Below are 56,832 nucleotides of genomic sequence, written 5' to 3'. Positions count from 1 at the left end.
AGATCGAGCGCCGTGAAGGCACAGGGGGTAATTCCCATCTGCTTGCCTTCCTCCAGGATTGTATCCCAGATGGTTTCCGCATCCTCTGACTTGCAAAAGATTTCATAACCGCGTTCGCCAGTATAGCCGGTGCGTGAAATCGTCACAGGCTTGCCGAACAAGGTCGTGCCCATATGATGGAAATATTTCAGATCGCGAATGCCAGGCACATGCTTGGCAAGATAGTCGACCGCCAGCGGCCCTTGCAGCGACAAATCGAGCAAATCGTCATCAAACAGCATCGTCACATTGCGGCCATAGCAGGCCTGGGTCAGCGCCTGATGCGCGCCACCAGAGCCGTGCACCACAAACCAGCTATTTGGCCCGGTGCGGTAGAGAATGCCGTCATCGATGAATTTGCCGGCCTCGTTCAGGAAACAGGCATAGGCGGATTTGCCCGGCGTAATCTTTCCGACATCGCGGGTGGTGAGATAATCTAGAACCCCAGCGGCATGAGGGCCGTGCAAATGCAACTTTTTCAGACCGGAAACATCCATGAGGCCAGCCTTGGTCCGGATGGTGACATGGTCTTCCTGCACATCATGCGCATAGCTCCAAGCCGTGGGCATGCCGTTCCAATCTTCAAGTTTCGAGCCAAGAGCGCGATGTCGGGAGGCGAGAACGGCGTGGCGCCAGGAGCGTGTCATGCGTAAACCTTCTTGATCTAATAGGAGAATTTAAGCCCGCGGGCATTCGGCCAAAAAGCCGCGCAAAATTCCCTGACGGATTTTCCACGCCAAAGTTCAGGAATATCAGCGCCAGTCATATTGCCCAAGAATACATCCTTCACAGAATTTCTTCTTGAGAAGAGAAGATAATTCAAAAGAAAACTTTCTGTCAATGCAAAGTTTTCCATCGCCTCAGCTTGCGAACACGACCGTCTTCGCGCCGTTCGGAATGACCCTGTCCTCCAGATGGTAGCGCACGGCGCGGGCCAGCACCCGGCGTTCGATGTCGCGCCCCTTGCGGACCAGATCCTCGGGCGTGTCGCCATGGGTGATGCGCTCCACATCCTGCTCGATGATCGGGCCTTCATCCAGATCCGCCGTCACGTAATGCGCCGTGGCGCCGATCAGCTTCACACCCCGCTTATGCGCCTGGTGATAGGGCTTGGCCCCCTTGAAGCCCGGCAGGAAGGAATGATGGATGTTGATGCAGCGGCCAGACAGTTTCTGCGCCAGCGCATCCGAGAGAATCTGCATATAGCGCGCCAGCACCACCAGATCCGCGCCGCTCTCCTTCACGATCGACCAGATCTGCCCTTCCTGCTCCATCTTGCTCTCCTTGGTGATGGGCAGATGATGAAAGGGGATCGAGCCAAAATCGAGCCCGTTATAAACCTCGCGGGCGTGGTTCGAGACGATCCCCACCGGCTGCATCTCCATCTCCCCGATCCGCCAGCGATACAGAAGATCCTCCAGGCAATGATCGAATTTCGAAACCAGCAAAAGCACCTTGCGCGGCGAAGAATGATCCGAAAGCTTCCAGATGATTTTAAACGGCTCCGCGATGGTGGAAAAACCCTCCCGCAGGGTCTCAACACAAGCCCCCTCGACAAGGGTAAAGGCAATCCGAGCAAAAAACTTGCCGGTCTCAACATCGTCAAATTGCTGCGCTTCGCGGATGTCCGCGCCGGCCTCAAACAAATAGGTCGCGACCGCCGCGACAATCCCCGGACGGTTCACGCAAGAAAGGGTCAGCACAAATTTGGCCTTGGACATGGAATCAACTCTACATAATCAAACCGCTTCGCGGTTCTTGGGTTCTGGGTAAAATTTTTGGATTTTTGTCAGGAAATTACGCCCGGACGCGGGTTTTCTCAGGATCGTAATGCGGGAATCGAACAACAGTGGCGTCCAAGCGCTTTTGATGTCCATCCAGCTTGCCAATCTCAAGCATCGTGCCAATTTCCGCGTAGTAACCATCGACACGCGCAAGGGCAATGGACTGACCCAAAATGGGAGAACGCATGGCGCTCGTCACCACCCCAATCTGCGCACGTCCACTATGCACGCAATCTCCATGGTGAACGAGTTCATTGCCTTCGATCACAAGCCCCACCAATTTACGCAATGGATTGGCTGCACGGCGGCGCAAGGCATCCCGTCCGATGAACATCTCCTCACGATCCGCCACGGCAAACCCGATACCAGCCTCATAGGGATCCGTTTCGTCGGAAAACTCGTGCCCGGCAAGGATCAAACCAGCTTCTATCCGCAGCATATCCAATGCTTCAAGTCCCATCGGTTGGATGCCGACACTAGCCAACCTATCCCACAAGGCGACAGCATTGCTGGGATGCACCCAAATTTCATAGCCGAGTTCACCTGTATAGCCGGTGCGGGACACAACCAGGGGAATGCCATCCGGACCATCCAACCGGCCGATCGTGAAGCGGAACCATTTCAGCTCATTCAAGGAAGGCTGCAATAGCGGGGTAAAGATCAACGGTGCCAGCAACTCCCTCGAAAGCGGCCCCTGTACCGAAAGATTATGGAGCTGATCCGTGGAGGAGCGAACAAACACCCGCAATTGCCGTTCCTTCGCGAGCTCCCTTAGCCATATAGCCGAGTAATCTGAGCCACAGACAAACCGAAAATTATTAACGCCAAGCCGCATGATCGTGCCATCGTCGATCATACCACCATTTTCATAACACATGGCCGTATAGACGACTTGCCCAACCGATAATTTACGTACATTGCGCGTCATGGCCACAGCCAACAACGCTTCCGCGTCTGGCCCCGTAACTTCGAACTTGCGCAGCATCGAAAGGTCGATCATTCCCGCGGCATTTCGGCAAGCCAAATACTCGGACACCACGCCAAAATCCGTAAAATGGGAAGGGAGCCAGTACCCGTTGCTCTCAACAAAATCACGGGTTAATTTCGAAGTTGCCTGATGGAACCCGCTTTCACGGGTCAGTCGAGGCTCAGCGTCAGGCGTCATGCGATTCGCGATCCCTTTTGAAAAAACCTCAGATTTATCATAGACTCGGATCAGAATATCCGTCGGGTCATAAGCATTGGTGGTAAAGACATCATCGGCGCAGGAGGAGCTGGCGCAGATCAAATCACGCAGGGCCCGCAGCAAAACATAATCGCCCGGACGGGACCATGCTTCATCCGCGACAATCGCGCCATCCGCTCCAACTTCCGTGTTGAAGAAAAAATTGATGGCCGGCCAGCCGGCGCGTGGCAAAATTCCAAATGGATTTAGAACTTCGTTGAAATTATCTGAGCAATTGCCATGCCCTGGGTAGCCCGCATCGGCATATCCCTTTGCGTTGCAGGCCAGACCAAAAGTGTCGTGTCGTCCGCAGGTATCACGAATAACCTCCACCATGGGTAGCATGCGATCATCGAAAAATTTCGAATACAAACCGGGCCCGGGGTAAATCCGTCCTCCCAGCGTGCGGGTTGCCGTCGCATCCAGCTCATGCTCTGGACACAACGCATCGAAAGCCAGAAAATCAGAACATTGCTGACCATCGAGATCAATGATCTGGATATAATCGCCCGCTTCAATCCGATATGATTCCGCAGTCGCGGCACGGACCAAAATCTCCGCCTTCACCTTTGCCAACGGCACGGGGAAATTTCCAATTGGCCGTTGCACATTCACCCGCAGATCCGTGGGAGGCATTTGTTCATGTGGAAGCATCGGCTGTCCTGGCGCGGCGACGGAAACATTACAGTTTTCTTCAGCCTCCATGCGAAAAGCCGTGCCGGGCAAGGAATTTCCATCCAGGACCTCACATGGCAGCCCATCGGCGATTTGAATTTCACAAGGCTGACCACCTTGCTCATCCACCACCTCCAGACTCTCGCCTTGCCGCAACACGAGAGACAACGCCTCCCCGCCACGAACATAGAAAGTTTCCATCAGCACGTTGGATTTCACAAAATTACGCACCAGCATCTCCGCCTGGATTCAAGTGAAATTATTTAAAACAAAAACAACAACTTACAAGAATATTGTCCGGGCTAAACCAGTGAAACGCCCCAATGGAAACCTCCCAAGCCAAACAAGCGATGAATTTACCATATCGTTTTCAAGCCGTTGCATTAGCCGTATCCCTTCCCTCCCCAACCGATCATTCCGCGAAGCGAGACCGTCGCCTGATAGCCCCCCATGGAGAAGGCCAACATCGCCCCCTCCCAACCGGTTGCTCGGTCACGAGACGAAGATTTAAACATTTTTATTATAAGGCAACTTTTGTGCCAAATACTAAACTTGATTTTAATTCGCCGCCGAACAGGCTTTTCCCTGGGATGTGAACCTTGCCTTCTAGGCCAGGAAAAAACTTTTGCTTTTTTTTGTTTCAGTCAAGTTTTGTTTTTAGGCGATAAGGCTATAAAATCATCAAGCACAACCAAGCTTGGCCGCGCGGCGCATGACCATCGCTCGCGGCTTCCCTTCTTTATAAGTATTTGAATATAAAGTGATTTATTTACCTTACGGTGCAAAAGGCAATTTCCCTTGTATTTGACCCGCACTCGGCAGGTCGCTTTCCTTGAAGCCGCCTCCCAGATCCTGGTACAGCGCGATGCTTGCGAGCAACCGGTTTTGCTGAATGGAAAGCAGGGTCTGCCGATCGGAAAGCAACGTCACCTGAGCGGTCACCACCGTGGTGTAATCCGCCGTTCCGGCGCGATACTCATTCAAGGCGATTTGCGCGGCGCGAGTGGCATCGGCCACCGCACGCTGCTGCACCTCAGCCTGCTTGGCGTAAATCCGCAGGTTGGAAAGATCATTTTCCACATCCTGGAAAGCAGTCAGCACAGTCTGCCTATAGGTTTCCACGCTTTGCAGATAACTCGCCTTGGCGGCCTCCACGGCCTGACCGCGCGCGCCACCTTCAAACAAATCCCCCGTCGCGGTGGTGCCCAAGGACCAAAGCGCGCTGGAGGCGTTGAATAAACCCGTAATGGGGTTGGCCGAGAAGCCCCCCAGCGCGGAAAGCGACAGGTCTGGATAATATGCCCCCACAGCCACTCCAATGAGTGCGTTCTGCTCGGCCATGCTCCGCTCCGCGGCGGCTATGTCAGGCCGGCGTTCAAGCAATGTGCTGGGCACTTGTGGTGGTGGCACGGGTATGTCGGCAATCTGCGGCCCCTCGGGGATCGAGAGTTCAGCCGGTGCATGACCCGTAAGCACCGCAATGGCGTGCTCATATTGCGCGCGCGTGGCCCCCTCCGCCACCAAGCTGGATTGTGCCCCATCCAACTCAGTCTGGGCCGTGATCACGTCAGACTGCGATACGGTTCCCGCGGCATATTGGTTTCGCGCGATCCTCAGACTCTCCTGGTAGGAGGCCACTGTCTGCCGTAATAATACAATATTCGCATCCGCCGTACGCATGGAGACATAGTCGGATGCCAACTCCGCCTGGGCGCTCAATGTTGCGTTGGCAAGATCGGCGGCACTGACCTGCGCGCTGGCCACATCGCTTTGAACCTGGCGGCGGATCTTACCCCAAATATCCAGCGTCCAACTGGCCTGCCCTTCAAGTGAGCCTGAACTGGTGGGACCTCCATAATTAGTCACGCTGGACGAATTTTCAGCCGACCGCGTGGCGCTGCCCGTCAGATCGAGCGTGGGAAACAGGCTGCCCCGTTCTTCCTGGGCCAGCGCCACGGCTTGCCGATAGGCATAATAGTCAGCGGCCAGAGTGGCATTGTTCACGGCCACCTGGGCTTCCAGCTTATCAAGCACAGGATCGCCAAATGCCTTCCACCATTCACCCTTCGGCGCGGCATCGGCCGGGGCCGCCGCCACCCAGCCGGGTGCAGCCTTATAAGCCGCGGGCAAGGCAAGTTTCGGTTTATGATAATCTGGCCCCACCATGCAGCCGGATAAACCAAACAGGCCAAAAAGGCTGATATACGCGATACGCCTCATGGCATCTCCACAATGCTTCCATCGCGCGGTGCGGTTTTATCGCGGCCACCGCGCAGTTTCGTGCCCAATCGTTCCAGCCACAAATATAGGACTGGCGTGGTGTAAAGGGTGAGTGCCTGACTCACCAACAATCCGCCAATGATCGTCAGCCCCAGCGGTTGGCGCAGACTGGCTCCCTGACCAATGCCGATGGCAAGCGGCAACGCCCCCAGCACGGCGGCGAAAGTGGTCATCAGGATTGGTCGCAAACGCAGGATCGCGGCACGGAAAATAGCTTCCTCCGGCGCCAGCCCCTCACCGCGCTGCAAGGCCAGCGCGAAATCGATCATCAGGATTGCATTCTTCTTCACGATACCTATCAACAAAATCACGCCGATCAGCGCGATAATGGTCAAGGGCGTGTTAAGCATCAACAGAAACAAGGTTGCGCCCACCCCCGCCGAAGGAATGGTCGAAAGAATGGTCAGCGGATGAATCGTGCTTTCATAAAGAATACCCAGCACGATATAGACCGCCGCCAACGCCGCTAGTATCAGCAGCGGCTCCGAGGCCGTGGTGGACTGAAAGGCCGCCGCGTTGCCCGCGAACCCCCCTTTGATGGAAAGCGGCACGTCAAGCCTGTTCATGGTACGTTCGATCGTCGCGGCGGCGACGCTTAATGCCACGCCCCTAGGCAAGGAGAAGGAAATCGTCACGGCGGTCTGCCCTGCCTGATGATTCACCGTAATCGGCGTTGTGCCGGGAACGATACTGGCAAAAGCGGAAAGCGGCACCATCGTTTCCTTGTTGGTGCTCACCGCCGCGCCCGAAGACGTACTCTTGCTGCCCGAAATCGAATTGATCGCTTCATTGGTGGCACTGTCCAGTGCGATGGTGCTGGTCTGCGTCGTGGAACTCACACTGCCGCTACTGACTGACCCAGCAGATAATTGCGTCGATCCCGTGCCACTAGCCGTGCCACCGGACGTGCTAACATAAATACGGGAAAGATCCGCCGGTGTTTGCTGATAACGCGGCGCGAACTCCATCACCACTTCATACTGATTTAGTTCATTATAAATGGTAGAGACCGTGCGCTGCCCAAAGGCGTCGTATAATGTTGCATCAATCTGCTGCGGTGTCAGCCCAAAACGCGAGGCCTGGGCACGATCGATCTTAATATCCGTCTCCAACCCGCCGGTTTGCATATCGGAATTTACATCCACCAACGTACCGTCCTTTTTCAAGGCATCGACAATCTTCGGCACCCATTTGGTCAGTTCATCGGCATCGTCGCTCGTCAACGTATATTGATATTCAGCATTGCTCTGCCGTCCGCCAACATGCAGATCTTGCGCCGACACCAAAAATGTCTGTGCCCCGGCGATATGTGAAAGCGGACCGCGCAGGCGTGCAACCACCTTCGCCGCCGAGGCATGGCGTTCACTAAGCGGTTTCAGGGAAACGAACAACATGGCCGTGTTGGTCGACCTGCCACCGGTAAAGCCGGATGCGGTCGCCACGGCGGGATCTTTCTGGATAATTGCTTCCGCCTCCGTCATCTTCGCTTTCATCGAGGCAAAAGAGGTCGATTGATCCGCTTGCATATTGCCGATCAGCAATCCCGTATCCTGTTGCGGGAAAAAACCTTTCGGCACCACCATGAACAACACGACATTCAGCCCGATGGTCAGGACAAATCCCGCACCGACGAGACGTGCATGGGCCAAGGCCCAACGCAAGGAATGTTCGTACGCATCCCGTGTCCGGTTGAAGCCCGCCTCCATTTTATCCAGCAGCCAATGGGGCTGGCGCCGCGTCTCACCGCCAGAGCGCAACAGCAAGGCGCATAGCATTGGCGTGGTGGTTAAGGAAACCAACAGCGAAATCAGGATCGTGATACTAAGCGTCTCGGCAAATTCCTGAAACAACCGCCCCAGCAAACCGGGCATCAGCAGGATCGGCACGAATACGGCGATAAGCGACAAACTCATCGCCAATACCGTGAAACCAACTTCCGCGCCACCACGCAATGCCGCCTGCAACGGCTCCATGCCAGCTTCCAAATGGCGCATCGTATTTTCTGTCACCACCACCGCATCGTCCACCACGAAACCGGTGGCGATGGTCAATGCCATCAAGGAGAGGTTATCAATTGAAAACCCAAGCAGATACATCGGGCCGAAACTGCCAATAATCGAAACCGGCACGGCCAGTCCGGGAATCAACGTGGCGCGTGGCGAACGCAGGAAGATAAAAACCACAGCCACGACCAGCAGTACGGCAATAAATAAGGTACGCTCCGTATCGTCCACCGCAGCACGGATGGACTGGCTACGGTCCATCGCCACACCGATATTCACCGCGGGCGGCAATGCCGCCCGCAACGTGGGCAGCAATTTCTTGATGGCGTCCACAGTCTGAATAATATTGGCCTCTGGCGTGGCATGAATGATGACCAAAACCGCCGTCTTGCCATTATACAACCCGGCATTTTGCGTGTTCTCAACTGAATTCTCAACATCGGCGACATTCGAGAGCTTCACGGCCTGCCCATCGCGGTAAGCGATTACAAGATCGCGATATTGAGCCGCGACCTTGGCTTGGTCATTTGTATAAATCTGATAGCGCCGCGGGCCAATATCAAAATAACCCTTCGGGGCATTGGCATTCGCCGCCGCCAAGGCGGCACGGACATCTTCCAAACCAATGCCATATTCGGCGAGCGGCCCTGGCTGCAATTCCACGCGTACGGCGGGTAATGCCGCACCGCCAAGCTCCACCTCTCCTACTCCGCTGATTTGAGAAAATTGCTGTTCCAACACGGAATCAGCCGAATCATAAAGCTGGGCGGGCGTCATCGTGTCGGATGTCAACGCCAGCACCATGATCGGCGCGTCAGCTGGATTGAATTTATTGTAGGTCGGATTGGCGCGTAACGTGGTCGGCAAATCCGCGCGCGCGGCCTGGATCGCTGCCTCCACATCGCGCGCCGCGCCATTAATGTCGCGATTCAGCCCAAATTGCAAAACAATGCGCGTTGAACCCTGACCAGATTGCGACGTCATCTCCGTTACATCGGAAATCGCACCAAGATGCCGCTCCAACGGGGCCGCGACCGTGGCGGCCATGGTTTCCGGGCTGGCCCCGGCCATCTGCGCCTGCACCTGAATTGTCGGAAAGGCTATGGCTGGTAGTGGCGCAACCGGCATGCGGGTAAAGGCCAGCATGCCGGACAAAGCAATACCAATGGTGAGCAAAATGGTCGCCACCGGCCTGCGAATAAAAATCGCAGGAATATTCATGCTTGTCGACCACGGATACGATTCGACAAAGCATCGAAAGCCAGATAGATCACCGGCGTGGTGAATAATGTGAGCACCTGGCTCACCAGCAAACCACCGACAATGGCAATGCCCAAAGGCGCGCGCAATTCAGACCCCATGCCGCCGCCAAAGATCAACGGCAACCCGGCCAGCATCGCCGCCAACGTGGTCATCAGAATCGGCCGAAACCGCAATAGCGCCGCTTCACGGATTGAATCACGTGGGCTTTTCCCCTCACGCCGCTCCGCCTGCAACGCGAAATCGATCATCATGATCGCGTTTTTCTTCACAATGCCGATCAGCAGCACAATCCCGATAATGCCAATCACCCCCAGCCCATCGCCCGCAAGCCACAAAAACACCAGCGCGCCAATGCCCGCCGAAGGCAATGTGGACAAAATCGTGACCGGATGCACGAAACTCTCATAGAGTACACCTAAAACGATATAGACCGCGATCAACGCGGCGATCAGCAGATAAACCTCATTGCTCAGTGAATCCTGAAATTGTGCCGCCGCGCCCTGGAAGGATGTCCGCATCGCGGCTGGCAATTTAACTTCCTTTTCCGCCCGTTTGATCGCATTGACCGCCTGCCCCAATGTCGCGCCATCCGCTAAATTGAAGGAAATGGTGGCGGCGGGAAACTGCCCGAGATGCTGGATAACCAGGGGTGCTGTTTGCGTCTTGAAGGTAGCAATCGCCGAAAGCGGTACTTGCCCACCCGAAGACGAGGAAGACGGCAGATAAATATTGTCCAACGAGGCGATGGACTTCATCCTGTCTGGCGAAACCCCCATGATCACCCTGAACTGGTTGCTCTGGGTGAAAATCGTGGAGATGATGCGCTGGCCAAACGCATCGTAGAGCGCATTGTCGACCGTGGCCGGCGTAATACCAAACCTCGCCGCGTTGGTGCGGTCAATATCGATATAAACCGAGTTGCCGCGTGCCTGCAGGCTGCTTGCCACACCTGAAAGCTGCGGCAAGGCTTGCAGCTTTTTCATCAGTTCCGGCACATAAGTGGTGAAATCCTGGGTATTCGGATCCTCCAGAACGAACTGGTATTGGGTAGGAGACAAAGTCGTATCCAGTGTTAAATTCTGCACTGGCTGGAGATAGAGCGAGATACCGGGGATATTTTCCACCTCCTTGTTCAACCGGGGAATGATCTGCGCAGCGCTCAGGCTCCGTTCACTCTTGGGCTTCAGATTGATCAGGAACCGCCCCTGGTTCAGGGTCGTGTTGGTGCCATCCACGCCGATATAGGAGGTCAAGCTGACCACGTCAGGGTCTTTCAAGAGCGCATCGGCCAATTGCTGCTGGTGCTGCGCCATCGCCGCGTATGAGGTGCTTTGCGCCCCCTGGCTGATACCTTCAATCTGCCCGGTATCCTGCACCGGAAAGAAGCCTTTGGGGATAAAAAGATAAAGCAGCACGGTCAGCACCAAGGTTGCCCCCGCCACGGCCAATGTCAGACGTGCATGTTCCAGCACCCAGTCCAAACCGCGCTCATACCCCGCCAGAACTCTGGCAAATTTTACATCCGCCCAACGCGCGAGGCGCCCAGGATGCTCCTGCGCCGTGGGACGCAGAATGCGCGAACTGAGCATCGGCACCAATGTCAACGACACCACGGCGGAGATCACGATCGTCACCGCCAGCGTCACCGCGAACTCGGAAAAAAGCCTTCCCACAACATCGCCCATGAAAAGCAACGGAATCAGCACCGCGATCAGTGAAACCGTAAGCGAAATGATGGTAAACCCCATCTGTCCCGCCCCCTTCATGGCCGCCTGCATGGGGCTTTCCCCCATCTCCAAATAGCGGGAAATATTCTCGATCATCACAATGGAATCGTCCACCACGAACCCCGTCGCCACGATCAGCGCCATCAGCGACAGATTATCGATGGAAAACCCAGCTAGATACATGAAGCCAAGCGTGCCTATAAGAGAAACCGGCACCGAAATGCTGGGAATGATCGTGGCTCGTATACTGCCCAGAAACAGGTAAATCACCGCCACAACAAGAAAAATGCTGAGCAAAAGCTCAAACTCCGCATCCCTCACGGAAGCTCGGATCGAGGTCGTGCCATCGCTCATCACGGCGATCTGCATCGCCGCGGGCAAGCCGGTGGTCAGTTCCGGCAATTCATGCTTGATGGCGTTTACGGTCTGAATGACATTCGCGTTCGGCTGGCGCTGGATATTCAGAACAATCGCAGGGGTCCGGTTGGCCCAGGCGCCAAGTTCCGCATTCTCGGGAGCCGCGATAACCTTGGCGACATCCTTCAGGAAAACCGGTGTGCCATCCTTGTAGGCGATGACAAGATTTTCATATTGCGAGGGATCCGTGATCTGGTCATTATCATTGATCGTGTAATTTTGCTCAGGGCCGGAAAAACTGCCCTTGGGGGAATTAACATTGAGGTTGGCAATATCCGTGCGGATATTGTCAATGGAAATATCATAGGCGGCTAGCGCCTGCGGGTTAACCTCCACCTTAATGGCCGGCCTATGCCCACCTGAGACAGACACCAGCCCAACCCCGGAAATTTCTGAAATCTTCGAAGCCAGACGGGAATCAACGATCTGCTCTATATCGGTGAGCTTCATCGTCTTGGAGGTGATGGCCAAGGTCATGATCGGCGCATCCGCCGGATTGACCTTGTTATAGATCGGCGGCGCCGGAAGATCCGATGGCAGCAGATTATCCGCCGCATTGATCGCCGCCTGCACTTCCTGCTCCGCCACGTCCAGGCTGAGGGACAGATTGAATTGCAATGTGATCACAGAGGCCCCGGCGGAACTCTGGCTGGACATCTGATTGAGCCCGGCCATCTCGCCAAGCTGCTTTTCCAGCGGCGCGGTCACGGAGGTGCTCATCACATCCGGTGAAGCGCCGGGGTAAAATGTCTGCACCTGGATGGTGGGATAATTCACATCCGGCAACGCCGAAACAGGCAAATACTGGAACGAGACCAGACCGACCAGCACGAACGCGATCATCAACAGAGATGTCGCGACCGGCCTCAGGATGAATAAGCGGGAGGGATTCACTGGTCGTTCCGCGCGGTCTTGCCTTCAGCGCCACCGGATTGCACCGGCATAATCTTTTCCTGCTTGCCATCAGTGGTGACGTCTTCTTGGCCGGAGATTTCGACCTTCGCGCCATCGGCCAGACGGTCCACGCCGTCCACCACCACAACATCACCCGGCCGCAACCCCTTGGTGATGACGGTGTTGATCCCATCCGTAGGGCCCGTGGTCACGGTCTGTACTTTCACTGTATCGTCGGGCTGCACCACATAGACATAAGAACCTGGCGCCCCCTCCTGCACGGCGGGACTCGGCACCAGGGTGGCGTTCTCCAGCGTTTTCACCAGTAGATGCACATTCACGAACTGGTTGGGAAAAAGCTTGTTGTCCGTATTCGGAAAATCAGCGCGCAACTTCACCATTCCGGTGGACGTGTTCACCTGATTATCCACGGCGGAAAGCGTGCCCTCCTCCAGCTTGGTCACATCATCGCTGGCATAGGCGCTGGCCCGCAAGGTCTTGCCTTTTTCAAGCTGCTCCAGAACCGGCGTCAGGTTCTGCTGCGCAACGGAAAAAATCACCGATGTCGGCGCCACCGATGTAATCACCACAAGGCCGGTGGAACTGCTGGACGTGACATAATTGCCAGGATCCACCAACCGCAGCCCCACACGGCCGGCAATCGGCGAGGTAATATGGCAATAAACGAGATCCAGCTTGGCACTGTCGATATTCGCCTGGTCCGACTTCACCGACGCCTCATCCTGGGCAACCGTGAATTGCTGGTCGGAAACCGTCTGGGCTGAGATACTATCCTGCGCCGCGAGCTTCAGATAGCGCGCCAGATCCGAGCGCGCCTGCGCCAAACTCGCCTGGTCCTTGGCCAAGGCGGCCTGATATTGCTCAAGCTCGATTTGATAGGTGCGAGGGTCTATTTGCGCCAGGAATTGTCCCTTTTGCACAATCTGCCCCTCGGTATACCCTACCTTGGTCAGATAACCGCTAATCTGTGGCAACACCGTCACGGTGGACAGGGGGGTCACCGTACCTAGTTCATCCAACACAACCTTCATGGGGCCACTGATGGCCTTGGCCACCCCCACCGCCTGAACCGGCGCACCGCCACCATGTTTCTTGGTGCCGGCATGACGCCACCACACAAAGGCCACCAGCAGGATCAGAATGCCAGCGCCAATCCAGCGCCCTGTTCCTTTCTTCCGCCGCTTCTCAGCTTCCGCCACCCAAGCATGCTCCCGTACTATCCATACGAAATGCTATACTGGTCCAGAGCCTTTTTGTCCCCGCGTCAACATGGACAACGGCATGACAAATCGTAACCTGGAGTAATCTGCAATTATGGCAGCGAGGTCATATCCACCCCCGGCAGGGGCAGTCCGGCGAGCCATGGCAACATGGCGAAGAACCCGGTCACCGCGAGGCTGGCCGCCAGCATCAACAAAGCGCGCCAGATATTCAGTTCCAATCCAGCCTTGAATACAAACCAGCGATTCCAGAGCAGATAGAGCCCTATCAATCCCAGAACCAACATTTCCGCTCGGCCGAGCAGAAACCCAGCCTGCACCAGAACGGACCCCAAAAACGCCGCCACGAGAATCGCAGGCAGCACCAGCCAGAAACACCAATTGAGCGCCGTGGCGGTACGCAACCAGAGGTGCGGCTTCCCGTAAAGCCGGGCAAATTCGTAAGTGACCACCGGCAGCGCCAGCACGGCGCAAACGCGGGATAATAAAGCGATGAGCGCGGCCTTCCAGTCGCCGCCGACCGCGGTAATCAACGCCCCGACGAGCGGAAAGGCGATCAGTGGCGCCAAGGAGGCGGAAAACGCCTCCGGCGTACCTGAAAACTCACCGATCCCCTTGGCGTCGCCCCGTCCCAGCCTGAACAGTCCCTGCAAGATCATCCGCAAAATTCCCGGATCAATGCTTCGTAAATATCAGTCAATTTCTCCAATTGCGCCACCGGCACGGCTTCGTCCACCTTATGCATGCTCGCCCCCACCAACCCGAACTCAGCCACTGGACAATAACGGGCGATAAAGCGCGCATCGGAGGTTCCACCGCCCGTGTCGCGCTTGGGCGCTTGGCCGGTGACGGTCTCAATGGCGTGGATCAGCGCATCAGTCCCCTCACCTGGCTGGGTCAGGAAAGATTCGCCGGAGATCTTCACCTGCAAGGTCGCATCCGCCGCATGCCTCGCCAAAACATCCTTCAACCAAGCGGTCAATGAGGCGCCACTATGCAGGTCATTGAAGCGTATATTCAGCTTCGCCACCGCCTGGCCAGGAATCACATTGCTCGTTGGATTTCCAACATCAACGGACGTGATCTGCAATGAAGACGGTTCAAAAAACGCCGATCCCTCATCCAGCTTTCGCCTAATCAACTCCGCCAGAACGGGGACAAGTTTATGCACGGCATTTTCCGCCAAATGCGGATAGGCCACATGGCCTTGCCGGCCGGGCATGGTCATGGTGGCATTCAGGCTGCCCCGGCGCCCCACTTTCACCACATCGCCCAACCTCGCCTTGCTGGTCGGCTCGCCAACGACGCAAAAATCCGGGATTTTATGCCATGCTTGCATCCAGTCCAGCACACGCACGGTCCCATCCACCGCCTCGCCTTCCTCATCGCCGGTGATCAGCAGCGAAATATGCCCTTCAGCCCTCGCGGCCGCGGCCACGAAAGCGGCAATCCCCCCCTTCATATCCACCGCTCCGCGCCCATAAAGCACGCCATCGCGCTCTTCGCCTGAGAAAGGAGCGTGAGACCATCCCTCGCCGGGCGGCACCACATCCGTATGCCCCGCGAAGCAGAGATGCCGGCCCGGCCCCTTGCGTTCGGCGAAAAAATTCTCGATCTCGCCGAATCGCAACCTGGTTACCTCGAATCCCAGCCCTTCCAACGCATTGGTCAGCACCGCCTGCGCCCCGGCATCTTCCGGCGTCACGGAAGGGCAGCGCAACAAATCGCGCAGCAGGGCCGGTGCCGCGATCACGCGCGTAGCAGCTCGTTGATGGAGGTCTTGGAACGCGTTTGCGCATCCACGCGCTTGACGATCACCGCGCAGGCCAGGCTTGGCGAGTCCGGTGTCTTGCCCGGCAGTGTGCCCGGCACCAGCACGGAATAAGGTGGCACCTTCCCATAACAGATTTCGCCGGTCTCACGGTCCACGATCTTGGTGGAAGCCCCCAGAAACACCCCCATGGACAGCACGGCCCCCTGCCCCACGAGCACCCCTTCCGCCACTTCGGAACGCGCGCCAATGAAGCAGTCATCTTCGATGATGACCGGATTTGCCTGCAATGGCTCCAATACGCCGCCAATACCGACACCGCCTGAAATATGGCAGTTCTTGCCGATCTGCGCACAGGAGCCAACAGTGGCCCAAGTATCGATCATCGTGTTCTCACCCACATAGGCACCGACATTGGTAAAGCTCGGCATCAGCACCACGCCTGGCGCAATATAAGCGGAACGGCGGACCACGGCCCCTGGCACGGCACGCATGGCGGCGGCGGCGAAACGCGCCTCATCCCACCCCGTGAATTTCATGCCCACCTTATCGTAAACCGGCGCGCCGCCAGCGCCCCCTTGCAGCACATTCGGATACAACCGGAAGGACAGCAGCACCGCCTGCTTCAACCATTGATTGACCACCCATCCATCCGCGCCCGGCTCCGCCACGCGGGCCTTGCCCGAATCCAGCAATTCCAGTGCCGCCTCGATCGCCACACGCTCTCCACCCTGGGTCGCGGGGGAGATATTGGCCCGGTTGTCCCAGGCAGCTTCGATCGTGGCTTTCAAATCGGTGCTCATTCAGTCTTTCCCCAAAAATATGCGGCGGACCATGCAAAGGGTCCGCCGCCCTGTCAACGAAACCGCCAATTCCTAGTCAAGCGGCGGTAATACTCTCCATCCCGCCCATATAAGGACGCAGCACTTCCGGCACCGCGATGGAACCATCCTCGTTCTGATAATTTTCCATCACCGCGATGAGTGCTCGCCCCACCGCCAGCCCGGAGCCATTCAGCGTATGCACGAAATCCGGTTTGCCATCGCCCACCCGGTAGCGGGCATTCATCCGTCTGGCCTGAAACGCGAGCGTGTTGGAACAGGAGGAAATCTCCCGGTACGTGCCCTGCCCCGGCATCCAGACCTCAAGATCATATGTCTTGGCCGAAGAGAATCCCGTATCTCCCGCACAAAGCAACATGCGCCGGTACGGCAGGCCGAGCCGCTCCAGAATCGTCTCGGCGGCACGGGTCATGCGCTCATGCTCGTCCCAGCTTTGCTCGGGCAAGGTGATGCTCACCAGCTCCACCTTGCTGAACTGGTGCTGGCGCAGCATGCCGCGCACATCGCGCCCAGCCGAGCCCGCCTCCGAGCGGAAACAATAAGACAGCGCGGTCATGCGCAGCGGCAATTTCGCCGCTGACAAAATCTCCCCCGCGGCCAAGTTGGTCAGAGGCACCTCGGCCGTGGGAATCAACCAGCGGCCATCGGTCGTGGCGAACAAATCCTCCGCGAATTTCGGCAACTGACCGGTGCCAAACATGGTGGCATCGTTCACCAGCAACGGCACCACCGCCTCGGAATAGCCGAATTCTCCCGTGTGAGTATCCAGCATGAACTGGCCAAGGGCACGCTCCAGCCGGGCAAGCGCGCCTTTAAGGACCGTGAAACGGGCCCCAGCCAGCTTGGCGGCCCCGGCAAAATCCATCAATCCCAGCGTCTCGCCCAATTCAAAATGCGGCTTGGGCGGAACGGCAAATTCACGGGGCGTACCCCAGAGCTTCTCCTGCTTGTTTGCCGTCTCATCCTTGCCATCGGGCACCGCGGTATCGAGCAAGTTGGGAATTTTCGCCAACATGTCGCGCAGCAGCCCATCCAGCCGCGGTCCTTCGGCGTCCAACGCCTCGATTTCAGCGCGAACCCGCGCCCCTTCGGCTTCCAGGGCAGAGCTATCCTGTTTATTGCGCTTGGCCTCGCCGATCTTCTTGGACAGTGCATTCCGCTGCGCCTGCAATTCCTGCTGCTTGGCTAAAGCCGTGCGGCGCTGCTCGTCCAACTCGAGAATCTCACCGGAAAGCGGCAGGATTCCCCGGCGGGCCAGCCCCTTGTCGAAAGCGGCGGCATCCTCACGGATCGTCTTGATGTCATGCATTTTCAGGGTCTTTTTCTTGCTCTGTTTCGCTTTCGGCGGTCTCTTCGGCCTCTTCCTCACGCTTAGGCTCGACTATCCGCACGAGGAACAATGAAATCTCGAACAGAAAGACCAACAACCCAGCCATGATGCACTGGCTCGGTACATCCGGCGGCGCCATCACCGCGGCCAGCACAAAACAGCCCACATAGGCATAGCGTCGGTATTTCTTCAGCGCCGCGTGAGAGACAATCCCCACCTTACCCAGCAAGGTGATCAATACCGGCAGCTCGAAACTGATCCCAAAGGCAAAAATCAGCTTCATCACGATGTTCAGATAATCCGACACACGGGCCAACAGGGAAATATCCACTCCGCCCGCGCTCTGCTGGAAAGAGAGGAAAAACTTCCACGCCACCGGAAAAAACACGTAATAGGCCAGCGCCCCACCCGCGAAAAAGAGAATCGGCGTGGCGATCAGAAATGGGAGCAAAGCGTGTTTTTCACGCTTATAGAGCCCCGGCGCCACAAACAGCCATATCTGTGTGGCCACCACGGGAAAAGAAGCAAAAGCCGCCGCGAATACCGCCACCTTCACATAGGTGAAAAACGCCTCATAGAGCGCGGTATAAATCAGCTCTGGTTTTTCGCCCCTGGCTTCCAGCGCGTGCGCCAACGGCGCCGCCAGAAACTCATAAATTTGCGGGGCAAAATGGTAGCAAACCAGAAAACAAATGAGGAATGCGGCGGCGGACCAGATCAACCGGCGGCGCAACTCCGCCAGATGCTCCAGCAACGGCATTTCCTTGTCGTTGATTTCATCCTCATCGGCGGTCATGTCTTAAAAACCCCAGCGTCTGGTGCCTGGCGGAATAAAGGCGGGAACTGGCGCCCTTCGCGCCGCATCGGGTGGAATCACGGCCGGAGCATCGGGCGGCGGTTCCTCGACGGGGGATGGCGGCTTATATGGGGTTTCCACCTGGGTGACACTGTCATTCACATCCTTCACGGCGGCGCGCAGCGTGCCGTCCGGGTCCAAATTTTTCTCGGCGGCGGCGCGGAAATCGAAACGCCGCAGCTTGTCGATCTCCCCCTTGACGTCGGAGAGATTCGCCTCGCGCATCATCTCATCGACATGCCCCTGAAACTCAGCGGCCATGCCCCGGGCCTTCTTGATCAGCCCCGTGACGGTACGGATAGCGACAGGCAGATCCTTTGGCCCAATGGCAATCAGCGCCACCGCCATGATCAGCCCGATTTCACCCCATGACAATCCAAACATCGCCCAGGCTTGCTAGCAGGCCCTTACGCGGATGGCAAAGACGCGGCGATACGCATCAGCGCCGCGTCCTTCACCCCCAGCCCTTGCAGATGCGCCACCGTATTGTCGAAATACTCCCGGCAGCTGCCGAGATCTCCATGCCCGGTGGCAATCAGTGCCGCCGTCTGTTCGACGGAAAGCTCCCTGATATAGCGCGGATGGGTAGGGTTAATGACAAAAGTGACCGCGCGCAGACGCCGCCCTGCGGCCTCCAAGCCAACCCAGCGGGCATTATAAGCGCCGCCATACATTTCACGCTGCCAGACCAGCCCCAATTCCTGCCGGATTTTTTCCGCCTCTATGCGGAAGGCGACCCCACGGCAGGCCCCCCCCTTATCCAGCGCCAGCATCAGCCCCGGTGTTTCCGGCGTGCCGCGCCCAATATGCATTTTCAGGCAAAAACGGCGATGCCAGCCGCGCAACAGCGCACAACTGCTCTCCTCATAGTCGAAAGCGGGATTCCAGATCAGCGATCCGTAACCAAACACCCAGAGATCTTGTCCGGCTGGATGATCGACCAAAATCTTTTCGAACAACTCCGCCATTTCGGCATCGCTGCGCCAGCGCATATCCGGGTGGGTCTTCGCATATTCACGCTGGCGGGCGCGCATCGTGCCATCCAGCAGCGTCTCACGGGTTATGCGCAGCTGGCTCATCCTGGTGCGTTCTCCTCCGGCGTTGGCGACCCCTGTTCCATTGGCGAAGGCGCCAGCACCGGGCCATTTGGATCGATCAGCAGCTCCTCTCGTTTGGGCAATTCGCGCAGATCATTGAGCCCGAACTGCGCCAGAAATGCTGGCGTCGTGCCCCATAATGTCGGACGACCCGGCGTCTCCTTACGCCCCTTTGGCGTCACCAGTCCGTTTTCAAGAAGCAGGTCCAACGTGGCCTGAGATAACGCGGCACCTCGGATTTCCTCGATCTCGGTGCGCGTGACAGGCTGGTGATAGGCGATGATGGCCAAGCTTTCCATCGCCACGCGCGGCAAACGGCGCGGCAGTTCCACCACCTTACGCAGGATGGCGGCAAGGTCGGGCGCGGTGCGGAATTGCCAGCCCCCTCCAGTCATGACGATATTCACACCACGTTCGGCATAGGCGCTGCTCAACGCGGCCATGACCGCATCAACATCCGCATCCTCGGGCAGCAAGTTGGCCAGGACACGTGCTGTCACCGGCTGTGTGGCGGCGAAAATCGCCGCTTCGGCCAGACGCATCGCCGGGGTAAAGTCCTCAACCATCGAACCCTCCGCCCTCCTTCCTCTGCCGCATCAGAATCGGCCCGAATTTCTCGTCCTGTTTTAAATCTAGCTGCCCATGCTTCGCCATTTCCAGCCCCGCGATGAGGGTTGAAGAAATAGCCGCCCGGCGTGGAATGCCATCCTCCAGCCCCTCTGGCAAAAATTGCTCCAGGCTCGCCCAGTCCGGCAGAGACCCCAGCAATCTGCCCACGCGCTGCAATGCATCCTGGACAGAAAAATAAACCATTGGCCGGGGCCGGTAGCGTTGCTTGCCTCCGGCGCGGCGCCGTGCCGCCAGATAAGCGGAAAGCAACCCGGCCATATCCAGCTTCAACTTGGACCGGTCCGTCTCGGTCAAATCCTCCGCGATCCCGCGTTCGAACACATCCCAACCCAATTGCGGACGCGCGCCCAGCCATTTCGCCGCCTCGCGCATGGCCTGTAAATCCATGAGCCTGGCCTGTAGAATTTCGGCGGCGATTTCGGCGTCTTCCGGCTCGCCGATCTGCGGCACCAGCAAACGCGATTTCAGCCAGGTCAACCAGGCGGCCATCACCAGCCAATCCGCCGCCAGCTCAAGGCGTACGCGCCGCGCGCCCTCGATCACAGCCAGAAATTGCTCGACAAGTTGCAGAATGGAGATTTTGGCGAGGTCTACCTTCTGGCTCCGGGCCAGCTCCAGCAGCAGGTCCAAGGGACCTTCAAAGCCCTCCAGCTTCAGGACGAGTGCTTCAGCCGCCGATTCCAAGGCCGTTCCCCGTCAAATTCAGCACCACGCGCTCGGCCGCCGGCAACACCAGCCCCATCGCCTCACCGAACGGGTCGAATCTAATGCCAAATTCCCCCAACGCCACGGGCAACACAAATAACACCAGCAGCACCGCCACGATGCCGATTTTTTCCGCCTGGGCCAATCGAATGGCCAAGGGCAAGGGCAATAGTCCCACGGCAATGCGCCCGCCATCCATCGGCGGCAGGGGAATTAGATTAAACAACCCAAGCACCAGATTGATCTGAATGAAATAAATCAGAAAATCCAGCAAAGGAAGCGATTGCAGGGCCTCCGCCGCATGGATTGCAAAGCCCCCCACCAGAGCCAGGACAAAATTCATGACCGGCCCCGCCAAGGCGACCAGCGCCATCAATCTGCGGGCGTCGCGGTAATGTCCAATCCGCAAATTAACGGGATTGACCGGAACAGGCTTTGCCCAGCCATAGAGAAACGCGATCCGCCCCAGCGTGAGAATCTGCCCCACCGCCAACACCAACGGCACAATGATGCTGCCGGTTTTATCGATATGCTTGACCGGATTTAAGCTGAGCCGCCCGGCCCAGCGCGCGGTGTAATCCCCCAGCCAGTAGGCAACCGCGCCATGCGCCAACTCATGCAAAATAATGGCGATCGCCAAGGCCAGGAGGATCATCAGGAAATGCGTCATGCGCACATCTCCAGCACGGCCCGGTTGCCTTCAAAATCGCCAGGGCAATAAAGCGCGATATCGCACCCCGCCGCCAGAGCGCGAGAAACTCGCTCAACCGGCGTACCGCTAAGCGCGCCCATGGCGAGATCGTCCGAGACCAGAACCCCCTTGAAGCCGATCCGTCCGCGAATGACGTCGCGTATGATGAGTTCCGATAAAGTGCCTGGATTGACAGGATCGTATTGCTCATAAACGACATGCGCCGTCATCGCCCAAGGCAGGCTGTTATTGGCGATGAAAGGCAGCAAATCATCCTCCGTCAGCTCCGGCACATGTGGCAGGCTGACATGGGAATCCACCAACGCCCGGCCATGGCCGGGTAAATGCTTCATCACGGGAAGCACTCCCTCGGCCATGATTCCACGGGCAATCTCTCCCCCCAGACGCGCCACCGTGCTGGCATCACCGGCAATGCCACGATCCCCCACCACTTCCGAAGCACCTGGCACCCGCAGGTCCAGAACCGGGGCGGCGGTGCAGGTAAAGCCCGCTTCCCGCACCATCCGCCCCAAAGCCACCCCATGGGCGAAAGCCGCCCGCGCATCGCGCAAGGTGCCTGCCGGGGGCAAAGCCGGCCAATGCGGCGGTTTCAACCGGGCGACGCGTCCCCCCTCCTGGTCGACCATCAGCACCGCCTCTGACGGAAGAATTGCTTTTAATTCTGCATTAAGAGCAATGAGTTGAGATTTAGTCTCGATATTTCGCGCGAATAAAATCACCCCGCGCGGCCCATGCTCGCGGAACAAAGCGCGTTCATCATCCGTCAGCCGAGGACCGGCCACTCCAAGGATCACCGGTTTCAAAATGCCGCCACGGTGCAATCCGCGCCCTTGGATGTGAGCTGGTCGCAAAAGGATTTCGCGGCACCGGCCGAGACAAAACCGCCAATACGCAAGCGCCAGACACTACGTCCATTGACAATGGCCGGAATGATTTCAGGCTGGCGGTCTTTCATCAGATCCGGAAATTTCTGCTGCAATTTAACCCAGATTGCCAACACCCCGTCCTCTGTGCTGGTGGCGGCGAGTTGCACCGTGCTCATGCCTTCAGCCTGTGCGGCGCTGGAAGCGGTGGAGCCTGGGCGCGGCACCTGCGAGGCTGCTGGCGTGACCTTTTGTGGTTCATCCGTGGCGGAGGACACGGCACGCTCGGTCTGTTCCGGCGAGGCCGTCCCCCCGGTCATGCCTGCCCCCGCCGTTGGCGCAGCCGATGCGGCCAGCCCCGCCGCCTGATCCAGCGCCGCGATATCCGGCGCCTGCCCAGCCGGGGCGAGGCGCGGTGTGGCATCATCGCTCATTTCGCCAGACATGATGGGAATATTGGCACCAGGAACCACCAGACCACCAGGATTCGCCGGCACCACACGCAAGGGCGTGGCGGGCGGTTCAACGACTCGCGGCGGACCAAATGTATAAGGATGGATCCCGCTCCATGCCCAGGCGATCAGGATAACGACGAGCGATACGCCGCCCGCGGCAAGGGCCATCCTCTGGATCGCCGGATCCAGCCGCTGCCCCTTGGCGCGGTGCGGACGATACAGGAAATCGTCGTCTTCCTCCTGCAAGCCTTACCTCATTTCCTCAACCGGGTTGACGCCCAGCACGGCGAGGCCAGAGCGAAGCACGATGGCGGTGGCCGCCACAAGCCCGACGCGCGCCCTGGTTTCCTCCGGCTTGTCCTCGCGCAGAAAGCGTAGCGCCGCATTATCCCGCCCGGCATTCCAGAGGGCATGGAAGTCCGAAGCCAGGTCGTGGAGGAAAAACGCCACGCGGTGTGGCTCCCGCGCCTCGGCGGCCTGCTCCACCAAACGCGGCCAAGTGATCAGGCGGCGGATCATCGCCATTTCCTCGGGGGCCGTGAGGGAAGAAAAATCCACATCCGCCGCGGGCACCGGCGCGGCACGCAGCACAGAGCGGCAGCGCGCATGCGCATATTGCACATAGAAGACCGGGTTCTCACGGGTCTGCGCCAGGGCCGCGTTGAGATCGAAATCCATCTGCGCGTCGGATTTGCGCATCAGCATCAAAAATCTCACGGCATCCGGCCCGACCTCGTCGATCAGATCCCGCAACTCCACGAAAGTGCCGGCGCGCTTGGACATTTTGACCGGCTCGCCATCCTTCATCACCTTCACGATCTGGCAAAGCACGACATCCAGCCTGGCCTTCTTGCCCCCGGCCAACGCTTTCACGGCGGCCTGCATGCGCTTCACATACCCGCCATGGTCAGCGCCCCAGACATCGATCATCTCCAGGAAACCGCGCGAAACCTTATCCGCGTGATAAGCCGCGTCATTGGCGAAATAGGTATAGGACCCATCCGACTTGGCAATGGGCCGGTCCACGTCGTCGCCAAAATCAGACGCGCGGAACAATTCCTGTTCGCGAGGCTCCCAATCCTCTGGCGTCTTGCCCTTGGGTGGTTCCAAGATCCCCCGATAAATCAGCCCCTGGTCGCGCAGGCTTTGCAGACCGCGTTCCACGCCGCCAGCCTCGACCAGGGCGCGCTCGGAGGAAAATATGTCATGCCGAACGCCCAGGGCCGCGAGATCGTCGCGGATCATGTCCATCATGCGGGAAACCGCGAAGTTCCGGAAAACGTCCAGCCAGTTGGCTTCCGGAGTTTCGGCATACTCATCGCCGTATTTTTCGGCCAAAGCTTCGCCGATGGGAATGAGATAAGCCCCGCCATACTGCATGCCGCCAGGCACGGTCTCGATATAAGCTTCCGGCGAGAGCCTCAGGGCTTCAAGGTAACGGACATAGACCGAACGGGCGAGCGCCAGAACCTGGGCCCCCGCATCGTTGATATAATATTCCTTGGTAACGTCATAACCTGCCTTGGTCAGCAGGTTGGCCAGCGCATCGCCCACCACCGCCCCCCGGCAATGGCCCACATGCAGCGGACCGGTGGGATTGGCCGAGACATATTCGACATTGATCTTACGTCCGCGCGCGGCACCTTGGCCGTAATCTTCTCCCGCGTTCAGGATCACCTGAAGCTGGGCCAGCAGCAAAGCGGGCGAGAGGGTGAGGTTGACGAAGCCCGGTCCCGCCGCCTCCGCCGCGACGATGCCGGGATGACCGGACAGCCTTGCCACCAGCCCGGCGGCAAGCTCACGCGGGGCCTTGCCTGCTGGCTTGGCGGCGATCATGGCGGCGTTGGTCGCCATGTCCCCATGGGCGGAATCTTTGGTGGGAGTCACTTCCACACGGGCCAGAATCTCTGGGGCCAAGCCTGGGGTCAGGGCCTCCAGGGCGGTCAGAACCTCGCCACGCAGCGCGGCGAACAGATTTTCGTCTTGCATCTTGTCTCTCAAGCGGGGACGGAAGGGTCCGTCAAACGGGAAAACTCATCCAAGGCATAACGGTCGGTCATGCCCGCCACATAATCGCGCACCGTGGCGGCGGCTTGCGGGGTTTCCCCCTTGCCCGCGCGCTCACGCCAATCATCGGGCAGCAGATCGGGGCGGCGCAGCAGCAGCGAACCCAGCGTGCGGGTGACGTTCATGCATTTATGGTTCATCCTGTTGAGCTTCCAATGGCGATACATACGCGCCATCAGAAACCGTTTCAGCTCAATATTCACCACCCGTATTTCCTCGGAAAAGGCAATAATCGAATCAGCGGCGGCACGTATATCCTCACAGGAGCGCGGCGCCAGAGCCTGGATGCGCCGTCCGCTTTCAGCCAGGGCGTCATGCACCAAACAGTTGATGACACGGCGGCTCAACTCAGCCCGGATGCGATGCGGCTTGTCGGTCAGAGCCTTTGCCTCGCGGAACAAATCGCCGATGACCGGCAAGGACATAATATCCTCGAAGCCGAACAACCCCGCGCGCAACCCATCGTCCAGATCATGGGTATTATAGGCGATGTCGTCGGCGAAAGCGGCGATTTGCGCCTCGCCGGAGGTCTGGCGGAACAGATCGAGGGACAGCTCCGCGTCGAACTCGGAAATGGTGGGGGGAGGATTCTTCAGCGGGCCATTATGTTTGGCCAGCCCTTCCAGGCTTTCCCAGGTGAGGTTGAGGCCATCGAAAGCGGCATAACGCTGCTCCAGCCGGGTAACCACACGAAAACTCTGGTCGTTATGATCGAAGCCGCCAAACGCCTTCAGCGCTTCGTCCAGCCCCCTTTCCCCGGCATGGCCGAAGGGTGGATGGCCGAGATCATGCGCCAGGGCCAGGCATTCGGTCAGATCTTCATCGAAGGCCAAGGCACGGGCCATGGCACGGGCGATCTGCGCGACTTCCAGGCTGTGTGTGAGCCTTGTACGATAGAAATCGCCCTCGCGGTTGATGAAGACCTGGGTTTTATATTGCAGCTTGCGGAAGGCGGAGCTGTGCACCACGCGGTCGCGGTCGCGCTGGTAAGGGCTGCGCTCGTCCGACCTCACCTGATCATGGACACGCCCGCGCGTTTCCTCTTCCTGCACGGCATAGGGGGCTTTCATCATGGGCAGGGCTTTAGAGTGCGATCGCCCTGGGTTCAACCTTCAGGGTGAAGCAAGTCTCGTGAATCCAAAAATCACCTTGGCCTTACCACCTGAACCACGACACGCTATATATGATGCATGAGCGACGCGATTGCCCCTTTTTCCATTTCTTCCTCGGCTGCCGCCAGAGTGGCTGAAATTTTGGCCAGCGAGCCTTCAGCCAAGGCGCTTCGGGTGGAAGTGTTGGCCGGGGGCTGTTCCGGCCTGCAATATAAATTCGACCTGACATCCTCAAAAACCGCGGATGATCTGGTGCTGGAGCGTGACGGGGCGGTTGTTTATGTGGATCCGGTCAGCCTGGATTTTCTGGGCGGAGCCGAACTGGATTTCAAGGATAGCCTGATGGGAGCGCATTTTCTGGTGCAAAACCCGAATGCCACCTCCTCCTGTGGCTGTGGCACGTCATTCTCCATTGATTAAGATCACGACCTGGAATGTGAACTCCGTCCGCACGCGTGAGACGCATGTGGCGGATTTTCTGGCGCGCGAGCAGCCGGATTTCCTGCTGCTGCAGGAAATCAAGTGCGAGGCACATCAATTCCCGGCCATGGCGTTCTCAACGCTGGGCTACGAAGCCGAGATCGTGGGACAAAAATCCTATAATGGCGTGGCCATCCTGCATAAAGGCGGGGTGGAGGTAACGCATAGGCGCTTGCCCGGGATGAACGAGGAAGATGCCCATGCGCGCTTCGTTGAAATACGGGTAAAGGGCATGCGCATTGGCGGGTTGTATCTGCCCAATGGCAATTCCGGTGGCGAGGCCGGGTATCAGTACAAGCTGCATTGGATGGAGGCCCTGCGCGCGCACGCGGCGGGACTGATCGAGGCGGATGAGGATTTCATCCTGGCCGGAGATTATAATGTCTGCCCGACGGATGCCGATTTCGCCCCCCGGGCACTTTCCGTGAACGATGCGCTGATCCGCCCGGAGACGCGGGCCGCCTTTCACGCCCTGCTCCATACCGGATTGACGGAAGCCGTGCGGGCCCTGCATCCACGCGAGACACTCTATACCTTCTGGGATTATCAGGGCGGGGCGTGGGACCGGAATATCGGCCTGCGCATCGATCATGCGCTGCTCTCCCCCCGACTTGCGGAGCAGCTGGCTTCAGTGAACATCCATAAGGACGAACGGGCGAAAACACAGCCTTCGGATCATGTGCCCGTATCGGTGATGCTGGAGGAATAAACGCATTCTGAGATTGAGTTCGGTTTCAGAGACCTCTTGTCAAAATAATCAAGAACTTTGAGGGATAGATCTTTTCGACAAAAACAGGCGCCTCTGTGCCAATAACGGCACACAAAACCCAAAAACTTCCAATCAATTCAAGCGATTTGATCGTGCCGTTGAGACGCCGCCTTAAAACTTAAACGTGGAAACTCTCGCCACAGCCGCAGCGGCCTTTCTCGTTCGGGTTCTCAAAGGTAAAGCCGCGGGTAAGCTTGTCTTCCTTGTAATCCATCACCGTGCCGATCAGGAACAAGGTCGCCTTGCGATCCACCAGAACGGTAAGATCATGGGATTTCACGATCTCGTCGGACGCGCTGGGTTCCTCCACCCAGTTCATCTCGTAAGACATGCCGGAACACCCCTTGGTGCCAACGGAGATACGCAGAAGCTTGCCTTGCTCCGCACCGCCATAGAGCTTACGCAGACGCATCGCGGCAGCCTCCGTGAGGGTCATAAGCGGCGGGAGTTCACGCTTCCTGGCCGCGGGGGTTTGGGTTACTTCCATCTCATCACCTCAAAACATGTTGAGCATGAGGCGGGCTTCCTCGCTCATGCGGCTCTGGTCCCATGGCGGGTCCCAGACGGTTTCTACATTGATGTCGCCAACCCCATCGATCTGCGCGATGGCGTTCTTGACCATCTCCGGCAGTTCCTGGGCGGAGGGGCAACCTGGGGCGGTCAGCGTCATCTCGACCTTCACATCGCCATTGTCAGACAATTCAACCGCGTAGATCAGGCCGAGCTCATAGATATTCACCGGAATTTCCGGGTCATACACCGTTGAAATAGCCCCAATGACGGCTTCCTCCGACACACGGGGCGCGGTCTCTCCATCCGGGGTCCAACTTGTAACCGGCTGCATCTGGTCCGGTTCGGGTTTCAAATCAGCCATTGGCGGTACCTCCAGCGAGGACGGCTTTTGCAAGGGCGTCCCGGAGAGCACTCCAGGGAAGCGTCGCGCAGCGAAGCCTGGAAGGATATTGCGCAATGCCCGCAAGTGCATTCAACTCTCCAAGTTCCGGGTTTTCCTGGCCGGTTTTCACAAGACACTCGAACTTATCGTTCAATATGGCGATCTCATCGGCCGTTTTGCCGCTGGCGGCCTGGCACATCAGGTCCGCGCTAGCGGCGAGAATGGCGCAACCTTGCGCCTCATGGCGCAGCCTGTCGCCAGCGAGGAAAATACCAACCCTGTCCCCACAGATGCGGTTTTCACCCTGCCCCTCGGTCTCGAACACATCCGGGCGGCCCGCGAGGCGTGGATTGCGGCTACGTTCAAGCACTATGGACTGGTAAAGCGCCTCGCTCATGCGAAAATCTTCCGTACCCTTTCAAGGCCGGTGGCCAGCGCGTCAATCTCCTCAGGCAAGGTATAGAGGCCAAAGGTGGCACGGGCAGTGCTGGAAACACCAAGCCGGCCCATCAGCGGCTCCGCGCAATGCTGCCCAGCACGCACGGCAATCCCCTGCCGGTCGAGCAGCGTGGCGATGTCGTGCGCATGGGCATCCTTCATCACGAAGGAGATCACGCCGCCGCGATCCTGCGCGTGCCCCAGAACACGCAACCCTTCGATCTGGCTGAGCGTGGCCAGCGCATGCTCGGTGAGGTGCTGCTCATGCGCCGCGATGGCCTCGAACCCAATGGCGCGGACATAATCGATGGCCGCCCCCAAGCCTATTGTTTCGATAATGGCCGGAGTACCCGCCTCGAACCGATGGGGCGGCTTGGCCCAGCTGGATTTTTCGTAGGAGACGCTGGCGATCATGTCGCCGCCCCCCATGAAAGGGGGCATCGCGTCAAGAATTTCACGCTTGGCATACAGCACACCGATCCCGGTGGGACCATAGAGCTTGTGACCGGAGAACACATAGAAATCCGCGTCGATATTTTGCACGTCCACGGCGCGGTGGACGATGGCCTGCGAACCATCCAGCAGGATTTTAGCCCCCCGCTCATGCGCGAATTTGGCCAAACGCTCGGCTGGCGTGTAGGAGCCCAACACGTTGGACATATGCGTGATGGACAGCAGCTTTACCTTGCCATCGGCAAACACGTTCTCAAGCGATTCCCAATCCAGTTCACCCGCATCGGTGATGCCGACAATGCGCAACTCCGTGCCGTGGGAATCCCGCAGCATCTGCCAGGGCACGAGATTGGCATGATGCTCCATCCCGGAAACCGCCACCACATCGCCAGGCTTCAACGCCGAGCGTCCCCAGCTATAAGCGACTAGGTTGATGCTCTCTGTCGCGTTGCGGGTAAAAACGATCTCATCGCGCGATGAGGCGTTGAGGAGTTCCGCCACCTTGTCGCGCACGACCTCATAAGCATCCGAGGTTTTCTCGGACATATAATGCAGGCCGCGATGGACATTGGCATATTGCTCCTCCATCACGAAGCGCATGGCCTCGATCACTTGCCTGGGCTTCTGCGCCGAGGCGCCAGAATCCAAAAACACGAAGGGCTTGCCATAAATTTTCTGCGCCAGAATGGGAAAATCCTGGCGGATGGCTTGAATATCCAAAGGCAGCAGCGTTGTGCTCATTGTTTGCTCCACCAGCTTTCCAAAGCTTCCTCAAACAGATTCTTCGAGGCATCGTGCGTCACCGGCTCCAGCGCTTCCTCAAGAAACGCGCGGATCAGAAGCTGCCGCGCCTCGGCCTCGGGAATACCGCGCGAGCGCAGATAAAACACCTGCTCCTCATCCAAGGCGCCAATTGTCGCGCCATGAGAGCATTTGACGTCGTCCGCGAAAATCTGCAGCTCGGGCTTAATATCCATCTCCGCCTCGGGCGAGAGCAAAAGCGCCTGGCTCATCTGATAGCCATCGGTCTTCTGTGCGATCCGATCTACCTCGATCTTACCCTGAAACACCCCATGCGCCATGCCCGCGAGCACGGATTTCACAGTCTGGCGCGATGGGCAATCAGGCGCCTTGTGCCGGATAATGGTCGTGAAATCGCCATGCTGAGCCCCCCCCAAAAGCTGCGCGGCATTCAGATGCGCCAATGCATTCCGGCCCAGGAGATCGGCTTCGATCTCCGTGCGGGAGAGGCTGGCGCCAAGCGTCAGGGTGAAATGCTCATAAGAGGCATCTTCCGCGATTTCAGCATGAATAAAGGTGGTGTTGAAGGCTTCCAGACTCTCCTGCTGCAAGCGGAAATGCTGAAACACCGCCCCTTGCGCCAATTTGATGTCAAACACCGCGTTCTGCCAGTAAACGGCATCGCCCTTGTCGATCTCGATCAGCGTGAGCCTGGCTCCCTGCCCCAGCCTGATGGTATGGCGTGGATGAAAGGCGAAAGGCATGGCGCCGCTGGCCTGGGAAACCAGCAATAATTCCCCGGCATTCCGCCCGGCCGCAATATCGAGATTGATGCCATCCTTGGCGTGCTCGGCATTAATCAACGCCATTGGCTGCGTGCCCGATGCCGGCACCGGCACAAACGGCTTGGCAGAGGCAAAATCGCTTGAAAGCGACGTGTTCAGTGTACCGTTGAGAAACACAAAACGTGGAAAGGGCAAATCCGGCAATTCGGGCATGGCCGAAACCGCGGGGGGAGCAGCAAAGCTGATGGCGGAGAGCGGACGCAAATCAGTATAACGCCATGCCTCCTGCTTACGGGTGGGCAGTGCCGTCATCTCAGGCGGCTTCCAAGCCGGTATAACCGCTGGCTTCCAGCTCCAGCGCCAGGGAGGCGGGACCAGAGCGCACGATCCGACCATTTGCCAGAACATGCACCACGTCCGGCACGATATGGTCCAGCAGGCGCTGGTAATGGGTGATAACCAGGGCGGAGAATTGCCCGTCGCGCAGGGCGTTCACCCCCTCCGCGACGATCTTCAACGCATCGATATCCAAGCCTGAATCCGTCTCGTCCAGAATGGCAAGGCCGGGTTTCAGCAACGCCATTTGCAGCATCTCATTGCGTTTCTTCTCACCGCCGGAAAAACCGACATTGACGTTACGCTTGAGGAAATCTTCCTTCATCTTGAGCTGTTTCACGGCGGCCCGCGCGAGCTTCAGGAACGCCACGGCATCCAGCTCATTCTCGCCGCGCTTCTTGCGGATGGCGTTCAGCGCGGTGCGCAGGAAATTCGCATTGCCCACGCCGGGCAACTCCACCGGATACTGGAAGGCCAGGAACAACCCCGCGGCGGCGCGATCCTCAGGCTCCATCTCCAAGATGTTCGCACCGTTGAAAAGCGCCTCGCCTTGCGTCACCTCATAGCCATCCCGGCCGGAGAGCACATAAGACAGAGTGGATTTACCGGCGCCGTTCGGCCCCATGATGGCATGAACCTCGCCATCGGGAACCGTGAGCGTCACACCCTTCAGGATTTCCGCATCGCCGATCCGCGCATGCAAATTCTTGATCTCAAGCATCAGCCCACCGAACCTTCCAGGGAAACAGCCAATAATTTTTGTGCCTCAACGGCGAATTCCATCGGCAACTCCTTCAGCACATCCTTGCAGAAGCCATTGACGATCAACCCCACCGCATCCTCTTCTGAAAGACCACGCGAACGGCAATAAAACAGCTGGTCCTCAGCAATCGTGCTGGTGGTTGCCTCATGCTCAACCTTGGCCGAGGCATTACGGTTTTCAATATAAGGCACCGTGTGCGCGCCGCACTGATCGCCGATCAGCAAGCTGTCGCATTGGGTGAAATTCCGCGCGCCAGCGGCACCTGGCATGATCTTCACCTGCCCGCGATAAGTATTGTCCGAGTGGCCAGCGGAAATCCCCTTGGAAATAATCGTGCTGGTGGTGTTCTTGCCAATATGAATCATCTTGGTGCCCGTATCGGCCTGCTGGAAATTATTGGTCACGGCAACGGAGTAAAACTCCCCCACCGAGCCCTCCCCCTGCAAAATACAGGAAGGATATTTCCAAGTGACCGAGGAGCCGGTTTCCACCTGCGTCCACGAGATCTTGGAATGCTTGCCCCGGCAAGCACCACGCTTGGTGACAAAATTATAAATGCCACCCTTGCCTTCGGCGTCACCCGGATACCAGTTTTGCACGGTCGAATATTTGATTTTCGCGCTGTCCAGCGCCACCAGCTCGACCACGGCGGCATGCAGCTGGTTTTCATCGCGCATCGGCGCGGTGCAACCCTCCAGATAGGAGACCGACGCCCCCTCCTCAGCCACGATCAGCGTGCGCTCAAACTGGCCGGTATTGCGGGCATTGATGCGAAAATAGGTAGACAGCTCCATCGGGCACTTCACGCCCTTGGGAATAAAGACAAAGCTGCCATCGGAAAACACGGCTGAATTGAGCGCTGAAAAATAATTATCCCCAGCCGGCACCACGGACCCCAGATACTGGCGCACCAGCTCGGGATGCTCCTTCACCGCCTCGGAAATGGAGCAGAAAATGACACCGGCCTTGGACAAGGTTTCCCTGAATGTCGTGGCGACGGAGACGGAATCGAACACCGCGTCCACGGCCACACCCGCCAGGGCTGCGCGCTCATTCAACGGAATCCCAAGTTTCTCATAAGTTTTCAGAAGCTCCGGGTCCACCTCGTCCAAGGATTTGGGCGGCGCCTTGGCGGGAGCCGCGTAATAATACAAATTCTGGTAGTCGATCGGTGGATGATTGATGCGCGCCCAATGCGGCTCCTCCATCTGCAACCATGCGCCATAAGCCTTCAACCGCCATTCAAGCAACCAATCCGGCTCACCTTTCTTTGCGGAAATGAGACGCACGATATCCGTGGAAAGCCCCTTCGGAAACGCCTCCATCTCAATATCGGTGGTAAACCCATATTTATACTTTTGGGCCGCCAATTCCTGAATTGTGGAATCTGTGGTGGTGGACATGGTCAGGCAACCTCGTTGATCTTCGGAGCCGGAATTCGCAAGGCGCGCGGCACGGACGCCGCCGCCATATCGGCCAGGGAAATATGCAAAAGCGCATCGCGGATAGCTTCGTTAACCGGATCCCACCGCCCCGCGACGGGGCAGAGAGACTGGCTCCCGCAGGTCGTGCCCGCCCCCTCCACGCATGAGGTCAGGGCGATCGGGCCGTCAATGGCCACGATCACCTCGGCAACGGCGATCTCAGCCAGGGGCTTGCCCAGCCTGTACCCCCCACGCGCGCCACGCGTGGAGATCACCAGACCATGCCCCGCCAAAACCTTCAGTACCTTGGCCACCGTAGGTTCCGGCACGCCGGTGCCCGCCGCTATCCCAGGCGAGGTTTCAACGCCGTCCGCCATACTCAGGCGGACCAGCGCGGCCACCGCATAATCGGTCAGGCGTGAAAGTTTCAGCATATCGACCCCATTAAAAGGACCTTAACGGTCCTGTTTCTCAATTGGGCCATCGGGGACAAATCGTCAAGCAGTTTGGCTATGCCGAGACGGAAGATTCATACCCCATACGCACGGCATCGCAACAAGTTTGTTGCTCAGACCCGGAAAGAACGGCCTTGCCCGAACCTAGCGAACGACTATCCCAATCGCGCAATAATCTCAGGCAACTCCCCCGGTGTTTCCGCTCGGGCTTCGCCCTGCCCCTGCCCATAACCCCAGGCACAGAAAATGGCGGGCAAACCCAGCCCGGCGGCGGCGTTCATGTCATTGGCGTGATCGCCGACCATGATCGCATCCGTCGCTTCCAGCGCCGCCAGGGCGGCAGCCAGATGACGTGAGTCAGGTTTGCGATAAGGGGTGGAATCCCCTCCCACCACCGCATCGAAATAACGTGTAAGATCAAGAGCCGCCAGCACTTCCTTCGTCGCGCACATCGGCTTGTTGGTGCAGATGGCCAAAGGCCGCCCCTGTGCCTTCAGTGCCGTCAGAACGGCCGGAATGCCGTCATAAACAACTGTCGTGATCACCGGGTTTTCCGCATATAGCGCCATGAAGCGCGCATGCTGCTCAGAGGCTGGAACAAGCCCCCTGGCGGCGAAGGCCCGCTCCACCAGCACCTTGGCGCCATCGCCGATCATGTCCCGCACCTGCGCCAGGCTCAACGCCTCCAGCCCCGCCTCGGACAGCACCTGGTTGAGCTTCAAGGCAATGTCCGGCGCGGCGTCGATCAGCGTACCATCCAAATCGAAGATCACCGCACGCATGAAACACTCCGCCAAATAATTTGAATCTCCTGTCCTTTGACACAGAGCGGGCGCGGGGGCTACCGCAAGAAGGGTCAATGGAGGGTCGAATCAGATGTGCGGAATCGTAGGTGTCGTGGGTCACTCAGACGCGGCACCGCTGCTGCTGGGGGGACTGCAACGCCTGGAATACAGGGGCTATGATTCCGCGGGCATCGCCACGTTGGTGAATGGCCATATCGACCGCCGCCGGGCCGAGGGCAAGCTGAAAAACCTGGCCACCGTGCTGGCGGCGGAGCCATTGTCCGGCTCCACCGGCATTGGCCATACGCGCTGGGCCACCCATGGCGCGCCGACAGTAAGCAACGCCCACCCGCACGCCACGTCTCGCGTGGCGGTCGTGCATAACGGCATCATCGAGAATCATGCCGCCCTCCGCGCCGAACTGGAAGCCAAGGGGCAAAGCTTTTCCACCGAGACAGACACCGAGGTGGTGGCCATTCTGGTCGATTATCTGCTGCAGCAAGGCTTGGAACCGGTCGCGGCGGCGGCGCGGGCCTTCGCCCGGCTGGAGGGGGCCTATGCCCTGGCCCTGATCTTCGCCGGGCATCAAGATTTGATCATCGGCGCTCAACGCGGCGCGCCCTTGGCCGTGGGGTTTGGCGCGGAGGAGATGTATCTCGGCTCCGACGCGCTGGCTCTGGCACCCCTGACCCGCGAGATCGCCTATCTGGAAGATGGCGACTGGGTGGTGGTGACCGCCAAGGGAGCAATTTTCCATGACAGCACCGGGGCCGTGGTATTGCGTCAGAAAAAGCTGACAGCGCTGACCGGCGCGGCCATCGGCAAGGGCAATTTCCGGCATTTCATGGAGAAGGAGCTGCATGAGCATCCGGTGGTGATCGGCGATGTCCTGCACCGCATGCTGGAGGGGGAAACACCGCGCCTTCCCTCCCTGCCCTTCGATCTGGCGGACATCAAACGCATCACCATGAGCGCCTGCGGCTCGGCCTTCTATGCCGGACTGACAGCCAAATTCTGGCTGGAAAACCTGGCCCGCGTGCCGGTGGAAGCCGACGTGGCGAGCGAGTTCCGCTATCGCAGCCCACCGATGGATGATGGCGGACTGGGGCTGTTGGTGAGCCAAAGCGGCGAGACGGCCGACACGCTAGCCGCCTTGCGTTACATGAAAGCGGAAAATCAAAAGATCCTCTCGGTGTTGAACGTGCCGGAAAGCACCATGGCTCGTGAAAGCGATGCAATCCTGGAGACCATCGCCGGGCCTGAAATCGGCGTGGCCAGCACCAAGGCCTTTACCGCGCAGCTGACCGTGCTGGCCGTGTTCGCGCTGGCGCTGGCGCGGGCCAAGGACACCAAACGCATCGATGAAATCACGCGCCTGGCCTCTTCCCTGCTGGAAATTCCCGCCAAGGCGGCGGAAGTTCTGGCCAACGATGCGCCTATCCGGCGGCTGGCGGCGCGGATCGCCGAGGCACGGGACGTGCTTTATCTGGGCCGGGGCGCCTGTTTTCCGATCGCGCTGGAGGGGGCCCTGAAGCTGAAGGAAATTTCCTACATCCATGCCGAGGGATACGCGGCGGGTGAAATGAAGCACGGGCCAATCGCGCTGATCGACAAATCCGTACCGGTGATCGCCATCTGCCCCTCGGGACCGCTCTTCGAGAAAACCGCTTCAAACCTACAGGAAGCAGCGGCGCGCGGCGGACAGATCATCGTATTTTCCGACGATGAGGGCGCCTCGAAACTGGCTCCCATAACCACCGAAACGATCCTGCTGCCGGCCATCGACCCGTTCGCCGCTCCCATTCTGCACGCCATTCCAGTGCAAATGCTCGCTTATCATGTCGCCGTGATGAAAGGCACGGATGTGGACCAACCACGCAACCTAGCGAAATCTGTCACCGTGGAATAGAAGATCGTCCTTATTTATTTTGAAGTCGCAATAATTTTTCGCTGGCTGTTTTGCTTTGGTTACGCAAAAAACCTCATGCAAAACATCAGTTGATTATCATAACTTATTGTATTTACATGGCATTTTTCAAAGGTGAACGTAGGATAAAATTTGGCAAGATTGTGTTTTAAGGTTTGAAACACCCGCGCCAATGAAGCTATGCTTCCTTGGTCCGAGAGCAAGGGTGCAAAAGATGAACCAAATTCAGACACTCTCTAAAGTTGCCCGGATTGCCGCGCCGAGGAAACTTCCCGTTCCGGCTGGCAGTCACGCGAAGGAAACATTCATCATCGAGGATGGCTGGGTGTTTCGTGAGCATCATGGCAAATATGTCGAATGCATTTGCCGCAGCGACGAAATCGCCAAACTGCCCGGCGGACAACGGCCAGCCAGCAGACGCGTCTAAATTCAATCACCTTCAGCAAAGCGCATGGCCTAGACCATGCGCTTTAGTTCTGCCTATTGCCCAACCCGGGCCTTGGTCGTGCCGCCAGGCCCAGCCACGGGAGTTGTCGAACCGACCGTCGCCTGCGGATGCAGCGCCACTTGCGGCAAGGTCGGCTGGTTGGCCCATACCGCGCTGGAACCGTTGGGTTGCGGCTTTACATTGGCTGGCTGCGGCGCATTAGCGGGCGGTTTGGCCACACCTGGCTGCACCACGGAGTTGTTGGGATTATCCGTTACGTTCGCCGCCCCCGTGCCTTGCGCCAAAGCCACCCCACCCAGGCTCATCGCCAAAACCACGCCCACGCCAACCCGGATCATGTCACGCTCCTGATATGTCATATATTTCATATATAGGCATGACATTTCCGGCTTTGATACAACGCAAATTGCCAAGATGGCACCTCAGACCAGCGTTTCGGGCGGGATGGCGCCTTGCTCTTCCGTCAGTCCTTCTTAATTTGCCATCATGCATGAGACGATCACGCCATCCACCCTGACCTGGCCCGTCACCAGATTCTCCAGTACCCAGACACCACAGACAAGCGAGCTTCCCCTTGCGGAGGAAACGCCCATCAACCTCCTCTACAACACACTGCCCTATGCCACGATGATGGCCACCGCCCGGGATATCGAGGATTTCTGTACCGGATTTTCCGTGACGGAAGGCATCGTGGAGCGGGCGGAAGACATCAAATCCGTCGAGCTGGAACAAGGCCGGGGCTTCATCAAGGCGGATATGCGAATCCCGCCTGATCGGTTTCACAGGCTGTTGCGGGCATCCCGGCGAATGGTGGTGGGGCGCACCGGTTGCGGGATCTGCGGGATGGAGGATGCATCCCAAATTCTGCGTCCCCTGCCCGCCTTACCCCCTGGCCCGCCTACCTCCCTCGCCGCGATCCGGCGTGGGCTGAAAGCCCTGCCAGAACAGCAAGGGCTCAATCAGGAAGTGCACATGGTGCATGGGGCAGCCTGGTGCGACATGGCGGGCAAGATCAAGCTGATCCGGGAAGATGTCGGGCGGCACAACGCGCTGGATAAGCTGATCGGCGCGGCATTGCGCGGCGGGCATGATTTATCGGATGGTTTCTGCCTGCTGACCTCGCGCTGCTCCTACGAGATGGCGCAAAAATCCATCATCGCGGGTATCCGCACCATCGTCGCAATTTCCGCCCCCACGGGGCTTGCCTTGTACACGGCGGAACAGGCAGGGCTGACGGTGGTTGCCATCGCCCGCCCTGATGCACAAACCCTGTTCACCGGAAAACTGTCGGAATAAGTGTCAGACCACCACCCGGACGGGGATGGATTTCGCCGCCGGCGTGCCCGAAATTTCGTCGAAATGCCCAAGAGGCAGCAATGGGTTAAGCTCAGGATAATACCCCGCCAGACTGCCCCGGGGCATCGGGTACGGATAAACCGTCAGCCCTTCCACCCGACGGGCCACATCATCGTCCGCGATCGTTTCCAGCGCCACCTTCGCATGTGGCGCGATATTGGCGGCCCGCATATCCTCCTCATTCATGAACAGCACCATGCGCCCGTCATAAACCCCACGGTAACGGTCGGAATAGGAATAGATCGTGGTATTGTATTGATCGTGCGAACGCACGGTGGAAAGCCTGAACATCTCCGCCCCGCCGATGGGCTTGTCCTCATCCAGCCCATCGAACAACAGGAAATTCGCCCGACCGCTCTCGGTGTTCCATTTACGCTCACGCGGCGGAACGGTGAGATGAAAGCCGCCTGGCGCCTTGATCCGCTCGTTGTAATTATGGAACAAGGCTGGATACACCTCGGAGATCTTGCCGCGGATCAACGCATAATCGGCGATATAATCCGCCCACGGCACCAAGCTGCTTGGCATGGCCGCCATGGCCATGCGGCATACGATCTCGACCTCGGACCGCAATTCGGGACTTGCCGGTTCCAATATGCCCCTCGATGAGGTGACATTGGACATTGCATCCTCAATGGTGACGAACTGCTCCCCCGTAGCCTGCCTGTCGATCTCGGATCTGGCGATTACCGGCAAAATCAACGCCTGTTTGCCATGCACCAGATGGCCGCGATTCAGCTTGGTCGCGATCCCAACGGTCAGATTCAACCGCCGCATCGCCTCATAGCCAATCGGCGTATCCGGGATGGCATGAATGAAATTGCCGCCCAGTCCGATAAAGACTTTTGCCGTGCCGGCAATCATTGCCTTCACGCTCTCCACGACATGGTGGCCATGCTCACGAGGCGGCTTGAAGCCGAAAACCTTTTCCAACTGATCGAGATAAGCAGCGGTGGGTTTCTCCTCAATTCCCACCGTGCGGTCGCCCTGCACATTGGAATGGCCGCGTACCGGGCAGATGCCCGCGCCCGGCTTTCCAAAATTACCCCGCAGCATCAACAGATTGGCGATCTGCTGGATCACGCGCGCCCCCTGCTGATGCTGCGTGACCCCCATGCCAAAACAAATGATGGTGGCCTTGGAAACGATATAGACATTGGCACAGCGGCGGATCTGCGCCTCGTCGATACCCGACACCCGGACAATATCCCGCCATTCGGTCGCTTCTATATCCGCCTTCAGCGCCTCGAAACCGTTCGTGTGCTCCTGGATAAAATCTTCATCCAGCACGGCCTCTCCCGCCGCCTGGCGTTCGAACAACACCTTCATGATGCCTTTCAAGAAAGCGACATCGCCGCCAATCTTGACATGCACGAACTCGCTGGAAATCGAGGTGGACTGGAAGGTCGCCATCTCCACCATATCCTGCGGCTCGGTAAAGCGGATCAGGGCACGTTCGGGCATGGGGTTCACCGCCACGATGGGCACGTTGCGCTTACGCGCATTCACCAGCTCGGTCATCATGCGCGGGCTGTTGGTGCCAGTATTCTGCCCGATGATGAAAATCGCCTCAGCCTTGGCGAAATCGCCGATCACCACCGTGCCCTTGCCGATACCGATCGACATGGGCAGGCCACGGCTGGTCGGCTCATGGCACATGTTCGAGCAATCCGGGAAATTATTGGTCCCGAATTCGCGCACGAACACCGAATAAAGAAACGCGGCCTCGTTGGAGGTCCGGCCCGAAGTATAGAACTCCGCCTCATCCGGGCTTGCCAGCGCGTTCAACTCGGAGGCAATCAGCTTGTATGCATCCTCCCATGAGACCGGCACATAATGGTCTGTCGCGGGGTCATAGCGCATCGGCTCGGTCAGACGGCCTTGCTCTTCCAGCCAGTAATCGCTCTGCGTCATCAATTCCGCCACGCTGTAGCGGGCGAATAGCTCACGCGTGGCACGCTTGCGGGTGGCCTCCACCGCCAGGGCCTTGACGCCGTTTTCGCAGAATTCGAGCTTCTTCTCACGTTCGGGATTCGGCCAGGCGCAGCTTGGACATTTAAAACCATCCGGCTGGTTCATCTTCAGCAGAGCCTGGCTGCCTTTCACCGCAACGCTCTGTTCCAACAAAATCTTGGCCGTTGCCTTGGCCGCCCCCCAACCGCCAGCCGGGGCATCATAGGTTTCAAAACGAAGTTTTTCTGACATGACGGCACACTCCGGCTACGACCTGTCTGAAAATGAGCCGCCGCGCGCTTGGATGCAAGACACCGAAGAGCCGCTCTGACAGCAAGGCTGGGGTCAGGTCACCACGTCATGCGGCTCATGCGCATCTAGCCAGGTGATCACCCGTTCCGCCGCGAAATGACATAAAATTCCAACCAGCCCGCCAAGCAGCACCTCTTCCCCGCGCCAGAGGCCTGTCTGCAGAATGGATCCGGTCTCGCTGCGGGTCAGCAGAACAATCGGCGCCGTCCACATCGACACGCGCAAATCCGGCCATAGCCGGACGAGCAGCGCGCACAACGCCACGGCACCGGCGAGCTGACAGGGCACCGACGCGCCAAAAGCCAGCAACGCCCCACCCACGATAACCGCCGCGATCACGCCAACGATGGTCCCCGTCAAGCGCCAGAGCGTGGCGCGATTGGTGTCGTTCAGCTTTTCCTGAGACACAATGATACCCGACATGGTTGCCCAGACCGGGTGAGGGAGCCCGACCGCCCTGGCCAGCAAAAAAGCCAGGGCCGCCGCCGCCGAGCAACGCAGGATGAAGGCCGCATGCCGGTAAAATTCATCCTTGCTCATGCATCGCCCGGCTGCCCCGTTGCTTGTCAGTCCTTATGAGCTTCAAGGAACCAGAGTGCTTTGTCCAGATCGCGGGAATAAGCCGTGAAAATATCCGCCGTATCGGCATCTCCGGCCTCATCCGCCTCGTCGATCGCCTTGCGGGCGGCATTCGCCACCTGCCCGTAATGGCCCGTCAACGCGGCGAGATGGTCGGCAATGGAATGAATGTCCGTCGGATAGGCGGACAGCGTGCTGGTTTTCACCACCTCCTGGGAGGTGCCCATCGCCACGCCCCCAAGCTGCACGGCACGCTCGGCCATCGTATCGATATGCCCATCAAGCTGACCACGAAACCCGTCCAGCATCTCATGCACGGCGATGAATTGCTTGCCTCTCAGGTTCCAATGGGCCTGTTTGGTGATCAAGGCGAGGTCGATCCCCTCCGCCACGCGGGCATTCAGCAAGGCGATGGACGCCTTCTTGGTGTTGTCGGCCATGTTATTGGCGGTCTTGCGCAGTGACATGCTCAGCTCCTCAATGATCGGTCCGTTGATATGGACTTCATATTGGGAGCCTTGCCCCGCCATCTCAAGCCATGCCCGGGCTTATCCGCGCCACCGCACTTTACAGCCAGATTAAAGCTGGGCTAGGTACCTCCATAAATGCGAATGATTCTCATTATCTAAAAGAAAGGAACCCAGCCATGAAGCGTCTTCTGCTGCTAACGGCTTGCCTGACGGCCAGCGCCGGCCTCGCCCGCGCCACGCCCCCCACGCTGACAATCTACGCCGCTCAGCACCCGCAGGTGGAAGCCATGCTGGCTGATGCATTCACCAAGCAAACCGGCATTCCCGTTCGGCTGCATCAGGGTGAAGCACCTGAAATCGCGGCACAGATTCTGGAAGAAGGCGCGACCTCGCCAGCCGACATCTTCTTCACGGAGAATTCGCCAGAGCTGAACCTGCTGGATGAAAAGGGGCTGCTGGCACCGGTCGACCCCGCCACGCTGGCGCAGGTGCCAGCCCAGTACAGCGCCACCGACGGCGACTGGCTGGGTGTGCTGGCCCGCGAGAATGTGCTGGCCTACAACCCCGCGAAAATCCAGGAAAGCGCCCTTCCCGCCTCGCTGCTGGATCTCGCCAAGCCGGAATGGAAAGGCAAGATCGGCATCGCCCCGAGCGATGGCGATTTCCTGCCCCTGGTCAGCGCCGTCATCAAGGAAGACGGCAAGGCCGCCGCCCTGGCCTGGCTGAAGGGGCTGAAAACCAACGCCAAGATCTATGAAGACGACGAAGGCGTCGCCGCCGCCGTGGCGCATGGCGATGTCGCCGCCGGAATCATCAATAATTATTATTGGTACCGTCTGGAAACACAGCTCGGCGCCACGGGCATCCACAGCCGGGTCTATCACTTCACTCATGGCGATGTCGGCGGACTGGTGAATGTCTCCGGCGCCGCGATCCTGAAATCCTCGAAACATCAAAAGGAAGCGCAGGAATTCCTGGCCTTCCTGGTCAGCCAATCCGCGCAGGAGATGCTGGGCAAAAGCAATGTCGATTTCGAATACCCGCTACGCCCCGGCGTGTCCCCCAACAAGGCTTTAAAACCGTTCAATGATTTGCAGCCACCGCCAATCAAGGCCGCCGATCTTGGCGACGATCAGGAAGCCGGCCGCCTTTTGCAGCAAGCCGGGCTGATCTGAGGCATGCAACCGGCATCAGCGCCGATCCGCCGCCATACCGCCGAGCAAGGCGTTCCCCGCGCCTTGCTCGGCGCCGCCATCCTGGCCACGGCACTCGTGCTGCTGCCGATCGGCATTACCGTGAAAAACGCCATGACCGGTGGCTGGGCCTTGGCGGCCGAACTGATCTGGCGGCCGCTGACCGGTGAATTGCTGCTGAACACGTTGGGGTTGATCGTGGGAACCTGTCTGCTGTGCGGGGCAACCGGCACAGTGCTGGCTTGGCTGATGGAGCGCACGGATCTACCTGGCCGGCGTTTCTGGGCGCCCTTGGCGGTTGCGCCGCTGACCATTCCGGCCTTCATCACCAGTTTTACCTGGCTTTCCATCAGCCCGGCTTTCGCGACTTATGGCGGTGCCTTGCTGGTGGTCAGCACGGCTTATTACCCGTTCGTCTATCTGCCCGTGGCGGCCGCCCTGCGCGGCATGGACCCCGCCTTGGAAGAAACCGCGCGCGCCCTTGGCCGGAATTTCTGGTCGATGTTGTGGCGCGTGGTGCTGCCCCAACTCCGCCCCGCCCTGCTGGGCGGCATGCTGCTGGTGGCGCTGAATACGCTGGTGGAATTCGGCGCCTTCGCGTTGCTGCGTTTTCGCACCTTCACCACCGCCATTTACGGAGCCTATCGCACCGGCTTTTCCGGGCCAGAACCAGCCCTGCTGGCCATGGTTCTCCTGCTGCTCTGTATTTTGTGCTTAACCGCGGAAGCTCTGATCCGTGGCAAAAGCCGCTATGGCCGGCTGGCGCGCGGCACCAGGGGAGCGGCACTTCGCTATGGGTTGGGGCGCTGGCGTTGGCCCGCCATGGCCTTGCCCCTCTTGCTGGGGCTGGCCACAACTTTCATGCCGCTGGCCACTATCTGCTTTTGGATGACGCGTCCGGCGGATAGCGCCACCACGGTGGCTGGCGCCTCGTATCTCGGGCTGCTGCGCGCGAGCTGGAGTTCCGTCAGCCTCGGGATCGAGGCCGCATGCCTTACCCTCGCCTTGGCCCTGCCGCTGGGTTTTCTGGCCACGCGTCACCAGGGCCTGCCTTCCCTGCTGCTGGAACGCTGCGCTTATCTCGCCCAGGGCATTCCGGGAATTGTCGTGGCGCTGGCACTGATCTCACTCAGCGTGCATCATCTGCGCCCTCTTTATCAGAGCCGTGGCCTGCTGGTCATCGCCTACGCCATTCTGTTCCTGCCGCTGGCGCTGGTTAGCGTGCGCGCGGCCTTGTCGCAGGCTCAAACCCGGCTGGAGGAAGCCGCCCATTCATTGGGACTCGGGCGGGTGGAAACATTCTGGCGCGTGACGCTGCCCCTGGCCGCGCCAGGTTTCGCCGCCGCCGCCTGCATGGTTTTCATTTCCGTGGTGACGGAACTGACCACCACATTATTGATGGCCCCCATCGGCACCTGGACTCTGGCCACGGAGCTTTGGGCCGACACCTCAACCGTCGCGTTCGCCGCCGCCGCGCCCTATGCGGCGGTCATGGTGGCGATTTCCATGGCCGCCTCCTGGCTCCTGGCCGGCAGGCTGGGGCGCGCGGGGGTTCTCTCCTTCGATTCGCATTCATGAACCGGAAACGCGTGAGCATGCTCGACATTTCCCACCTTGGCAAAAATTTCGCCGGCGCGCCGGTCCTGCGGGATATTGAATTCTCCATTCCCACGGGCGGCCTCGTGGCGATTCTGGGGGCGTCCGGCAGCGGCAAGACCACCCTCTTGCGGTTGATCTCCGGTTTTCTCCGCCCGGATTCGGGGCAGATCTGGCTGGACGGCGCCCAGATCGCCTCACCGGAACATTGCCTGCGTCCGGAACGGCGCGGCATCGGCTATGTGGCGCAAGAAGGAGCGCTATTCCCACATCTCAACGTCGCGCAGAATATCATGTTCGGCCTCCCCCGGCCGGAACGGAACAACCATTCCAGGCTGACGCACCTTCTGAGCATGGTGGGATTGCCGGCACATTATGCCACCCGGCCGCCACAAGCCCTTTCGGGAGGGGAGCAGCAACGCGTGGCACTGGCCAGGGCCCTTGCCCCCGCGCCGCGCCTGTTGCTGTTGGACGAACCATTTTCCGCCCTCGATGCCGGGTTGCGGGCCGAAACCCGCGCCGCCGTGGCTCAAGCCATCCATGAAGCCGGCACAACCGCGATCCTGGTGACGCACGACCAGAGCGAAGCCCTCTCCATGGGCCAAAAAGTGGGGGTAATGCAGCAAGGCAGATTAGCCCAATGGGCCTCACCAGAGACACTCTACCGCCACCCGGCCACGCCGTCCCTGGCGAGCTTTGTCGGAGAGGCCGTCTTTCTGCCGGGCGAATCGCTGGGCCAGCAGGCGCGTTGCGCGCTGGGTCTGCTCACCTGCGCCATCCCTCAGCCGCCAGGCCCATTGGACATCATGATCCGTCCCGAACAAATCCAGATCGGCGATGCACCCGGGGCTGTTCCGGCTTTGGTCGAATCCGTCACATATTACGGGCACGACGCGGCCGTGACGATGGCATTGCGCCAGACGGACGGCCTTGAAGTCACGGCGCGCGTCCATGGCCACACCATTCCGTCCCCTGGGCATGAGGTCCGGGTTTCCGTGCAGGGCAAAGTCACCGCTTACCCCGCCATTCCCGCATCGATAGCCTGATCCACGCATTTAATTAAGAATTATTCGCATTTACTATTGCCGATTAAATGCGAATGGTTTTCATTGTCGACAATCTTTCTGGGAGAGATCAAAATATGATCACACGCAATTATCATCGCGGCCTGCTGGCCGCTCTCGGCTTCACCCTGGCTCTGCCCAGCGCCGCGCTGGCCGATGAGGGTTACCTCGCCTCTCTGCACCATGAGCATCTGGTCACCTCCACCGTTCCGGAAAATGGCGACCAGAATCCCTACGCCATGGCCATATCTCCGGTCAGCGCCGGCAACCTGCAAAAGGGCGACCTCCTCGTCGGAAATTTCAATAACGCCAAGAACCTGCAAGGCACGGGCACAACGATCATCGACTATCGCCCCGCCACCGGTAAAACCACGACCTTCGCCACACTGCCCGCGAAGCTCGATGGCTGCCCGGGCGGCGTGGGGCTGTCCACGGCCATGGCGGTGCTGAAATCAGGCTGGGTCATTATCGGCAGCGCCCCAAGCACCGACGGCACCACCAAGACACTGGGCAAGGGATGCCTGATCGTGCTGGATTCCTCTGGCAAGGTGGCGGGCACCATCTCCGGCCCGAACATCGCCGACCCATGGGGGAACATGGCCTGGATCGATAACGGCTCCAAGGCCACGCTCTTCGTCAGCAATGCCGGATTCGGCATCGGCGCACCGGGCCAGCCAGTGCAAAACACCGCCACCGTGCTGCGGATCGAGCTGAACATTCCCGAAGGCAAGGCCCCGGAAGTGGCGAGTCAAACCGTGATCGGCAGCGGCTTTCCCGCCCGGGCCGATGAAAGCGTGTTCCTGATCGGCCCCACGGGCTTGGCGCTGGGCAAGGATGGCACACTGTATGTCTCGGACGCCATCGGCAACCGGGTCGTGAAAATCCTCGACGCCACGACTCGCATGGACAGCGCCGGAACCGGCGAAGTTGTGACCCAGGGCGGATTGCTGAACCGTCCCCTGGCCCTGACCACAGCCCCAAACGGCAATCTGATCACCGTGAACGGGCTGGATGGCCGCGCCGTGGAGATCGACCCCACAACCGGCAAGCAGATCGGCGATAAATGGCTGGACAAGGACGAAGCCCAAACCCCACCGGGCAGCGGCGACCTGTTTGGAATCGTGCCGAGCCCCGACGGCAAGGGTATTTATTATGTCGAGGACGACATGAACACCGTCATGCAGGCGAAATGAACGGGCACGACAAGAAAGCCCCGTCGCGCCGGTGCTTTCTGGGCACGGCAGGGCTGGCGGGAGCGGCCGCCAGCCTGCCCGCCTCGGCGGTGAAAGCGGCCATGCCAGACATGGCGAAAACGACCATGCCATTTTACGGAGCTCGGCAATCGGGCATCACCTCGCCAATGCAGAATGCCCTGTATTTCGCCGCATTCGACCTGAACACCGAACGCAGGGCCGACATCGTGTCGCTGTTGCGCCGTTGGACGAATGCCGCGGCCCGCATGACCGCGGGCCTGCCCGCTGAACCTGGCCGGCAAGAGGAAGACCAGCCTGGGCTGGATAGCGGCGAGGCCGTGGGGCTTGGCCCCTCGCGCCTGTCCGTCACATTCGGCTTCGGCCCTGATTTATTCACGCATGACGGCAAGGACCGTTACGGCCTGGCGGCCAAGCGCCCCGCCGCCCTGGTGGATTTGCCGCGCTTCAACGGCGACCAGCTCGTGGAGGAACAATGCGGTGGCGCCCTATGTGTGCAGGCCTGCGCGGACGACCCGCAAGTCGCGTTTCATGCGGCGCGGCAGCTGGCGCGGCTGGGATATGGCGTCACCACCCTGAAATGGACCCAGGCGGGTTTCAGCGCCGCGCCGGAAACCAAAGGCACGCCACGCAACCTCATGGGATTCAAGGACGGCACCATGAATCCCACCGGCCATGAGCTGGATGAAGCCGTCTGGGCCGGGGCGGAAGGCCCGGGCTGGATGGTCGATGGCAGCTACATGGTGGCGCGGCGAATCCGAATCGCGCTGGAACATTGGGACCGCATGAAGGTGATGTTCCAGGAGCAAACCTTCGGTCGCAAAAAACAGTCAGGCGCGCCACTCGGCGCGCGGGACGAATTCGACACGCCGAATTTCAACGCAACCGACAGCGACGGCAACTACATTATCCCGGAAACCGCGCATATGCGCCTGGGGGCGGCCCAGTTCAACAATGGCGCCCAGATCCTGCGCCGCTCATATTCCTACAATAACGGCGCGGTCTTCACCGCCGAGCGCTGGCCACCCTGGACCCAAGCCATCGAATTCGATTCGGGTCTTTTCTTCCAGGCTTATCAGAAGGATCCACGCACGGGCTTCATCCAGATTTTCGACAAGATGTCGAAATTCGATGCCTTGAACCAGTTCACCACCCACGTGAACAGCGCTGTCTTCGCCTGCCCCCCAGGGGCCAAACAAGGCGGTTACATCGGCGAGTCCCTGTTCGAGAGCGCCTGAAAAAACCTTGAATTCCGCGCTGCGACGAAAAATCTGAAACCTGGTGCGGGTGGTCGGAATCGAACCGACACTCCATTGCTGGAACCGGATTTTGAGTCCGGCGCGTCTACCAGTTCCACCACACCCGCCCGGTGGAAGCTGTGTAAGTTAGGCCTCGCACGAAATCAACAGGCGATCCACTTGCCAGCCCTTTCTGGTTTGGTTATAGACCCGCCCCACCGGTCCCGAATAGCTCAGTTGGTAGAGCAAGCGACTGTTAATCGCTCGGTCGTAGGTTCGAGTCCTACTTCGGGAGCCAGGTTTTCATCTGACAAAACCTAAAGTTTCCGGCACCTCACTAAAGGCGGCCAAAGGCCGCCAAGGTAGTCATCAAGCTGGTTGGGTAAACAGCACCGCCTTGGCGATAGCGTCGGCCAGCGCCTCAATCCCCTCCCCGCTGCGGGCATTCGTGGCGATCAATGCCTTGCCGCCCCGCGCCGCGCGCGCCTCCTCCAGCATTTTTTCCAGATCAATGCCCACATAAGGCGCCAGATCGGTCTTGTTGATCACCAGCAAATCACACCGCAGCACACCAGGGCCGCGCTTGCGGGGAATATCGTCTCCGCCGGCGACATCGATGACGAAAATCCACCAATCCACCAGATCGAGTGAAAAGGTCGAGGCAAGATTATCTCCTCCCGATTCGTAAATAATGAGTTCCAACCCCGGCATCGCCGCTTCCATGCGGTCTCCCGCCAGCATGTTCAGCGTCGGGTCCTCGCGGATCACGGTATGTGGGCAAGCACCGGCCTCCACCGCCCCCACGCGCGCCGGGTCGATCAAACCCGACCGGCGCAAACGCTCCGCATCCTCGGCGGTGACAAGATCATTGGTGATCACGGCGAAATTAATCCCTCGGCGCTGTAAAACAGGGATCAACGCTTCGATCAGCGCCGTTTTGCCCGAGCCCACCGGGCCACCAATTCCGATTCTCGCCGCGCTCATCTGCCTTATGCTCTCCTGTCAGGATGGTTCGCTCCGCGGCCAGCTACAAGCCGCGCGATTCCAGGAAACACGTTTGCCAATGCTCCGTCCACCCAGCCTGGGGCCTCACAAGGCCTCGACTCCATTGGCGGAAAGGGCGGCGCGCAGGGGGCCGGCATCCAGCTTCTCCAGGGCATGCGTCCTGGCCCTGGCCCCCAGCGCCGCGCGCAAGCCCGCATCTCCACCAAGGCGCCGTAACCAGGCAGCCGCATGCTCTATATCCGGCTCCGCCCACCGCGCGCCGCCGCCCTTTTCGTAGATACCGCTCATATCCTCGATCTCAACCAGATCATAACCGATGAGCGCGGCGCTTTGCGCATCCATGAAGGCGAGATTGCCAGACCACCCCGTGGCCACCACCGGCTTGGCACGCAACATCGCCTCCGCCAATACCAACCCAAACCCTTCTGAGCGGTGTGGACTCAAAACAATATCCGCCCGCGCCAGCAACGCCGCCACCTTCTGGCGTGGCCAGGCACCGCTCATGATTCGTATATTCGCTCCCGCTTCCGCTTCCAGCCGCGCCGCCTCGCGCGGATAGGCCCCGGCTCCCTGAAGCTTGACGACCAGTATCTGCTCCCGCTCACCGCCAAAGGCCCGGCGGAACGCCGCAATCCCGGCAAGTGGATTCTTCCGGGCAAAGCTGGAACCCAGAGACAGCACCATCAACGTCACCACCGCATCTTCCGGCAAACCAAAATCCACATCCAACTCAGCCGGTGGCAGGCCGTACAAGGCCAGCGGATACGGCACCAACCGCACCCGTCCAGGCAGCAGCGGCTCCAGCGCCTCAGCGACAAAGGCCGAGGGCGCCCAGACCTCATGCACATAGCGCCCGCCTTCTCTCCAATTCAGCGGCGCCACGGGCAACTCCCATGCCCAGCTGCCAATGACACGCCGCCCCCTCAGCCAGTCCTTTCCCGCCCGTGCCAGCATCAATCTCAGGCTGGGCGCATTCACCGCCAGCAGCAGCGCCGCTCCACTGGGAATACCGCCCCTCGGCGCCCGGCCCACCCCCATGACGATTGGCGCACCGCCAAACCCCGCGCTTCGTGCGGCGCTCTGCAAAATCCGCCCCGCTTCTCCAAGTCCCGTGCCCCCATCCAACTCCCCCGCGACGGCGAGCCCGCGAGACAAGGAGACCGGCACGGAATCGGCACGAGGCGCCAGAATCGAGGCCACGCGCCCCAGCCCCGCCCGGCGCGCGCCAGCGGGCAGCATACGCCACAGATGATGGCCCAAGGATAATCGCTCCACACGCCCACCCTATGTTGGCCGCGCCGCCGGGAACACACTTAAAACGAGTAAAATTAAAAAATAATCAACTTTTAGTTTTATTTTGATGGAGGTTTTATTTATGTTTTCTTCATGTCCGAACCGCTTTTACTGCCCGCGCATCATAGCGAATCCATCGCCGCCGCGACATCGGACAATCCCATCTCAGGCCGTCTGCTTTGCGCCATGCGATATGGCGCGCTAGGGGCCAGTTCACGCCTGCGCTTAGCTCAATATGCGCCTTTTCTCCGCCAGGTCGGGCTGGATGTCACGCTACGCCCCTTTCTGCGGGATGATTATCTGAACGCGCTTTATACCGGACGCTCACGCACGGGGGCAGCGCTGGGCGCCTATTGCCGGGCCCTGTCGGTCCGCGCCGAAATCGCCCAGCACGACCTGCTGTGGATCGAGAAGGAGCTGCTGCCCTGGCTCCCGTACTGGCTTGAGCGGGGCCTGCTCGGCGACACCCCTTATATACTGGATTTCGACGATGCGTGGGCCCTGCGTTACGCCCAATCCAGCTCTTCCTTGGTCAAGCTGCTGCTGCGCAATAAATTCGGCAATCTGCTGCGCCAAGCCGCGTTGACGATTGTCGCCAACGACACACTATACCGCTGGGCCGTGTCGGAAGGAGCGCGGAATATCCTGCTCTTGCCAACCGTCATCGACCCGGCGCGCTACCAGCCCACGCCATTGCCCGGCGGGCCGTTCACCATAGGCTGGATCGGCACCCCCCTGACCGCCACTTACCTGCATCTTCTCGCGGCCCCTCTGCGCCTGTTAAGCCAGGAGGGACCATTGAAACTGCTGGTCATTGGCGCGCCAGGCTTCACCATGCCCGGCGTCGATGTCGAAAGCCTGCCCTGGACGGAAGCCAGCGAAGCCATGATGATCGGAAAATGCCATGCGGGCATCATGCCCCTGCCGGACACGGAATGGGCCAATGGCAAATCCGGCTATAAGCTGATCCAGTACATGGCGATGGCCCGGCCCGCCATCGCCAGCGCCATCGGCGCGAACAACCGGATCGTTCACGACGGCGAAACCGGCTTCCTGGCCCATACACCAGACGACTGGCTGGCTTATTTGCGCCAGCTCCGCGCCAACCCTGACCTGGCCGCCCGGATGGGCGCGGCGGCACGGCTGCGGGTGGAGCAGCATTACAGCTTGGCCGTCACCGCCCCCATCCTGACCGAAACGCTCAGCGAGCTGCTTGGCAATATTGCCGCACATAAGGTGAAAACGCGGTTTGCAGCGCGGGAACGCTGAGCTTGAATGCCTCCAGCCGGTAAGGCGCATGCCGCCCATAGCCGCCGCGCGGCTTGGCCTGAATACGCCGGTCCATCGCCCGCAGGGCTGGTTCCGTTAACTCCTCGCCAAAATGCGCGTAAATCCGCGCCAGCGCCGCCAATGGCGCGGCGGTGAATTCCTCATATTGCATATGCAGCTTGCGTGAAGCCGGCACATCGGCGCGTTGGTCGAACTGCAGCAGCAGGTTGGCCCCTTGCGTCCACCTCGCGGCGACTTGAGCGCCAATCTCACCGGCATCGATCCCGCGCAGGAACGGTTTGCGCAATACCTGGGTCAGGTGCGCGACCGAGCCCAGAACCGCGATCGGGTCACGATGTAAAATGACAAAACGCGCATCCGGGTAGGTCCGCAGGATGGCGTCCAGCGTGAACGTATGATCGGGACATTTCAACACCCAGCGCGAGGGCACGCCATTTTGCAGAAATTGCAGAAATTTCTTGTGAAACCGGAAAGCATCGTCATGCCCCCTGGTCTCCAGCCATTCAAAATAAGATGGCACACGATGCGTGGAATCAAACCGCAGGCTCTGGAACACATGCGCCGTGATCTCGCTGCATTCCTGCGGGCTGTCGGCGTAGATCGGGTGCAGTTCCCGAAAACCGGGGGCCAGCCCATTGAATAGATCGAGCTGCTTATCGACCCGGGAAACACGCTTATCCCCTTGCGGGTCGAACCCCGCCGGGCGGGGGGCGGGGTAGATCATCTGCCAGTTGCGCGGCACCTGGCTACCCGGATCTTCCGCCATCAGATTATGCAGGAAGCTCGTGCCCGAACGCGGCAAGCCAAGAATGAACAAAGGTGCCGTCACCGGTGCCGCGGCCAAGGCCGGGTTGGCCGCGTGCGCGTCCTCGATGAGTTGCGCATTGCGCAACAACCGCAAGAAATCCCACCGCAAGGAAAGCCGGCCAAACAGACTCAGCGCCGATTCGTTCTTGATGGCCCCCAAAAGCCGTTCCAACCCCTCCACGGCATCGGGTGCGGGGGCAACGCCGGCGGTCTGAACCAGGCTCTTCGCAGCCACGACGGGAAACGCCGCTTCAGGCACCAGCCCATCGGCAAGCTGAAACCCCTTGCTCAGCAATTTGGCCAGCATCGTCATCTCAGCGCGGCTTCCGTTCGATCAATTCGATTTTATACCCGTCCGGATCCTCGATGAAGGCAATCACCGTGGTGCCGAATTTCACCGGGCCAGGCTCGCGGGCGATCTTCGCCCCACCCGCGCGCAGTTTCTCGCAGGTGGCGTGAATGTCCGGCACCCCCAGGGCCAGATGGCCAAACCCTGTTCCCGCCTCATAATGCTCGACCCCCCAATTATAGGTCAATTCCAGAACGGTATGGCTGGCTTCGTCTCCATATCCCACGAAGACAAGGGTATATTTGCCTTCGGGCACCTCGTGACGGCGCAGCACCTTCATGCCCAGCAGGCCGGTATAAAAATTCACACTCCGCTCCAGATCTCCAACACGAAGCATGGTATGAAGATAAGAGAATTCGCTCATGTCCTGGTCTCTCCTGCTGGCCTTATCCATTTAAGTACGAATACCGACCAAAAAAACACCCGCTTTATCGGCAATTTCAATCAATTGCGCCCGATTGACTAAAATCGTGCCGCCAGCCTCGAATGCCACCCCCCTGAGCCCTGCATTACATGCATGATGAACCGTGTCCGGCCCCACTGTGGGCATATCGGCTCGCCGTTCCTGTTGCGGTTTGGCAATTTTCACCAGAACCCCGGCCGGGCCAGCACGTCTTACCGCCGGAATGCGGGTCAGCATGGCATCCGTGCCCTCGACGGTCTCCACCGCCAGCACAAGCCCCTGCTGCACCACGCAGGCCTGCCCCACATCCGCGGCGCCGATGATCCTCAGCACCTCCACCCCGCGTTGAATATCCGCCATGGCCTGTTCATCCGGCTGCGTGGTGCTCAACACTCCTTCGGGCGCCAACGCGTCTTTTATGATCTCATGTGCCCCCAGAACCCGGAACCCCTCCTCCGATAGGATGCGGATAATCGCCGCAAGCAAGCCATCATCCCCTAGAAAGGCCGCCCTGCCAACACGCGCCAGCAGCCTTGCCCCTTCCGCGTCGGGGCGTAGCGACAAAAAGGAAGGCCTCTTGACCGGACCGATCATTACCAGATCCTGGCAGCCTTCCTCCCGGAACGCCCGGACCATCGCCCCGATGGCGCCAAGCCTGTAGAATTTATGTGGAAAAGACTGAAGGGGCTCGGCCAGCGCATAGCCTTCCAGCGCCGCGATGAACACACCCCGTCCCGCCGCCCGGGCCGCGGCAGCTACTTGGCCGGGCAAGGGCCCCCCGCCCGCGATAATCCCAAGCGGGCTCAAGCGGCACGCGCCCTATTCGTCTCCGCCCGCGACATTGGTCAAAATGCCATGCTTCGAGGGCGAGGCAATAAAAGCCAGAATATCGCGTATATAAGCGTTATTCTTATAGGTTTCCTCCGCTTTCGCCACGCGCTCGGCAAACACCCCCGGGCCGGAAAACAAGAATTTATATGCGGTGTTGATCTCGGCGAGTTCGGTTTTCTCCACCCCCCGGCGCTTCAGGCCAATCAGATTTAGCCCAAGCAGTTCGGCCCGCGTTCCGAACACGCGGGCATAGGGAATGACATCGCGCGTCACCCCTGTCAGCCCTCCGATCATGGCGCCGGCACCGACACGGGTGAATTGCAACAGCGCCGCATTACCGCCGATCACGGCGCGGTCGCCTATTTCCACATGCCCGCCCAGCGCGACATTGTTGGAAATGATCACCCCATCGCCCACCACGCAATCATGCGCGACATGCACGGTGGCCATCAGCAGACAATCCGCGCCGATCCTGGTAACGCCCGAGCCCGTGACCGTTCCACGATGGATGGAGGCATGTTCACGAATCTGCGTCCGGGGGCCGATAACGGTCTCGGTCTCCTCGCCCTTATATTTAAGATCCTGAGGTTCCAGCCCCACCGTGCAGAACGGAAACAGCTTGACGCCCGCCCCCACCCGCGTGCGCCCCGCAATGGCGACATGGGAAACCAGTTCCGCGCCTTCCTCCAGCACAACCTCTCTGCCCACCGTGCAGAAAGGGCCAATTGTCACGCCTGGGGCGATAACGGCGCCATCCTCGATGATGGCGGTGGGGTGAATCATGCTCTTTACCGTATCCAGCATTCTCTGTCCGCTTCAGGCCTGTTCGCGCTGTACAGGCGCGCACCAGCCAGAGCCAATCACATTCGGTTACCGCTTATGTCGAGACACAGCGCCAATCTCAGACAGGTTTTTCCTTGTCCATGATCATGGCGGTAATCGTGGCTTCCGCCACCACGGCGCCGTCAACCCGCGCTGCGCAGACAAACCGCCAGATCTGCCCGCGCCGCTTCTCCTTGGTCACGGCAATCCGAAGCTGATCGCCCGGCGTCACCGGCTTGCGAAACTTCGCACCGTCGATCGACATGAAATACACAATGGGAATCCCCGCCTCCGGTCCCAACGTGGCGATCACGAGCCCCGCCGCGGTCTGGGCCATGCTCTCGATGATCAGCACGCCCGGCATCACCGGGTGCCCGGGGAAATGCCCCTGGAAGAACGGCTCGTTCACCGACACGTTCTTGATGCCGACAGCCGAGTGGTCCTTGCGGACATCCACCAGCCGGTCGACCAGCAAAAAAGGATAGCGGTGCGGGATCATCGACAAAATCTGCTTGATATCGATCATCGCCACATCCACGGGCGGAAGAGTCTGTTCCGTCACGTCAGTCATCGTTCAATTTCCTGGTTTTTGTCCTTTGCGCCCCGACTGGGCGAGTTTTCGCAAGGTGATCACCTCGCGAAAGAAGCTTTTCGAGTTCTGCGCGGGCGCGCCCAGCACCTCCTCGCCATCCGGCACGTCCTGCATCACGCCCGATTGTGCCCCGATGCGGGCCTTGTTCCCGATCTTCAAATGTCCGGTCAGCCCCGCCTGAGCGGCAATCATCACCCCCTGGCCAATCTGCGTGGAACCGGAAATTCCCGCTTGCGCCACCACCACGGAATAAGGCCCGATATTCACATTATGGCCGATCTGCACGAGATTATCGATATGCACACCCGGACCGATCACCGTATCCTGCGCCGAACCGCGATCAATGGTCGTGTTGGCGCCGATCTCGGCACCATCTCCGATCAGCACACGCCCCAATTGCGGAACAGGGGTGAAACCCGTCTTTGAAATCGCGAAGCCGAATCCATCCTGACCGATGCGCGCCCCCGGATAGATCACCACCCGGTCTCCCAGAATGGCGTGGCTGAGCGTGACTTGCGCATGGATGCGACAATCCCGCCCGACCACCACCCCTGGCGCGATATAAGCCAGCGCGCCGATGGAACTGCCCGCGCCAATCTCCGCGCCCGCGCCGATCACCGCACCCGCGCCAATCTCCGCCGAGGGGTCGATACTGGCCAACGGGTCGACAATGGCGCTGGGATGCACGCCGGGCGAAGACTCCGGAAACGGGTAGAATAACGTGGCAACCCTGGCCCAGCCCACATAAGGCTCGCTCACCGCCAGCGCCACGCAACCCGGCGGCACCTTGTCCAAGAAATCAGGATGCAGGATGACCGCTCCCGCCTTGGTCTGCGCCAGCAAACCGGCATAGCGGCGATTATCGAGAAAGCTAACATCCTCCGGCCCAGCGCTTTGCAGCGGCGCGATGCCGGAGATCATCCGCTCCGGCTGGCGCGCCTCCGTTCCCAAAAGCGCGGCGAGCGCGGCGATCGAATGTGGCCCGGTACGGTGGAAAAAACGCCCGTCACCAGGTTTCGCGTCGTCTGCCATGGCTCAGGGGCCAACGCCCTGGTCTTCGGGCGGGTTAATCTGCATGCCAGGCGTGACCACGCTGGGCGGTACCTTCACACTCGGCAGCAATTTGTTCAGCTCCTTCACGGTTTCGTCCGTAATGTCGAACGCCGCCACATTCAGCACCGCCTGCTCGCGATGCAGCACGAGGTTCATGCCATGCGCCTGCGCTTCCTGCTTGACGATCCCGGCCAGCATCGCCTCGATCTGCTGCAAGGCGGTCTGCCCCGCATTCTGGATGGCCTGGTTGCGCTCCTGGAACTTGGTCTGAGTCGCGGCAATCTCGTTCTGCAGTGCCTGCTCCTTCTTCTCCAGCTCGGCATCGGTGAGCTTGCCACGCTCGGCCATGATGGCCTGTTGCTCCGCCTGGATCTTGGCCCGGGCCGCCTGGGCATCCTTGGCCAAGGCATCCTGACGCTTCTTGATCTCGGCCTGCACGGCTTGGGCGGCGGTGGATTGCTGGAGCACCTGGGGCACCGACAACACGCCGATGACAGCGGTGGGAGGCGGCGATTCCGCGGGCAATGCCGGCAGATTCGGCACCTTGAACTTGGTCGTCTGCGGCTGAGACGTCTCATCCGCGGTCGGCGCAAGGGGTTTCGGCTTGGGCTTGGGCGCCATTTCTGGCGCTTTCTGCGTCTGGGCGCTCGGGGGCATGAAGAAACCCGCGGAACCGGAAGATGATGAGGACTGGGCATGTGCCGCCGGTGCGGCTCCCAGCGTCAGCA

At 59.4% G+C, this 56,832-nt stretch carries 55 protein-coding genes and 2 tRNA genes (2 of these 57 only partly in view); 13 read left to right on the top strand and 44 right to left on the bottom strand.

The features are described 5' to 3' along the window. From AB7D48_RS10530 to AB7D48_RS10520, 3 genes are all read right to left on the bottom strand, one after another. A protein-coding gene (locus tag AB7D48_RS10530) for an aminomethyltransferase family protein (RefSeq protein ID WP_427978636.1) crosses the window boundary here: on the bottom strand, positions 1–686 show its 5' portion. 436 nt of this gene lie to the left of the window's left edge; 686 of the gene's 1,122 nt are visible here — the first part of the coding sequence; the start codon lies at positions 684–686; its stop codon lies off the left edge, out of view. Between the two features lie 213 nt (positions 687–899). Then, positions 900–1,760: a formyltetrahydrofolate deformylase gene (purU, locus tag AB7D48_RS10525; protein ID WP_427978634.1), complete on the bottom strand. Its 861-nt coding sequence runs from the start codon at positions 1,758–1,760 to the stop codon at positions 900–902. Positions 1,761–1,836: 76 nt separating this feature from the next. Then, entirely contained in the window at positions 1,837–3,960 is a 2,124-nt protein-coding gene (locus AB7D48_RS10520; protein WP_427978631.1) for a DUF1989 domain-containing protein, read from the bottom strand. A gap of 213 nt (positions 3,961–4,173) precedes the next feature. Here AB7D48_RS10520 and AB7D48_RS10515 point away from each other — a divergent pair, with 213 nt between their 5' ends. Continuing rightward, the gene (locus AB7D48_RS10515) at positions 4,174–4,476 is read left to right on the top strand and encodes a hypothetical protein (RefSeq protein WP_427978629.1); all 303 of its coding nucleotides are present in this window, start codon (positions 4,174–4,176) and stop codon (positions 4,474–4,476) included. Positions 4,477–4,497: 21 nt separating this feature from the next. On the opposite strand, the gene AB7D48_RS10510 is transcribed toward AB7D48_RS10515, so the two are convergent. The 18 genes from AB7D48_RS10510 to AB7D48_RS10425 all read right to left on the bottom strand — a co-directional run bounded on the left by AB7D48_RS10510 (position 4,498) and on the right by AB7D48_RS10425 (position 25,949). Beyond that, complete coding sequence (locus AB7D48_RS10510) at positions 4,498–5,943, bottom strand: efflux transporter outer membrane subunit (RefSeq protein ID WP_427978626.1); 1,446 nt, start codon at positions 5,941–5,943, stop codon at positions 4,498–4,500. Then, on the bottom strand, positions 5,940–9,227 hold the full coding sequence (locus AB7D48_RS10505; protein WP_427978625.1) for an efflux RND transporter permease subunit: 3,288 nt from the start codon (positions 9,225–9,227) through the stop codon (positions 5,940–5,942). The genes AB7D48_RS10510 and AB7D48_RS10505 overlap by 4 nt, the downstream gene beginning before the upstream one ends. Continuing rightward, a complete protein-coding gene (locus tag AB7D48_RS10500; protein ID WP_427978622.1) occupies positions 9,224–12,307 on the bottom strand; it encodes a multidrug efflux RND transporter permease subunit in 3,084 nt (1,027 codons plus the stop codon). The genes AB7D48_RS10505 and AB7D48_RS10500 overlap by 4 nt, the downstream gene beginning before the upstream one ends. Beyond that, entirely contained in the window at positions 12,304–13,527 is a 1,224-nt protein-coding gene (locus AB7D48_RS10495) for an efflux RND transporter periplasmic adaptor subunit (RefSeq protein WP_427978620.1), read from the bottom strand. The genes AB7D48_RS10500 and AB7D48_RS10495 overlap by 4 nt, the downstream gene beginning before the upstream one ends. Before the next feature lie 113 nt (positions 13,528–13,640). Next, complete coding sequence (locus tag AB7D48_RS10490) at positions 13,641–14,207, bottom strand: hypothetical protein (protein ID WP_427978618.1); 567 nt, start codon at positions 14,205–14,207, stop codon at positions 13,641–13,643. Then, a complete protein-coding gene (dapE, locus tag AB7D48_RS10485; RefSeq protein WP_427978616.1) occupies positions 14,204–15,301 on the bottom strand; it encodes a succinyl-diaminopimelate desuccinylase in 1,098 nt (365 codons plus the stop codon). The genes AB7D48_RS10490 and dapE overlap by 4 nt, the downstream gene beginning before the upstream one ends. After that, complete coding sequence (dapD, locus tag AB7D48_RS10480) at positions 15,298–16,122, bottom strand: 2,3,4,5-tetrahydropyridine-2,6-dicarboxylate N-succinyltransferase (protein WP_427978613.1); 825 nt, start codon at positions 16,120–16,122, stop codon at positions 15,298–15,300. Before dapD ends, dapE begins: the two co-directional genes overlap by 4 nt. Positions 16,123–16,198: 76 nt before the next feature. Further along, positions 16,199–17,470, bottom strand: coding sequence for a serine--tRNA ligase (serS, locus tag AB7D48_RS10475; protein ID WP_427978610.1), 1,272 nt, complete (start codon positions 17,468–17,470; stop codon positions 16,199–16,201). Beyond that, entirely contained in the window at positions 17,463–18,287 is an 825-nt protein-coding gene (gene tatC / locus AB7D48_RS10470) for a twin-arginine translocase subunit TatC (RefSeq protein ID WP_427978607.1), read from the bottom strand. Before tatC ends, serS begins: the two co-directional genes overlap by 8 nt. Before the next feature lie 3 nt (positions 18,288–18,290). Then, positions 18,291–18,731 carry a Sec-independent protein translocase protein TatB gene (tatB, locus tag AB7D48_RS10465; protein WP_427978605.1) on the bottom strand — a complete coding sequence of 147 codons (441 nt, stop codon included), beginning with the start codon at positions 18,729–18,731 and terminating at the stop codon, positions 18,291–18,293. Positions 18,732–18,754: 23 nt separating this feature from the next. After that, positions 18,755–19,426: a gamma-glutamylcyclotransferase gene (locus AB7D48_RS10460; protein WP_427978603.1), complete on the bottom strand. Its 672-nt coding sequence runs from the start codon at positions 19,424–19,426 to the stop codon at positions 18,755–18,757. After that, positions 19,423–20,010 carry an SMC-Scp complex subunit ScpB gene (gene scpB / locus AB7D48_RS10455; RefSeq protein ID WP_427978600.1) on the bottom strand — a complete coding sequence of 196 codons (588 nt, stop codon included), beginning with the start codon at positions 20,008–20,010 and terminating at the stop codon, positions 19,423–19,425. The genes AB7D48_RS10460 and scpB overlap by 4 nt, the downstream gene beginning before the upstream one ends. Then, positions 20,003–20,758 (bottom strand): segregation and condensation protein A, encoded by a 756-nt coding sequence (locus tag AB7D48_RS10450; RefSeq protein WP_427978597.1) that lies wholly within the window; start codon positions 20,756–20,758, stop codon positions 20,003–20,005. Before AB7D48_RS10450 ends, scpB begins: the two co-directional genes overlap by 8 nt. Then, the gene (locus tag AB7D48_RS10445; protein WP_427978594.1) at positions 20,742–21,449 is read right to left on the bottom strand and encodes a site-2 protease family protein; all 708 of its coding nucleotides are present in this window, start codon (positions 21,447–21,449) and stop codon (positions 20,742–20,744) included. Before AB7D48_RS10445 ends, AB7D48_RS10450 begins: the two co-directional genes overlap by 17 nt. After that, the gene (locus AB7D48_RS10440; protein ID WP_427978652.1) at positions 21,446–22,273 is read right to left on the bottom strand and encodes a glycoside hydrolase family 3 N-terminal domain-containing protein; all 828 of its coding nucleotides are present in this window, start codon (positions 22,271–22,273) and stop codon (positions 21,446–21,448) included. The genes AB7D48_RS10445 and AB7D48_RS10440 overlap by 4 nt, the downstream gene beginning before the upstream one ends. A 17-nt stretch (positions 22,274–22,290) precedes the next feature. Then, the gene (locus AB7D48_RS10435) at positions 22,291–23,055 is read right to left on the bottom strand and encodes an SPOR domain-containing protein (protein ID WP_427978592.1); all 765 of its coding nucleotides are present in this window, start codon (positions 23,053–23,055) and stop codon (positions 22,291–22,293) included. Between the two features lie 3 nt (positions 23,056–23,058). Next, complete coding sequence (argS, locus tag AB7D48_RS10430; protein WP_427978589.1) at positions 23,059–24,798, bottom strand: arginine--tRNA ligase; 1,740 nt, start codon at positions 24,796–24,798, stop codon at positions 23,059–23,061. An 8-nt stretch (positions 24,799–24,806) separates the two neighbouring features. After that, positions 24,807–25,949, bottom strand: a complete 1,143-nt coding sequence (locus AB7D48_RS10425; protein ID WP_427978586.1) for a deoxyguanosinetriphosphate triphosphohydrolase — start codon at positions 25,947–25,949, stop codon at positions 24,807–24,809. A 117-nt stretch (positions 25,950–26,066) separates the two neighbouring features. Between AB7D48_RS10425 and AB7D48_RS10420 the strand changes: the two genes are divergently transcribed. Both AB7D48_RS10420 and AB7D48_RS10415 read left to right on the top strand, forming a co-directional pair. Then, positions 26,067–26,408, top strand: a complete 342-nt coding sequence (locus AB7D48_RS10420) for a HesB/IscA family protein (protein ID WP_427978584.1) — start codon at positions 26,067–26,069, stop codon at positions 26,406–26,408. Continuing rightward, on the top strand, positions 26,401–27,177 hold the full coding sequence (locus tag AB7D48_RS10415; RefSeq protein WP_427978581.1) for an exodeoxyribonuclease III: 777 nt from the start codon (positions 26,401–26,403) through the stop codon (positions 27,175–27,177). The genes AB7D48_RS10420 and AB7D48_RS10415 overlap by 8 nt, the downstream gene beginning before the upstream one ends. Before the next feature lie 178 nt (positions 27,178–27,355). On the opposite strand, the gene AB7D48_RS10410 is transcribed toward AB7D48_RS10415, so the two are convergent. The 9 genes from AB7D48_RS10410 to AB7D48_RS10370 all read right to left on the bottom strand — a co-directional run bounded on the left by AB7D48_RS10410 (position 27,356) and on the right by AB7D48_RS10370 (position 34,309). Continuing rightward, a complete protein-coding gene (locus AB7D48_RS10410; RefSeq protein ID WP_427978578.1) occupies positions 27,356–27,724 on the bottom strand; it encodes a HesB/IscA family protein in 369 nt (122 codons plus the stop codon). Between the two features lie 9 nt (positions 27,725–27,733). Further along, positions 27,734–28,111, bottom strand: coding sequence for an SUF system Fe-S cluster assembly protein (locus tag AB7D48_RS10405; protein WP_427978576.1), 378 nt, complete (start codon positions 28,109–28,111; stop codon positions 27,734–27,736). Next, positions 28,104–28,529 carry a Fe-S cluster assembly sulfur transfer protein SufU gene (gene sufU, locus AB7D48_RS10400; protein ID WP_427978573.1) on the bottom strand — a complete coding sequence of 142 codons (426 nt, stop codon included), beginning with the start codon at positions 28,527–28,529 and terminating at the stop codon, positions 28,104–28,106. The genes AB7D48_RS10405 and sufU overlap by 8 nt, the downstream gene beginning before the upstream one ends. Further along, entirely contained in the window at positions 28,526–29,764 is a 1,239-nt protein-coding gene (locus AB7D48_RS10395; protein WP_427978570.1) for a cysteine desulfurase, read from the bottom strand. Before AB7D48_RS10395 ends, sufU begins: the two co-directional genes overlap by 4 nt. Next, on the bottom strand, positions 29,761–30,861 hold the full coding sequence (gene sufD / locus AB7D48_RS10390) for a Fe-S cluster assembly protein SufD (RefSeq protein WP_427978567.1): 1,101 nt from the start codon (positions 30,859–30,861) through the stop codon (positions 29,761–29,763). The genes AB7D48_RS10395 and sufD overlap by 4 nt, the downstream gene beginning before the upstream one ends. A 1-nt stretch (position 30,862) precedes the next feature. Beyond that, entirely contained in the window at positions 30,863–31,606 is a 744-nt protein-coding gene (gene sufC, locus AB7D48_RS10385) for a Fe-S cluster assembly ATPase SufC (RefSeq protein ID WP_427978565.1), read from the bottom strand. Then, on the bottom strand, positions 31,606–33,051 hold the full coding sequence (gene sufB, locus AB7D48_RS10380) for a Fe-S cluster assembly protein SufB (RefSeq protein WP_427978562.1): 1,446 nt from the start codon (positions 33,049–33,051) through the stop codon (positions 31,606–31,608). The genes sufC and sufB overlap by 1 nt, the downstream gene beginning before the upstream one ends. A gap of 2 nt (positions 33,052–33,053) precedes the next feature. Continuing rightward, entirely contained in the window at positions 33,054–33,506 is a 453-nt protein-coding gene (locus AB7D48_RS10375; protein ID WP_427978559.1) for an RrF2 family transcriptional regulator, read from the bottom strand. Between the two features lie 176 nt (positions 33,507–33,682). After that, entirely contained in the window at positions 33,683–34,309 is a 627-nt protein-coding gene (locus AB7D48_RS10370) for an HAD-IA family hydrolase (RefSeq protein ID WP_427978557.1), read from the bottom strand. 94 nt (positions 34,310–34,403) lie between these two features. Here AB7D48_RS10370 and glmS point away from each other — a divergent pair, with 94 nt between their 5' ends. Both glmS and AB7D48_RS10360 read left to right on the top strand, forming a co-directional pair. Beyond that, positions 34,404–36,221 (top strand): glutamine--fructose-6-phosphate transaminase (isomerizing), encoded by a 1,818-nt coding sequence (glmS, locus tag AB7D48_RS10365; protein ID WP_427978554.1) that lies wholly within the window; start codon positions 34,404–34,406, stop codon positions 36,219–36,221. Between the two features lie 232 nt (positions 36,222–36,453). Then, on the top strand, positions 36,454–36,666 hold the full coding sequence (locus AB7D48_RS10360) for a hypothetical protein (protein ID WP_427978552.1): 213 nt from the start codon (positions 36,454–36,456) through the stop codon (positions 36,664–36,666). 53 nt (positions 36,667–36,719) lie between these two features. Here the strand turns inward: AB7D48_RS10360 and AB7D48_RS10355 are convergent, their stop codons facing one another. Then, the gene (locus AB7D48_RS10355) at positions 36,720–37,055 is read right to left on the bottom strand and encodes a hypothetical protein (protein WP_427978550.1); all 336 of its coding nucleotides are present in this window, start codon (positions 37,053–37,055) and stop codon (positions 36,720–36,722) included. A 118-nt stretch (positions 37,056–37,173) separates the two neighbouring features. Between AB7D48_RS10355 and fdhD the strand changes: the two genes are divergently transcribed. Then, positions 37,174–37,983: a formate dehydrogenase accessory sulfurtransferase FdhD gene (gene fdhD / locus AB7D48_RS10350; protein ID WP_427978547.1), complete on the top strand. Its 810-nt coding sequence runs from the start codon at positions 37,174–37,176 to the stop codon at positions 37,981–37,983. A gap of 3 nt (positions 37,984–37,986) precedes the next feature. Here fdhD and AB7D48_RS10345 read toward each other — a convergent pair whose 3' ends face one another. The 3 genes from AB7D48_RS10345 to dps all read right to left on the bottom strand — a co-directional run bounded on the left by AB7D48_RS10345 (position 37,987) and on the right by dps (position 41,354). Then, positions 37,987–40,248, bottom strand: coding sequence for an FdhF/YdeP family oxidoreductase (locus AB7D48_RS10345; RefSeq protein WP_427978545.1), 2,262 nt, complete (start codon positions 40,246–40,248; stop codon positions 37,987–37,989). A gap of 93 nt (positions 40,249–40,341) precedes the next feature. Beyond that, a complete protein-coding gene (locus AB7D48_RS10340; RefSeq protein ID WP_427978542.1) occupies positions 40,342–40,848 on the bottom strand; it encodes an FUSC family protein in 507 nt (168 codons plus the stop codon). A 26-nt stretch (positions 40,849–40,874) separates the two neighbouring features. Then, a complete protein-coding gene (gene dps, locus AB7D48_RS10335) occupies positions 40,875–41,354 on the bottom strand; it encodes a DNA starvation/stationary phase protection protein Dps (RefSeq protein ID WP_427978540.1) in 480 nt (159 codons plus the stop codon). 179 nt (positions 41,355–41,533) lie between these two features. On the opposite strand from dps, the gene AB7D48_RS10330 reads away from it, so the two are divergent. The 5 genes from AB7D48_RS10330 to AB7D48_RS10310 all read left to right on the top strand — a co-directional run bounded on the left by AB7D48_RS10330 (position 41,534) and on the right by AB7D48_RS10310 (position 47,659). After that, positions 41,534–42,532, top strand: coding sequence for an iron ABC transporter substrate-binding protein (locus AB7D48_RS10330; RefSeq protein ID WP_427978537.1), 999 nt, complete (start codon positions 41,534–41,536; stop codon positions 42,530–42,532). Between the two features lie 3 nt (positions 42,533–42,535). Continuing rightward, positions 42,536–44,128, top strand: coding sequence for an ABC transporter permease (locus AB7D48_RS10325; protein ID WP_427978535.1), 1,593 nt, complete (start codon positions 42,536–42,538; stop codon positions 44,126–44,128). A 17-nt stretch (positions 44,129–44,145) separates the two neighbouring features. Next, the gene (locus tag AB7D48_RS10320) at positions 44,146–45,192 is read left to right on the top strand and encodes an ABC transporter ATP-binding protein (RefSeq protein ID WP_427978650.1); all 1,047 of its coding nucleotides are present in this window, start codon (positions 44,146–44,148) and stop codon (positions 45,190–45,192) included. Positions 45,193–45,287: 95 nt separating this feature from the next. Next, complete coding sequence (locus AB7D48_RS10315; protein ID WP_427978533.1) at positions 45,288–46,403, top strand: hypothetical protein; 1,116 nt, start codon at positions 45,288–45,290, stop codon at positions 46,401–46,403. Then, on the top strand, positions 46,400–47,659 hold the full coding sequence (locus tag AB7D48_RS10310; RefSeq protein WP_427978531.1) for a Dyp-type peroxidase: 1,260 nt from the start codon (positions 46,400–46,402) through the stop codon (positions 47,657–47,659). The genes AB7D48_RS10315 and AB7D48_RS10310 overlap by 4 nt, the downstream gene beginning before the upstream one ends. Before the next feature lie 41 nt (positions 47,660–47,700). On the opposite strand, the gene AB7D48_RS10305 is transcribed toward AB7D48_RS10310, so the two are convergent. Then, positions 47,701–47,787 (bottom strand) — tRNA-Leu (locus tag AB7D48_RS10305). Between the two features lie 94 nt (positions 47,788–47,881). Between AB7D48_RS10305 and AB7D48_RS10300 the strand changes: the two genes are divergently transcribed. Next, positions 47,882–47,957 (top strand) — tRNA-Asn (locus AB7D48_RS10300). A gap of 71 nt (positions 47,958–48,028) precedes the next feature. On the opposite strand, the gene ureG is transcribed toward AB7D48_RS10300, so the two are convergent. Both ureG and AB7D48_RS10290 read right to left on the bottom strand, forming a co-directional pair. Next, positions 48,029–48,643 carry an urease accessory protein UreG gene (gene ureG, locus AB7D48_RS10295; protein WP_427978529.1) on the bottom strand — a complete coding sequence of 205 codons (615 nt, stop codon included), beginning with the start codon at positions 48,641–48,643 and terminating at the stop codon, positions 48,029–48,031. A 105-nt stretch (positions 48,644–48,748) separates the two neighbouring features. Next, positions 48,749–49,924 carry a glycosyltransferase family 4 protein gene (locus AB7D48_RS10290; RefSeq protein ID WP_427978526.1) on the bottom strand — a complete coding sequence of 392 codons (1,176 nt, stop codon included), beginning with the start codon at positions 49,922–49,924 and terminating at the stop codon, positions 48,749–48,751. A 126-nt stretch (positions 49,925–50,050) separates the two neighbouring features. Between AB7D48_RS10290 and AB7D48_RS10285 the strand changes: the two genes are divergently transcribed. Next, positions 50,051–51,226 carry a glycosyltransferase family 4 protein gene (locus tag AB7D48_RS10285; RefSeq protein ID WP_427978523.1) on the top strand — a complete coding sequence of 392 codons (1,176 nt, stop codon included), beginning with the start codon at positions 50,051–50,053 and terminating at the stop codon, positions 51,224–51,226. Here the strand turns inward: AB7D48_RS10285 and AB7D48_RS10280 are convergent. The 7 genes from AB7D48_RS10280 to AB7D48_RS10250 form a co-directional block, all read right to left on the bottom strand. Continuing rightward, positions 51,159–52,367, bottom strand: a complete 1,209-nt coding sequence (locus AB7D48_RS10280; protein ID WP_427978520.1) for a sulfotransferase family protein — start codon at positions 52,365–52,367, stop codon at positions 51,159–51,161. The two genes, AB7D48_RS10285 and AB7D48_RS10280, sit on opposite strands and share 68 nt — an antisense overlap. Before the next feature lies 1 nt (position 52,368). Next, the gene (gene gloA, locus AB7D48_RS10275) at positions 52,369–52,767 is read right to left on the bottom strand and encodes a lactoylglutathione lyase (RefSeq protein ID WP_427978517.1); all 399 of its coding nucleotides are present in this window, start codon (positions 52,765–52,767) and stop codon (positions 52,369–52,371) included. A gap of 30 nt (positions 52,768–52,797) precedes the next feature. Next, positions 52,798–53,613 carry an LpxI family protein gene (locus AB7D48_RS10270; RefSeq protein WP_427978515.1) on the bottom strand — a complete coding sequence of 272 codons (816 nt, stop codon included), beginning with the start codon at positions 53,611–53,613 and terminating at the stop codon, positions 52,798–52,800. 12 nt (positions 53,614–53,625) lie between these two features. Beyond that, positions 53,626–54,441: an acyl-ACP--UDP-N-acetylglucosamine O-acyltransferase gene (gene lpxA, locus AB7D48_RS10265; protein WP_427978512.1), complete on the bottom strand. Its 816-nt coding sequence runs from the start codon at positions 54,439–54,441 to the stop codon at positions 53,626–53,628. A gap of 97 nt (positions 54,442–54,538) precedes the next feature. Continuing rightward, positions 54,539–55,030: a 3-hydroxyacyl-ACP dehydratase FabZ gene (fabZ, locus tag AB7D48_RS10260; protein ID WP_427978509.1), complete on the bottom strand. Its 492-nt coding sequence runs from the start codon at positions 55,028–55,030 to the stop codon at positions 54,539–54,541. A 3-nt stretch (positions 55,031–55,033) separates the two neighbouring features. Beyond that, positions 55,034–56,083, bottom strand: coding sequence for a UDP-3-O-(3-hydroxymyristoyl)glucosamine N-acyltransferase (lpxD, locus tag AB7D48_RS10255; protein ID WP_427978507.1), 1,050 nt, complete (start codon positions 56,081–56,083; stop codon positions 55,034–55,036). A 3-nt stretch (positions 56,084–56,086) separates the two neighbouring features. Beyond that, positions 56,087–56,832, bottom strand: the 3' portion of a protein-coding gene (locus AB7D48_RS10250; RefSeq protein ID WP_427978504.1) for an OmpH family outer membrane protein. 37 nt of this gene lie beyond the right edge of the window; 746 of the gene's 783 nt are visible here — the last part of the coding sequence; its start codon lies beyond the right edge, outside the window; the stop codon is at positions 56,087–56,089.

The sequence above is a fragment of the Acidocella sp. genome (assembly GCF_050253495.1).
Classification (GTDB): Bacteria; Pseudomonadota; Alphaproteobacteria; order Acetobacterales; family Acetobacteraceae; genus Acidocella.
The sequence above is the reverse complement of the archived record's forward strand: the minus strand, read 5'-3'. Positions and strand labels throughout refer to the sequence as shown.

Bases quoted from the DNA above. Each gene is read 5' to 3' on its own strand.
- ureG (WP_427978529.1), bottom strand. From the start codon at position 48,643: ATGAGCGCGGCGAGAATCGGAATTGGTGGCCCGGTGGGCTCGGGCAAA.
- AB7D48_RS10355 (WP_427978550.1), bottom strand. From the start codon at position 37,055: ATGAAATATATGACATATCAGGAGCGTGACATGATCCGGGTTGGCGTG.
- glmS (WP_427978554.1), top strand. From the start codon at position 34,404: ATGTGCGGAATCGTAGGTGTCGTGGGTCACTCAGACGCGGCACCGCTG.
- purU (WP_427978634.1), bottom strand. From the start codon at position 1,760: ATGTCCAAGGCCAAATTTGTGCTGACCCTTTCTTGCGTGAACCGTCCG.
- AB7D48_RS10310 (WP_427978531.1), top strand. From the start codon at position 46,400: ATGAACGGGCACGACAAGAAAGCCCCGTCGCGCCGGTGCTTTCTGGGC.
- AB7D48_RS10285 (WP_427978523.1), top strand. From the start codon at position 50,051: ATGTCCGAACCGCTTTTACTGCCCGCGCATCATAGCGAATCCATCGCC.
- gloA (WP_427978517.1), bottom strand. From the start codon at position 52,767: ATGAGCGAATTCTCTTATCTTCATACCATGCTTCGTGTTGGAGATCTG.
- lpxD (WP_427978507.1), bottom strand. From the start codon at position 56,083: ATGGCAGACGACGCGAAACCTGGTGACGGGCGTTTTTTCCACCGTACC.
- AB7D48_RS10325 (WP_427978535.1), top strand. From the start codon at position 42,536: ATGCAACCGGCATCAGCGCCGATCCGCCGCCATACCGCCGAGCAAGGC.
- AB7D48_RS10360 (WP_427978552.1), top strand. From the start codon at position 36,454: ATGAACCAAATTCAGACACTCTCTAAAGTTGCCCGGATTGCCGCGCCG.
- AB7D48_RS10320 (WP_427978650.1), top strand. From the start codon at position 44,146: ATGCTCGACATTTCCCACCTTGGCAAAAATTTCGCCGGCGCGCCGGTC.
- lpxA (WP_427978512.1), bottom strand. From the start codon at position 54,441: ATGCTGGATACGGTAAAGAGCATGATTCACCCCACCGCCATCATCGAG.
- dps (WP_427978540.1), bottom strand. From the start codon at position 41,354: ATGTCACTGCGCAAGACCGCCAATAACATGGCCGACAACACCAAGAAG.
- AB7D48_RS10460 (WP_427978603.1), bottom strand. From the start codon at position 19,426: ATGAGCCAGCTGCGCATAACCCGTGAGACGCTGCTGGATGGCACGATG.
- AB7D48_RS10425 (WP_427978586.1), bottom strand. From the start codon at position 25,949: ATGATGAAAGCCCCCTATGCCGTGCAGGAAGAGGAAACGCGCGGGCGT.
- dapD (WP_427978613.1), bottom strand. From the start codon at position 16,122: ATGAGCACCGATTTGAAAGCCACGATCGAAGCTGCCTGGGACAACCGG.
- AB7D48_RS10505 (WP_427978625.1), bottom strand. From the start codon at position 9,227: ATGAATATTCCTGCGATTTTTATTCGCAGGCCGGTGGCGACCATTTTG.
- tatC (WP_427978607.1), bottom strand. From the start codon at position 18,287: ATGACCGCCGATGAGGATGAAATCAACGACAAGGAAATGCCGTTGCTG.
- AB7D48_RS10410 (WP_427978578.1), bottom strand. From the start codon at position 27,724: ATGGAAGTAACCCAAACCCCCGCGGCCAGGAAGCGTGAACTCCCGCCG.
- sufB (WP_427978562.1), bottom strand. From the start codon at position 33,051: ATGTCCACCACCACAGATTCCACAATTCAGGAATTGGCGGCCCAAAAG.
- sufD (WP_427978567.1), bottom strand. From the start codon at position 30,861: ATGACGGCACTGCCCACCCGTAAGCAGGAGGCATGGCGTTATACTGAT.
- AB7D48_RS10420 (WP_427978584.1), top strand. From the start codon at position 26,067: ATGAGCGACGCGATTGCCCCTTTTTCCATTTCTTCCTCGGCTGCCGCC.
- AB7D48_RS10510 (WP_427978626.1), bottom strand. From the start codon at position 5,943: ATGAGGCGTATCGCGTATATCAGCCTTTTTGGCCTGTTTGGTTTATCC.
- AB7D48_RS10490 (WP_427978618.1), bottom strand. From the start codon at position 14,207: ATGATCTTGCAGGGACTGTTCAGGCTGGGACGGGGCGACGCCAAGGGG.
- AB7D48_RS10340 (WP_427978542.1), bottom strand. From the start codon at position 40,848: ATGAGCAAGGATGAATTTTACCGGCATGCGGCCTTCATCCTGCGTTGC.
- AB7D48_RS10405 (WP_427978576.1), bottom strand. From the start codon at position 28,111: ATGGCTGATTTGAAACCCGAACCGGACCAGATGCAGCCGGTTACAAGT.
- AB7D48_RS10370 (WP_427978557.1), bottom strand. From the start codon at position 34,309: ATGCGTGCGGTGATCTTCGATTTGGATGGTACGCTGATCGACGCCGCG.
- AB7D48_RS10520 (WP_427978631.1), bottom strand. From the start codon at position 3,960: ATGCTGGTGCGTAATTTTGTGAAATCCAACGTGCTGATGGAAACTTTC.
- AB7D48_RS10315 (WP_427978533.1), top strand. From the start codon at position 45,288: ATGATCACACGCAATTATCATCGCGGCCTGCTGGCCGCTCTCGGCTTC.
- AB7D48_RS10280 (WP_427978520.1), bottom strand. From the start codon at position 52,367: ATGACGATGCTGGCCAAATTGCTGAGCAAGGGGTTTCAGCTTGCCGAT.
- sufU (WP_427978573.1), bottom strand. From the start codon at position 28,529: ATGAGCGAGGCGCTTTACCAGTCCATAGTGCTTGAACGTAGCCGCAAT.
- sufC (WP_427978565.1), bottom strand. From the start codon at position 31,606: ATGCTTGAGATCAAGAATTTGCATGCGCGGATCGGCGATGCGGAAATC.
- scpB (WP_427978600.1), bottom strand. From the start codon at position 20,010: ATGGTTGAGGACTTTACCCCGGCGATGCGTCTGGCCGAAGCGGCGATT.
- argS (WP_427978589.1), bottom strand. From the start codon at position 24,798: ATGCAAGACGAAAATCTGTTCGCCGCGCTGCGTGGCGAGGTTCTGACC.
- fdhD (WP_427978547.1), top strand. From the start codon at position 37,174: ATGCATGAGACGATCACGCCATCCACCCTGACCTGGCCCGTCACCAGA.
- AB7D48_RS10345 (WP_427978545.1), bottom strand. From the start codon at position 40,248: ATGTCAGAAAAACTTCGTTTTGAAACCTATGATGCCCCGGCTGGCGGT.
- AB7D48_RS10515 (WP_427978629.1), top strand. From the start codon at position 4,174: ATGGAGAAGGCCAACATCGCCCCCTCCCAACCGGTTGCTCGGTCACGA.
- AB7D48_RS10375 (WP_427978559.1), bottom strand. From the start codon at position 33,506: ATGCTGAAACTTTCACGCCTGACCGATTATGCGGTGGCCGCGCTGGTC.
- AB7D48_RS10445 (WP_427978594.1), bottom strand. From the start codon at position 21,449: ATGACGCATTTCCTGATGATCCTCCTGGCCTTGGCGATCGCCATTATT.
- AB7D48_RS10395 (WP_427978570.1), bottom strand. From the start codon at position 29,764: ATGAGCACAACGCTGCTGCCTTTGGATATTCAAGCCATCCGCCAGGAT.
- serS (WP_427978610.1), bottom strand. From the start codon at position 17,470: ATGCATGACATCAAGACGATCCGTGAGGATGCCGCCGCTTTCGACAAG.
- tatB (WP_427978605.1), bottom strand. From the start codon at position 18,731: ATGTTTGGATTGTCATGGGGTGAAATCGGGCTGATCATGGCGGTGGCG.
- AB7D48_RS10330 (WP_427978537.1), top strand. From the start codon at position 41,534: ATGAAGCGTCTTCTGCTGCTAACGGCTTGCCTGACGGCCAGCGCCGGC.
- fabZ (WP_427978509.1), bottom strand. From the start codon at position 55,030: ATGACTGACGTGACGGAACAGACTCTTCCGCCCGTGGATGTGGCGATG.